This is a genomic window from Microbacterium sp. LjRoot205 (assembly GCF_056175745.1).
In genome coordinates, this window is the sequence record NZ_JBGFFH010000005.1 from 1 (window position 1) to 57,671 (window position 57,671).

Annotated in this window: 44 protein-coding genes and 3 rRNA genes (1 of these 47 running past the window's edge); 14 read left to right on the forward strand and 33 right to left on the reverse strand. The window is 67.9% G+C overall.

What is annotated here, in order from left to right:
- On the forward strand, window positions 1-1,054 hold a 1,054-nt coding region (locus AC04ME_RS11475; RefSeq protein WP_475435059.1), incomplete at its 5' end, for a hypothetical protein.
- Window positions 1,055-1,099: 45 nt separating this feature from the next.
- Here the strand turns inward: AC04ME_RS11475 and rrf are convergent.
- From rrf to AC04ME_RS11530, 11 genes are all read right to left on the reverse strand, one after another.
- Window positions 1,100-1,216: ribosomal RNA gene (rrf, locus tag AC04ME_RS11480) — 5S ribosomal RNA — on the reverse strand.
- A gap of 106 nt (window positions 1,217-1,322) precedes the next feature.
- Window positions 1,323-4,426: ribosomal RNA gene (locus AC04ME_RS11485) — 23S ribosomal RNA — on the reverse strand.
- Window positions 4,427-4,840: 414 nt separating this feature from the next.
- Window positions 4,841-6,365: ribosomal RNA gene (locus AC04ME_RS11490) — 16S ribosomal RNA — on the reverse strand.
- The 16S, 23S and 5S rRNA genes sit together here, the layout of an rRNA operon.
- Window positions 6,366-6,964: 599 nt before the next feature.
- Window positions 6,965-8,164 carry an ornithine--oxo-acid transaminase gene (gene rocD / locus AC04ME_RS11495; protein WP_475435061.1) on the reverse strand — a complete coding sequence of 400 codons (1,200 nt, stop codon included), beginning with the start codon at window positions 8,162-8,164 and terminating at the stop codon, window positions 6,965-6,967.
- The gene (ddaH, locus tag AC04ME_RS11500; RefSeq protein ID WP_042541439.1) at window positions 8,161-9,048 is read right to left on the reverse strand and encodes a dimethylargininase; all 888 of its coding nucleotides are present in this window, start codon (window positions 9,046-9,048) and stop codon (window positions 8,161-8,163) included. The genes rocD and ddaH overlap by 4 nt, the downstream gene beginning before the upstream one ends.
- A 164-nt stretch (window positions 9,049-9,212) precedes the next feature.
- Window positions 9,213-10,259: an NAD(P)-dependent alcohol dehydrogenase gene (locus AC04ME_RS11505; protein WP_231567594.1), complete on the reverse strand. Its 1,047-nt coding sequence runs from the start codon at window positions 10,257-10,259 to the stop codon at window positions 9,213-9,215.
- Window position 10,260: 1 nt separating this feature from the next.
- Entirely contained in the window at window positions 10,261-10,491 is a 231-nt protein-coding gene (locus tag AC04ME_RS11510) for a helix-turn-helix transcriptional regulator (RefSeq protein WP_042541438.1), read from the reverse strand.
- Window positions 10,491-10,937, reverse strand: coding sequence for a hypothetical protein (locus AC04ME_RS11515; RefSeq protein ID WP_228385585.1), 447 nt, complete (start codon window positions 10,935-10,937; stop codon window positions 10,491-10,493). The genes AC04ME_RS11510 and AC04ME_RS11515 overlap by 1 nt, the downstream gene beginning before the upstream one ends.
- Before the next feature lie 232 nt (window positions 10,938-11,169).
- Window positions 11,170-14,874 carry a proline dehydrogenase family protein gene (locus tag AC04ME_RS11520; protein ID WP_475435064.1) on the reverse strand — a complete coding sequence of 1,235 codons (3,705 nt, stop codon included), beginning with the start codon at window positions 14,872-14,874 and terminating at the stop codon, window positions 11,170-11,172.
- Between the two features lie 132 nt (window positions 14,875-15,006).
- Window positions 15,007-15,831 carry a Rossmann-fold NAD(P)-binding domain-containing protein gene (locus tag AC04ME_RS11525; RefSeq protein WP_475435065.1) on the reverse strand — a complete coding sequence of 275 codons (825 nt, stop codon included), beginning with the start codon at window positions 15,829-15,831 and terminating at the stop codon, window positions 15,007-15,009.
- Between the two features lie 4 nt (window positions 15,832-15,835).
- A complete protein-coding gene (locus tag AC04ME_RS11530) occupies window positions 15,836-16,396 on the reverse strand; it encodes an acyl-CoA thioesterase (RefSeq protein WP_042541436.1) in 561 nt (186 codons plus the stop codon).
- Between the two features lie 130 nt (window positions 16,397-16,526).
- Between AC04ME_RS11530 and AC04ME_RS11535 the strand changes: the two genes are divergently transcribed.
- A complete protein-coding gene (locus tag AC04ME_RS11535) occupies window positions 16,527-17,033 on the forward strand; it encodes a GNAT family N-acetyltransferase (RefSeq protein WP_042541435.1) in 507 nt (168 codons plus the stop codon).
- A gap of 113 nt (window positions 17,034-17,146) precedes the next feature.
- On the opposite strand, the gene AC04ME_RS11540 is transcribed toward AC04ME_RS11535, so the two are convergent.
- The 3 genes from AC04ME_RS11540 to AC04ME_RS11550 are packed head-to-tail and all read right to left on the reverse strand — an operon-like array spanning window position 17,147 to window position 20,623.
- Window positions 17,147-18,871: a cytochrome b/b6 domain-containing protein gene (locus tag AC04ME_RS11540; RefSeq protein ID WP_475435067.1), complete on the reverse strand. Its 1,725-nt coding sequence runs from the start codon at window positions 18,869-18,871 to the stop codon at window positions 17,147-17,149.
- Window positions 18,872-18,873: 2 nt separating this feature from the next.
- Window positions 18,874-19,845 (reverse strand): electron transfer flavoprotein subunit alpha/FixB family protein, encoded by a 972-nt coding sequence (locus tag AC04ME_RS11545; RefSeq protein WP_475435068.1) that lies wholly within the window; start codon window positions 19,843-19,845, stop codon window positions 18,874-18,876.
- Between the two features lies 1 nt (window position 19,846).
- Window positions 19,847-20,623, reverse strand: coding sequence for an electron transfer flavoprotein subunit beta/FixA family protein (locus AC04ME_RS11550; RefSeq protein ID WP_475435070.1), 777 nt, complete (start codon window positions 20,621-20,623; stop codon window positions 19,847-19,849).
- 131 nt (window positions 20,624-20,754) lie between these two features.
- On the opposite strand from AC04ME_RS11550, the gene AC04ME_RS11555 reads away from it, so the two are divergent.
- From AC04ME_RS11555 to AC04ME_RS11565, 3 genes are read left to right on the forward strand one after another with little or no spacing between them, the layout of a single operon-like run.
- A complete protein-coding gene (locus AC04ME_RS11555) occupies window positions 20,755-21,291 on the forward strand; it encodes a MarR family winged helix-turn-helix transcriptional regulator (RefSeq protein WP_475435071.1) in 537 nt (178 codons plus the stop codon).
- 1 nt (window position 21,292) lies between these two features.
- Window positions 21,293-21,775 (forward strand): SRPBCC family protein, encoded by a 483-nt coding sequence (locus AC04ME_RS11560; protein ID WP_475435073.1) that lies wholly within the window; start codon window positions 21,293-21,295, stop codon window positions 21,773-21,775.
- Window positions 21,772-22,215 (forward strand): YdeI/OmpD-associated family protein, encoded by a 444-nt coding sequence (locus tag AC04ME_RS11565; RefSeq protein ID WP_475123219.1) that lies wholly within the window; start codon window positions 21,772-21,774, stop codon window positions 22,213-22,215. The genes AC04ME_RS11560 and AC04ME_RS11565 overlap by 4 nt, the downstream gene beginning before the upstream one ends.
- 127 nt (window positions 22,216-22,342) lie before the next feature.
- On the opposite strand, the gene AC04ME_RS11570 is transcribed toward AC04ME_RS11565, so the two are convergent.
- The 4 genes from AC04ME_RS11570 to AC04ME_RS11585 form a co-directional block, all read right to left on the reverse strand.
- Window positions 22,343-23,119, reverse strand: coding sequence for an enoyl-CoA hydratase (locus AC04ME_RS11570; protein ID WP_042541428.1), 777 nt, complete (start codon window positions 23,117-23,119; stop codon window positions 22,343-22,345).
- Window positions 23,120-23,165: 46 nt separating this feature from the next.
- Window positions 23,166-24,053, reverse strand: coding sequence for a 3-hydroxyisobutyrate dehydrogenase (mmsB, locus tag AC04ME_RS11575; protein WP_475435076.1), 888 nt, complete (start codon window positions 24,051-24,053; stop codon window positions 23,166-23,168).
- Window positions 24,050-25,255, reverse strand: coding sequence for an acyl-CoA dehydrogenase family protein (locus tag AC04ME_RS11580; protein ID WP_475435077.1), 1,206 nt, complete (start codon window positions 25,253-25,255; stop codon window positions 24,050-24,052). The genes mmsB and AC04ME_RS11580 overlap by 4 nt, the downstream gene beginning before the upstream one ends.
- A 68-nt stretch (window positions 25,256-25,323) precedes the next feature.
- The gene (locus tag AC04ME_RS11585; RefSeq protein ID WP_475435079.1) at window positions 25,324-26,826 is read right to left on the reverse strand and encodes a CoA-acylating methylmalonate-semialdehyde dehydrogenase; all 1,503 of its coding nucleotides are present in this window, start codon (window positions 26,824-26,826) and stop codon (window positions 25,324-25,326) included.
- A 170-nt stretch (window positions 26,827-26,996) separates the two neighbouring features.
- Here AC04ME_RS11585 and AC04ME_RS11590 point away from each other — a divergent pair, with 170 nt between their 5' ends.
- Window positions 26,997-29,057, forward strand: coding sequence for a beta-galactosidase (locus AC04ME_RS11590; RefSeq protein ID WP_475435081.1), 2,061 nt, complete (start codon window positions 26,997-26,999; stop codon window positions 29,055-29,057).
- Window positions 29,057-30,022, forward strand: coding sequence for an aldo/keto reductase (locus AC04ME_RS11595; protein ID WP_455903688.1), 966 nt, complete (start codon window positions 29,057-29,059; stop codon window positions 30,020-30,022). The genes AC04ME_RS11590 and AC04ME_RS11595 overlap by 1 nt, the downstream gene beginning before the upstream one ends.
- 58 nt (window positions 30,023-30,080) lie before the next feature.
- On the opposite strand, the gene pulA is transcribed toward AC04ME_RS11595, so the two are convergent.
- Together pulA and AC04ME_RS11605 are read right to left on the reverse strand one after the other, a co-directional pair.
- Window positions 30,081-36,113 (reverse strand): pullulanase-type alpha-1,6-glucosidase, encoded by a 6,033-nt coding sequence (pulA, locus tag AC04ME_RS11600; RefSeq protein WP_475435083.1) that lies wholly within the window; start codon window positions 36,111-36,113, stop codon window positions 30,081-30,083.
- A 498-nt stretch (window positions 36,114-36,611) separates the two neighbouring features.
- Window positions 36,612-37,796 carry a thiolase family protein gene (locus AC04ME_RS11605; protein WP_455903690.1) on the reverse strand — a complete coding sequence of 395 codons (1,185 nt, stop codon included), beginning with the start codon at window positions 37,794-37,796 and terminating at the stop codon, window positions 36,612-36,614.
- 200 nt (window positions 37,797-37,996) lie between these two features.
- Between AC04ME_RS11605 and AC04ME_RS11610 the strand changes: the two genes are divergently transcribed.
- Window positions 37,997-38,584: an antibiotic biosynthesis monooxygenase gene (locus AC04ME_RS11610; RefSeq protein WP_042541421.1), complete on the forward strand. Its 588-nt coding sequence runs from the start codon at window positions 37,997-37,999 to the stop codon at window positions 38,582-38,584.
- A 129-nt stretch (window positions 38,585-38,713) separates the two neighbouring features.
- On the opposite strand, the gene AC04ME_RS11615 is transcribed toward AC04ME_RS11610, so the two are convergent.
- Window positions 38,714-39,613, reverse strand: a complete 900-nt coding sequence (locus AC04ME_RS11615) for a LysR family transcriptional regulator (RefSeq protein WP_475435085.1) — start codon at window positions 39,611-39,613, stop codon at window positions 38,714-38,716.
- A 94-nt stretch (window positions 39,614-39,707) separates the two neighbouring features.
- Here AC04ME_RS11615 and AC04ME_RS11620 point away from each other — a divergent pair, with 94 nt between their 5' ends.
- Window positions 39,708-40,373: a type 1 glutamine amidotransferase domain-containing protein gene (locus tag AC04ME_RS11620; protein ID WP_475435087.1), complete on the forward strand. Its 666-nt coding sequence runs from the start codon at window positions 39,708-39,710 to the stop codon at window positions 40,371-40,373.
- A gap of 111 nt (window positions 40,374-40,484) precedes the next feature.
- Here the strand turns inward: AC04ME_RS11620 and AC04ME_RS11625 are convergent, their stop codons facing one another.
- The 5 genes from AC04ME_RS11625 to AC04ME_RS11645 form a co-directional block, all read right to left on the reverse strand.
- Window positions 40,485-41,444, reverse strand: coding sequence for an aldose 1-epimerase family protein (locus tag AC04ME_RS11625; RefSeq protein ID WP_079113617.1), 960 nt, complete (start codon window positions 41,442-41,444; stop codon window positions 40,485-40,487).
- The gene (gene araA / locus AC04ME_RS11630) at window positions 41,444-42,967 is read right to left on the reverse strand and encodes an L-arabinose isomerase (RefSeq protein ID WP_042541418.1); all 1,524 of its coding nucleotides are present in this window, start codon (window positions 42,965-42,967) and stop codon (window positions 41,444-41,446) included. Before araA ends, AC04ME_RS11625 begins: the two co-directional genes overlap by 1 nt.
- An 89-nt stretch (window positions 42,968-43,056) precedes the next feature.
- The gene (locus AC04ME_RS11635; protein ID WP_475435089.1) at window positions 43,057-44,679 is read right to left on the reverse strand and encodes a xylulokinase; all 1,623 of its coding nucleotides are present in this window, start codon (window positions 44,677-44,679) and stop codon (window positions 43,057-43,059) included.
- Window positions 44,676-45,395, reverse strand: a complete 720-nt coding sequence (locus AC04ME_RS11640; RefSeq protein ID WP_475435091.1) for an L-ribulose-5-phosphate 4-epimerase — start codon at window positions 45,393-45,395, stop codon at window positions 44,676-44,678. The genes AC04ME_RS11635 and AC04ME_RS11640 overlap by 4 nt, the downstream gene beginning before the upstream one ends.
- A gap of 105 nt (window positions 45,396-45,500) precedes the next feature.
- Window positions 45,501-46,514 (reverse strand): LacI family DNA-binding transcriptional regulator, encoded by a 1,014-nt coding sequence (locus AC04ME_RS11645; protein WP_042541415.1) that lies wholly within the window; start codon window positions 46,512-46,514, stop codon window positions 45,501-45,503.
- A 57-nt stretch (window positions 46,515-46,571) separates the two neighbouring features.
- Between AC04ME_RS11645 and AC04ME_RS11650 the strand changes: the two genes are divergently transcribed.
- The gene (locus tag AC04ME_RS11650; protein ID WP_042541414.1) at window positions 46,572-47,417 is read left to right on the forward strand and encodes an NAD-dependent epimerase/dehydratase family protein; all 846 of its coding nucleotides are present in this window, start codon (window positions 46,572-46,574) and stop codon (window positions 47,415-47,417) included.
- Window positions 47,418-47,455: 38 nt separating this feature from the next.
- On the opposite strand, the gene AC04ME_RS11655 is transcribed toward AC04ME_RS11650, so the two are convergent.
- Window positions 47,456-48,478: a LacI family DNA-binding transcriptional regulator gene (locus AC04ME_RS11655; protein ID WP_079113623.1), complete on the reverse strand. Its 1,023-nt coding sequence runs from the start codon at window positions 48,476-48,478 to the stop codon at window positions 47,456-47,458.
- A 190-nt stretch (window positions 48,479-48,668) separates the two neighbouring features.
- Between AC04ME_RS11655 and AC04ME_RS11660 the strand changes: the two genes are divergently transcribed.
- The 4 genes from AC04ME_RS11660 to AC04ME_RS11675 all read left to right on the forward strand — a co-directional run bounded on the left by AC04ME_RS11660 (window position 48,669) and on the right by AC04ME_RS11675 (window position 53,711).
- On the forward strand, window positions 48,669-49,964 hold the full coding sequence (locus AC04ME_RS11660; RefSeq protein ID WP_455903696.1) for an ABC transporter substrate-binding protein: 1,296 nt from the start codon (window positions 48,669-48,671) through the stop codon (window positions 49,962-49,964).
- A 75-nt stretch (window positions 49,965-50,039) separates the two neighbouring features.
- Window positions 50,040-50,945, forward strand: coding sequence for a carbohydrate ABC transporter permease (locus tag AC04ME_RS11665; protein ID WP_042541411.1), 906 nt, complete (start codon window positions 50,040-50,042; stop codon window positions 50,943-50,945).
- 10 nt (window positions 50,946-50,955) lie between these two features.
- Window positions 50,956-51,846: a carbohydrate ABC transporter permease gene (locus AC04ME_RS11670; protein ID WP_079113626.1), complete on the forward strand. Its 891-nt coding sequence runs from the start codon at window positions 50,956-50,958 to the stop codon at window positions 51,844-51,846.
- Window positions 51,843-53,711, forward strand: coding sequence for a glycoside hydrolase family 127 protein (locus AC04ME_RS11675; RefSeq protein WP_475435095.1), 1,869 nt, complete (start codon window positions 51,843-51,845; stop codon window positions 53,709-53,711). The genes AC04ME_RS11670 and AC04ME_RS11675 overlap by 4 nt, the downstream gene beginning before the upstream one ends.
- A 23-nt stretch (window positions 53,712-53,734) precedes the next feature.
- Here AC04ME_RS11675 and AC04ME_RS11680 read toward each other — a convergent pair whose 3' ends face one another.
- The 6 genes from AC04ME_RS11680 to AC04ME_RS11705 all read right to left on the reverse strand — a co-directional run.
- On the reverse strand, window positions 53,735-54,148 hold the full coding sequence (locus AC04ME_RS11680; RefSeq protein ID WP_475435097.1) for a hypothetical protein: 414 nt from the start codon (window positions 54,146-54,148) through the stop codon (window positions 53,735-53,737).
- Complete coding sequence (locus AC04ME_RS11685; RefSeq protein ID WP_475435099.1) at window positions 54,145-54,969, reverse strand: WXG100 family type VII secretion target; 825 nt, start codon at window positions 54,967-54,969, stop codon at window positions 54,145-54,147. The genes AC04ME_RS11680 and AC04ME_RS11685 overlap by 4 nt, the downstream gene beginning before the upstream one ends.
- A 113-nt stretch (window positions 54,970-55,082) precedes the next feature.
- Window positions 55,083-55,334 carry a hypothetical protein gene (locus tag AC04ME_RS11690; protein WP_157534287.1) on the reverse strand — a complete coding sequence of 84 codons (252 nt, stop codon included), beginning with the start codon at window positions 55,332-55,334 and terminating at the stop codon, window positions 55,083-55,085.
- 209 nt (window positions 55,335-55,543) lie between these two features.
- Window positions 55,544-56,581, reverse strand: coding sequence for an ABC transporter permease (locus tag AC04ME_RS11695; protein ID WP_052492985.1), 1,038 nt, complete (start codon window positions 56,579-56,581; stop codon window positions 55,544-55,546).
- The gene (locus AC04ME_RS11700; RefSeq protein ID WP_042541406.1) at window positions 56,578-57,645 is read right to left on the reverse strand and encodes an ABC transporter permease; all 1,068 of its coding nucleotides are present in this window, start codon (window positions 57,643-57,645) and stop codon (window positions 56,578-56,580) included. The genes AC04ME_RS11695 and AC04ME_RS11700 overlap by 4 nt, the downstream gene beginning before the upstream one ends.
- A protein-coding gene (locus tag AC04ME_RS11705) for a sugar ABC transporter ATP-binding protein (protein ID WP_475435102.1) crosses the window boundary here: on the reverse strand, window positions 57,642-57,671 show its end. 1,578 nt of this gene lie beyond the right edge of the window; 30 of the gene's 1,608 nt are visible here — the last part of the coding sequence; its start codon lies off the right edge, out of view; its stop codon occupies window positions 57,642-57,644. The genes AC04ME_RS11700 and AC04ME_RS11705 overlap by 4 nt, the downstream gene beginning before the upstream one ends.

The window sequence follows — 57,671 nt, forward strand, 5'->3', positions numbered from 1 at the left end:
GAGCGCCACCGTCGCGGTTGTATCCACCGGAACGAGGTGCGTCGTTGTCGCGGCGCGGGGCGCCACCGTCGCGGCTGTACCCACCGGAACGAGGAGCACCGCCATCGCGGCTGTATCCACCGGAACGAGGTGCGCCACCGTCACGGTTGTACCCACCGGAACGAGGAGCACCACCATCGCGGTTGTACCCGCCCGAACGAGGAGCGCCACCATCGCGGTTGTATCCACCGGAACGAGGTGCGTCGTTGTCGCGGCGCGGGGCGCCACCGTCGCGGTTGTACCCACCGGAACGAGGAGCGCCACCATCACGGTTGTACCCGCCCGAACGAGGAGCGTCATTGTCGCGGCGCGGGGCGCCACCATCACGGTTGTAGCCACCGGAACGAGGTGCGTCGTTGTCGCGGCGCGGCGCACCACCATCACGGTTGTAGCCACCAGAGCGCGGTGCGCCACCATCGCGGTTGTACCCGCCCGAACGAGGAGCGTCATTGTCGCGGCGCGGGGCACCACCGTCACGGTTGTACCCACCAGAACGAGGCGCGCCACCATCACGGTTGTAACCGCCAGAACGCGGTGCGCCACCATCGCGGTTGTACCCGCCCGAACGAGGAGCACCACCATCACGGCTGTAACCGCCCGAACGAGAACCGTCATTGTCGCGGCGCGGGGCACCACCGTCACGGTTGTACCCACCGGAACGCGGTGCGCCACCATCACGGTTGTAACCGCCGGAACGAGGACCGTCATTGTCCCGGCGCGGGGCACCACCGTCGCGGCTGTACCCACCCGTACGAGGGGCACCACCATCGCGGTTATACCCACCGGAACGCGGAGCGCCACCATCACGGTTATACCCACCCGAACGCGGAGCACCACCATCACGGTTGTATCCGCCCTCGCGTCGGGGCGCGTCATCACGACGCGGACGGCCGCTGCGGTTCTGATCCGAGCGCCCTCCGGAAGGTCGGTGACCGCGCGATCCATTGTCGTCGTTGCGACGCGGACGGCGCTCTTCCTCTTCCGGCATGATGCTCCCTGTTCTAGATGTTGTTAACGCAAAATGGCCACCCAACGATGGGTGGCCATTTGCTTAAAAGAAGTCCGGCGGTGTCCTACTCTCCCACAGGGTCCCCCCTGCAGTACCATCGGCGCTGTGAGGCTTAGCTTCCGGGTTCGGAATGTAACCGGGCGTTTCCCTCACGCTATGGCCGCCGAAACACTATAGATGTTTCAATCAAAACACATAACAAAGTCATTGTCATGCGGTTCTCGACCGTACATCGAGAACCACTCAGTGGACGCGTAGCACCAACAAACGGTGTGTTATCAAGTCATCGGCTTATTAGTACCAGTCAGCTGCATGCATTACTGCACTTCCACATCTGGCCTATCAACCCAGTAGTCTGGCTGGGAGCCTCTCACCCGAAGGTATGGAAATCTCATCTTGAGGCCGGCTTCCCGCTTAGATGCTTTCAGCGGTTATCCATCCCGAACGTAGCTAATCAGCGGTGCTCCTGGCGGAACAACTGACACACCAGAGGTTCGTCCAACCCGGTCCTCTCGTACTAGGGTCAGATCCTCTCAAATTTCCTACGCGCGCAGCGGATAGGGACCGAACTGTCTCACGACGTTCTAAACCCAGCTCGCGTACCGCTTTAATGGGCGAACAGCCCAACCCTTGGGACCTACTCCAGCCCCAGGATGCGACGAGCCGACATCGAGGTGCCAAACCATGCCGTCGATATGGACTCTTGGGCAAGATCAGCCTGTTATCCCCGAGGTACCTTTTATCCGTTGAGCGACAGCGCTTCCACAAGCCACTGCCGGATCACTAGTCCCGACTTTCGTCCCTGCTCGACCTGTCAGTCTCACAGTCAAGCTCCCTTGTGCACTTACACTCGACACCTGATTGCCAACCAGGTTGAGGGAACCTTTGGGCGCCTCCGTTACTTTTTGGGAGGCAACCGCCCCAGTTAAACTACCCACCATGCACTGTCCCTGAACCGGATTACGGTTCGAAGTTAGATATCCAGAGTGACCAGAGTGGTATTTCAACAATGACTCCACATGAACTGGCGTCCATGCTTCACAGTCTCCCACCTATCCTACACAAGCCACACCGAACACCAATACAAAGCTATAGTAAAGGTCACGGGGTCTTTCCGTCCTGCTGCGCGTAACGAGCATCTTTACTCGTAATGCAATTTCGCCGAGTTCGCGGTTGAGACAGTTGGGAAGTCGTTACGCCATTCGTGCAGGTCGGAACTTACCCGACAAGGAATTTCGCTACCTTAGGATGGTTATAGTTACCACCGCCGTTTACTGGGGCTTAAATTCTCAGCTTCGCCTTGCGGCTAACCGGTCCTCTTAACCTTCCAGCACCGGGCAGGCGTCAGTCCGTATACATCGTCTTGCGACTTGGCACGGACCTGTGTTTTTAGTAAACAGTCGCTACCCACTAGTCTCTGCGGCCTCCAAACGCTTTCGGAGCAAGTCCTAATACGTCGAAGGCCCCCCTTCTCCCGAAGTTACGGGGGCATTTTGCCGAGTTCCTTAACCACGATTCTCTCGATCTCCTTGGTATTCTCTACCTGACCACCTGAGTCGGTTTGGGGTACGGGCGGCTGGAACCTCGCGTCGATGCTTTTCTTGGCAGCATAGGATCATCCACTTTTTATCCGCATCGTGTCTCAGCCTATGTGAGAGACGGATTTGCCTATCTCTCGGCCTACGCACTTGCACCGGGACAACCATCGCCCGGCTGGACTACCTTCCTGCGTCACACCTGTTAATACGCTAACCGCACCAGAATGGGGTCGTGCGCTAGGCCCAACGCGTCACCCCGAAGGGATCAGTCACTGGGATTCAGACACTTAGCACTACTGGATTAGCTTGGGCGGTTCTTCGCCGGTACGGGAATATCAACCCGTTGTCCATCGACTACGCCTGTCGGCCTCGCCTTAGGTCCCGACTTACCCAGGGAAGATTAGCTTGACCCTGGAACCCTTGGTCTTTCGGAGGACGTGTTTCTCACACGTCTTTCGCTACTCATGCCTGCATTCTCACTCGTGTAGCCTCCACGGCTGGTTTACACCGCCGCTTCGCTGGCCACACGACGCTCTCCTACCCATCAACACGGCTGGACCACGAAGGCCTACCAATAATGTCAATGCCACAACTTCGGTGGCGTGCTTGAGCCCCGTTACATTGTCGGCGCGGAATCACTTGACCAGTGAGCTATTACGCACTCTTTCAAGGGTGGCTGCTTCTAAGCCAACCTCCTGGTTGTCAAGGCAACTCCACATCCTTTCCCACTTAGCACGCGCTTTGGGACCTTAGTTGGTGGTCTGGGTTGTTTCCCTCTCGACTATGAAGCTTATCCCCCACAGTCTCACTGCTGCGCTCTCACTTACCGGCATTCGGAGTTTGGCTGACGTCAGTAACCTTGTAGGGCCCATCGGCCATCCAGTAGCTCTACCTCCGGCAAGAAACACGCAACGCTGCACCTAAATGCATTTCGGAGAGAACCAGCTATCACGAAGTTTGATTGGCCTTTCACCCCTATCCACAGCTCATCCCCTCAGTTTTCAACCTAAGTGGGTTCGGTCCTCCACGACGTCTTACCGTCGCTTCAACCTGGCCATGGATAGATCACTTCGCTTCGGGTCTAGGACATGCGACTGAATCGCCCTATTCAGACTCGCTTTCGCTACGGCTACCCCTCAACGGGTTAACCTCGCCACATATCGCTAACTCGCAGGCTCATTCTTCAAAAGGCACGCTGTCACAGCTACTAAGGCTGCTCCAACGGTTTGTAAGCAAACGGTTTCAGGTACTATTTCACTCCCCTCCCGGGGTACTTTTCACCTTTCCCTCACGGTACTTGTCCGCTATCGGTCATCTGGGAGTATTTAGGCTTATCAGGTGGTCCTGACAGATTCACACGGGATTTCACGGGCCCCGTGCTACTTGGGATACTCTTCGCGCCAAGGGTGGCATTTCGACTACGGGGTTGGCACCCTCTATGACCGGCCTTTCAAGACCGTTCGTCTATACCATCTTGTAACGCCGCCATCTCGGCAGAGATGACTGAAAAGTCCCACAACCCCCAACGTGCAACGCCTGCCGGCTATCACACACGCTAGGTTTAGCCTGTTCCGGTTTCGCTCGCCACTACTAACGGAATCGCGGTTGCTTTCTCTTCCTGTGGGTACTGAGATGTTTCACTTCCCCACGTTCCCTCTACCCGCCCTATATATTCAGGCGGGAGTCACTAGGTCGGCACGCCGCCCAGCGGGGTTTCCCCATTCGGACACCCTCGGATCAAAACTTGCTTATCAGTTCCCCGAGGCTTATCGCAGATTGCTACGTCCTTCTTCGGCTCCAGATGCCAAGGCATTCACCGTTTGCTCTTAAAGACTTGATAAATCACATGAGTTTGAATCAGAATCGACACCAGGCACACGGCCTGGCTTGAAATTGACTAATGATCTTTAAGATCATCTTGTGCAACCGATCAAAGATCAGTTGCAAGATGCTCGCGTCCACTGTGTAGTTCTCAAAGTACGGGCGGTACCCCTTCCCGCCTCCCCCACAGGGGAAACAACAAGAGGCCCAGAGGTACAGAAACGATCSGAAGATCGCATCCGGTCCCTCAGGACCCAACAGCGTGCAGACACCCCGCTCACGAAGCCCCMCTTTCCAACCAACCCGAAGGCCAGCGTACTCACGAGACTCAGCTGCGCTGATGTCATGTCAAATGTTCCACCCATGAGCTCCCAGCGAGAAACGAACGTCCTCGATCTGGGTTCTGGACTCCGAAGAGTCAGATGCTCCTTAGAAAGGAGGTGATCCAGCCGCACCTTCCGGTACGGCTACCTTGTTACGACTTAGTCCTAATTACCGATCCCACCTTCGACGGCTCCCTCCACAAGGGTTAGGCCACCGGCTTCAGGTGTTACCGACTTTCATGACTTGACGGGCGGTGTGTACAAGACCCGGGAACGTATTCACCGCAGCGTTGCTGATCTGCGATTACTAGCGACTCCGACTTCATGAGGTCGAGTTGCAGACCTCAATCCGAACTGGGACCGGCTTTTTGGGATTCGCTCCACCTCGCGGTATTGCAGCCCTTTGTACCGGCCATTGTAGCATGCGTGAAGCCCAAGACATAAGGGGCATGATGATTTGACGTCATCCCCACCTTCCTCCGAGTTGACCCCGGCAGTATCCCATGAGTTCCCACCATTACGTGCTGGCAACATAGAACGAGGGTTGCGCTCGTTGCGGGACTTAACCCAACATCTCACGACACGAGCTGACGACAACCATGCACCACCTGTTTACGAGTGTCCAAAGAGTTGACCATTTCTGGCCCGTTCTCGTATATGTCAAGCCTTGGTAAGGTTCTTCGCGTTGCATCGAATTAATCCGCATGCTCCGCCGCTTGTGCGGGTCCCCGTCAATTCCTTTGAGTTTTAGCCTTGCGGCCGTACTCCCCAGGCGGGGAACTTAATGCGTTAGCTGCGTCACGGAATCCGTGGAATGGACCCCACAACTAGTTCCCAACGTTTACGGGGTGGACTACCAGGGTATCTAAGCCTGTTTGCTCCCCACCCTTTCGCTCCTCAGCGTCAGTTACGGCCCAGAGATCTGCCTTCGCCATCGGTGTTCCTCCTGATATCTGCGCATTCCACCGCTACACCAGGAATTCCAATCTCCCCTACCGCACTCTAGTCTGCCCGTACCCACTGCAGGCCGGAGGTTGAGCCTCCGGATTTCACAGCAGACGCGACAAACCGCCTACGAGCTCTTTACGCCCAATAATTCCGGATAACGCTTGCGCCCTACGTATTACCGCGGCTGCTGGCACGTAGTTAGCCGGCGCTTTTTCTGCAGGTACCGTCACTTTCGCTTCTTCCCTGCTAAAAGAGGTTTACAACCCGAAGGCCGTCATCCCTCACGCGGCGTTGCTGCATCAGGCTTGCGCCCATTGTGCAATATTCCCCACTGCTGCCTCCCGTAGGAGTCTGGGCCGTGTCTCAGTCCCAGTGTGGCCGGTCACCCTCTCAGGCCGGCTACCCGTCGACGCCTTGGTGAGCCATTACCTCACCAACAAGCTGATAGGCCGCGAGCCCATCCCCAACCAATAAATCTTTCCAGTAGCTGACCATGCGGTCGCCACTCGTATCCAGTATTAGACGCCGTTTCCAGCGCTTATCCCAGAGTCAGGGGTAGGTTGCTCACGTGTTACTCACCCGTTCGCCACTGATCCCACAGAGCAAGCTCCGTGTTCACCGTTCGACTTGCATGTGTTAAGCACGCCGCCAGCGTTCATCCTGAGCCAGGATCAAACTCTCCGTAAAAAAGAAATGCATACGACACCGGGAAAACGGTGACGCAGCGAGTTTGATGCTGACCAAAGAGACGAATTCATTGCTGACTTCATCCGAATGCCAACCCCACAAGGAGGTTGGTCTTTGATCCAAAGGAATTCTCACCCAGCCGAAGCTAGACGAGGATAATTTGGCATTTGACAAGTGCACGCTGTTGAGTTCTCAAGGATCGGATGCTCCCACGACCCAGTCATCACAACCAGGCCCGAAGGGCAACTTCTCTATCTTATCTTCGCATTTCCGGCTGTCAAATCGACACGCCGTGATGTTCAGAACCAGATCTGCAGCTCGGGGCTCAAGGCCGCCGAGGCAACTTCACTAGTTTATCCGTTCCGGACTCGCTGTCAAATCGACCGCTTGTCCGTAGTGGAAGCTCCAGGTCAGACAGAAGTGTGTCTGGGATCTGCTCCGAGGAGCTGATCGAGTGGAGGTGGTTCTCCGCTTGAGGGGGGTGAAGCTCTCGGCCTCTCCGCTTCCCTGTGGGGCGAACAAGTAATAAGTTACGTGGGTTCCGGGGTTCCGGCAAATCCGGGTTGTCCGCCGGGCGTGTCGCCCGGCGGACAGGGGATTCAGGCTCCGAGGACCAGCTTCAGCTGCTCGACCGCCCAGTCGAGCTCGGTCGCCCGGATGACGAGCGGCGGCGCGATGCGGATGGTCTGCCCATGCGTGTCTTTCACCAGCACCCCACGGTCGAGCAGCTTCTCGGCGATCTCACGCCCGGTGCCCTTGGCGGGGTCGATGTCGACGCCTGCCCACAGGCCGGCGATGCGCACCTCGGTGACGCCATGACCCTTCAGCGGTTCGAGAGCGGCTCCGAGGTGAGCGCCGAGTGCGCGAGCGCGCTCCTGGAACTCCCCCGATTCGAGCATCTCGACGACCCGCAGCCCGACGGCCGCGGCGAGCGGGTTGCCTCCGAAGGTCGAGCCGTGCTCGCCCGGACGGATGACTCCGAGCACGTCGGCATCGCCCACCACAGCGGACACCGGCAGGATGCCGCCGCCCAGCGCCTTGCCCAGCAGGTACAGGTCGGGCACGACGCCCTCGCGATCGCACGCGAAGGTCTCGCCGACACGTCCGAGTCCGGACTGGATCTCATCTGCGATGAACAGCACGTTCTTCTCGTCGCAGATCTCGCGGATGCGGCGCAGGTATCCCTCCGGCGGGATCACCACCCCGCCCTCACCCTGGATCGGCTCGATCAGCACGGCGGCGGTGTCGTCGGTGATCGCGGCGGCGACGGCATCCGCATCCGCGTAGGGGACCACGTCGAAGCCCGGCGTGTAGGGACCGAAGTCCGCCCGCGCCTGCTCGTCGTCGCTGAAGCTGACGATCGTGGTGGTGCGGCCGTGGAAGTTCCCGGCGGCGACGATGATCCGCGCCCGGCCGTCCGCGATGCCCTTGACGCGGTACCCCCAGGCTCGGGCGACCTTGATGCCCGTCTCGACCGCTTCGGCGCCCGTGTTCATCGGCAGCACCATGTCTTTGCCCGCCAGCTTCGCGAGCGCCGCCGCGAACGGCTCGAGCCGATCGCTCTGGAATGCCCGGCTGACGAGCGTGACCCGACCGAGCTGCTCGGTGAGAGCAGCGACGAGCGCAGGATGCCGGTGGCCGAAGTTCACGGCCGAATAGGCGGCGAGCAGGTCGAGGTAGCGCTTGCCCTCGACATCCGTCACCCAGGCTCCGTCACCGCGGGCGATGTTGACCGGCAGGGGGTGATAGTTGTGGGCGACGTGCGGCTCAGCCGACACCTCGGCGTCGACCGCGGTCACGCCTCACCGCGCAGTTCGAGGGTGCAGCACTTGATGCCGCCGCCGCCGAGCAGCAGCTCGGAGAGGTCGATCATGATCGGGTTGTAGCCGCGCTCGCGCAGCTGCTTCTCGAAACCGAGGGCGCGCGGCGAGATGACCACGTTGTAGCCGTCGCTCGCCGAGTTGAGACCGAACACCGATCCGTCTTCGTCCGAGACGAGGATCGCATCCGGGAAGCGCTCCTCGAGGACGGCGCGGCTCTCGTCGTCGAAGGCGCCGGGCAGATACGCGATGTTCGCGCGCTCGGGGCCGCCGTTCTCGACACCCTGCACGGGGTCGAGCACCGCGATCGCGGTGTCGAGGTGATAGAAGCGCGGGTCGACGAGGTTGAGAGACACGACCTCGCGGCCGAACACCTCTCCGACCTCGCGGTGGCTGTCGCCGGTCGAGCGGAACCCGGTGCCCGCGAGGATCACATCGCCGACGAGCAGGAAGTCACCCTCGCCCTCGTTGACCTCTTCGGGGAGCACGGTGTCGTAGCCGGCACCGCGGAACCAGTCCGCGAACGCGGGGGCCTCTCCCTGACGCTCGACGAAGCGGAACTTCGGCACATAGGCGCGGCCGTCGATCAGGAACCCGCCGTTCGCGGTGTAGACCATGTCGGGATACCCGGCGAGGGGCTCGATCAGCTCGACCTCGTGGCCGAGCTCGAGGTAGAGGTCGTGCAGCTTCTGCCACTGCTCGACGGCCCGTGCGGTGTCGGTCGGCTTCGCCGGCTCCATCCACGGGTTGATCGAGTAGTTCACCGTGAAGTGCGACGGCTTGCACATCAGATAGTGACGGTGGTGTGCGGTGCGGACCGGGGTTGCGGTCTCGGATGCCGGCGCGGTGGTTTCGACAGACATGGGGCTCCTCGAACGGATGCGGCGGACGCTGTCCAGGGGCCCGGCGGTCCTTCGACCCGCGTCGCTCGGTGAGAGCCGACGCCAGGGGGAAGATGCGACTCGGGCACGCCAGCATCCATTCTGTCATCCGCCCCTGAACGCCGCCAGAGCGCGGCCCGTCGCGGTCAGGGTCCGTGCACGACCACCTTGCCCACCGTGTGGCCCGCTTCGAGGTGGGCCAGGGCGGCGGATGCCTCGTCGAAGGGGTACTCCCGCTCGACGACCGGCGTGATGCGCCCCTCAGCGGTGAGCTCGAGCAGCTTGGCGAGGATCTCGGGGCGCGGTGTCGCCGCCAGCGGGCGGATGCGGCGACGCGACCCGATCGACAGGAACACCGCCTTGAGGATGCGAGGTATCGGCCCGAGGACGTGCCCTCCGTCGCCTGCCACGAGCACCACCGAGCCGCCGGGCACGACGAGGCGCTGCAGTTCGCGAAGGCCCAGGCCGCCGGCGATGTCGATCACCGCGTCGAAATGCGCGGCCGGCAGGTCGGCCAGCGGTGAGGTGCGGTGGTCGAGGGTGCGCACGGCGCCGAGGTGCTCGACGAGCCGGAAGTTGCGTTCTCCGCACGTGGCCCAGACCTCGGCCCCGCGCAGCGCTGCGAGCTGCACGGCGAATGTGCCGACTCCCCCGGACGCACCGATCACGAGAACGCGCGGGATGTGTCCGGCCGCAGTGCCCTTGGCGGCACGGAAGCCGATCCCCGCACGGTCGAGTGCCTGCCAGGCCGTGCCCGCCGAGATCGTCAGGCACGCGGCGGTCTCGGAGGTGACGTCGGGCGGGATCGGCACGAGACGCGCAGCGGACGCAGCGACATGCGACGCGAGTCCCCCGCCCCCGGTGAGCTCGCCGACGACACGCTCTCCGAGCTCGGCGCCGATCGCGTTCGGGCCCACTGCCACGACGGTTCCGGCGACCTCCATCCCGCGCACCGGGTACTTGGGGCGCGTCAGCCCGAAGATGGGGCGCACGAGCAGCGGATCGCCGAGCATGAGACGCACGTCGCCGGCGTGGAGCGCGGTCGCCTCGACTCGCAGCACCACCTCGCCCGACCGCGGGGTGGGAACGGGGATCTGCTCGAGGCGGAAGCCATCGGCCGAGCCGTAGGTCTCGCGACGCCACGCCGGCATCATCTCGGTCTCGTTCGTCGGGGTCTTGTCGGTCTCGGTCACGTCACACCTCCGTGCTCGTGGGTTGCGGGTACTGGAACAGGTCGTCGAGCCCCACGCCGAAAGCGCGGGCGATCTGGAACGCGAGCTCGAGCGACGGGGAGTACTTCTCCTGCTCGATCGCGATGAGCGTCTGCCTGGTCACGCCGATGCTGCGGGCGAGTTCGGCCTGGGTGAGTCCGGCCGCTTCGCGGTGAGCGCGGATGCGGTTGGAGACGAGCGTGGGCTTGACCATCAGACGAGTCCCCGACGGTAGGCGACGACTCGCGCGACGCTGCCGACCATGGCCGAGACGGCGAACCCCGCGAACATGGTGTTGGCGATCCAGAAGAGGTCGGCGCCCACCGCGCAGAGGGTGATCACGCCGAGACCGGCGATCACGACGAAGGACTGTTCGACCCGACTGCCCATGCGGCTGATGTCGCGGTCGCGGACATCGGACTTGCCGACCCCGTCGGGATCCTTCGCACCGGCGATCATCCCCCAGACGATGCTGAGCACGATCGTGGCCACGATGCCGAGACCGATCGTCCACATCATGAGCGGGAACCAGTCGACATCGGTCACCGGTCCGCCGGCGGCCTGCTGCAGCACGATGACGACATACGCCCCGATCACCACCGCGCCGACGATGAGACCGGCCCAGGCGTTGCGCTCTTCGTAGACCATGATGCCTCCCATGTAAAAGATTCTTGACACGAGAGTACGCCTGCGGCATCCGCTGTGTCAAGAATTCTTTACATGCGGGGTCTGTTGGCCAGGTCGCATCGACAGGGGTGGTCGGAAGAGCATCCGAATCGCCCGTTTCGGATGCTCTTTCGACCATTCACAGCGGCGGTAGGTGCGTGGTCGACCGCGGGTGAGGGGATGCCGGAGATGGCGAGGGCCGAACGGATGCCGAAGCGCGACCGCCTCAGATGACCGCGGCGCTCCAGCCGTCGGGGTTGCCGTAACGGTGCGCGGTGATCGCGATCGCCTGCTCGTGCACGAAGGGCAGCAGCTCGATGCGCCCGGCAGAGGTGACCTCGCCGTCGTACACCGCGAGGTCGGGGTCGCCGCCCACAGCCGCGGCGAGCGCACGGTGCAGCGCGGACACGGATTCGCGCGGGCCGACCAGTCTTGCCCTGCTCGGGCACAGCTCATCGTCGCCGAGAGACTCGCGCACCTCGCTCGAGTCGCCGCGACGCCGCATCCGCTCGATCCATTCGTCGTCGGTCTCCATGTAGACGACCGCGCCGAGTTCGGCGAGCGCGTGGCGCACTGCCGGGGGCAGCCCGACGGGGGTCGACAGCACGAATCCGGCCCCGGCGCGCACCGCGGCGATGACGACGCGCAGCAGCTCCTGCCAGCCGGCGTCCGCAGTGGCCCTGATCGCGACCGGCACCGGGCGGTAGCGGAACAGGTTGCGCTCGACACCCAGGTGAGACACATCGCGCACCTGGCCGAACTCGCGATCCCACGCGAGGGCGTCCGACAGCGCCGAACGACGCAGCCACTCGAACGCCTCGAAGCCGAGCGAGGGCTGCGCCGCCTCGATCAGGTCGGTGATGCGCGAGTCGAGCCCACGCAGATGCAGCGTGCTCGACACCGTGCCGGATCCGCTCGAGCGCCAGGACCCGAGCCCGATCAGGTAGTTCGGTCCGCCCGCCTTGGCCCCGGGGCCGACCGATGAGCGCTTCCACCCGCCGAACGGCTGACGCTGCACGATCGCGCCGGTGATGCCGCGGTTCACATAGAGGTTTCCGGCCTGCACCCGGTCGAGCCACAGGGCGAGCTCGGCCGGGTCCTGCGTGTGCAGTCCCGCCGTCAGGCCGTACTCGACCGCGTTCTGCAGCTCGATCGCCCGCTCGAGCGTCGGGGCGTGCATGATGCCCAGCACCGGCCCGAAGAACTCCTCGGTGTGGAAGCGCGACCCCGGCTGCACCTCGACGCGGATGCCCGGCCGCCAGAGCCGACCGGTGGGGTCATCGTCCGAGAGGGCGGGCTCGATGAGCCACTTCTCGTCGCGGTCGAGTTCGGTGAGCGCCCAGGCGAGCTTGCCCTCGGGACGCTCGATCACGGGCCCGACCTCGGCCAGCGGATCGGTCGGCCAGCCGACGTGCAGCGACCGAGTCGCATCGGCCAGCTGACGGGCGAATCTCTTCGACCGCCCGACCGGTCCGACGAGGATCGCGAGCGACGCCGCCGAGCACTTCTGCCCCGCATGCCCGAAGGCGCTGCGCACCAGATCGGCGACGGCGAGATCGAGATCGGCCGACGGGGTGATGATCATCGCGTTCTTGCCGCTCGTCTCGGCGAGCAGCGGCAGGTCGGGCCGCCACGAGCGGAACAGGGCAGCGGTCTCCCATGACCCGGTGAGGATGACGCGGTCCACCGACTCGTGCGAGATCAGCTCACGGCCGAGGTCGCCCTCCTCGATGTCCACGAGCGCGAGCACATCGCGCGGAACACCGACCTCCCACAGGATCTCGGCGATGACGGCGGCGCAGCGGCGCGATTGCGGGGCGGGCTTGAAGACGACTCCCGAGCCTGCGGCGAGCGCGGCGAGCACTCCCCCGGCCGGGATGGCGAGCGGGAAGTTCCACGGTGGGGTGACGACGGTGACGCGCGCGGGTTCGAATGCGGCGCCGGCGACGGCATCCAGCTCTCTGGCCTTGGCTGCGTAGTAGCGGGCGAAGTCGACGGCCTCGCTGACTTCGACGTCGGCCTCGGCGAACACCTTGCCGGTCTCGGAGGCGGCGACCTCGATGAGGTCTCCGCGGCGCCCCTCGAGTGCGGCCGCCGCGCGCAGCAGCACCTCGGCGCGTTCGGTGGCCGGCCGCGCGCCCCACAGGGCAGCGGCCTCCCGCACCCCGGCGATCGTGCTCTCGAGCGTGTCGGCGTCGTCGACGCGGGCCGCGTCGATCGTCGAGACACCGAGCGTCGAGTCGGCGATGCGCTCATGGATCTCGCGCGCCCAGTCACGGTTGGCCGGAAGCGACGGATCGCTGTCAGGAGTGTTCGCGAAGCCGGGGGCACCGCCGGTCGCCTCGTCGAGCTCGCGCGGGGCATAGACCGCCGTCTCGAGGAACGGCCCGCCCGTGTCATCCGCACCGCGGGAGATGCCGAGCACCGCCTGGGTCAGACCCTCTTCGGGCGCGGGCGCCACGGGCACCGGGCGCATCGACTCGTGCACCGGCGCCAGTCGGTCCTGGCCGCGCAGCGCGCCCACCCGCAGCGTCGACGACGTCGAACGATCGAGGGCGTCGAGGAACCTGTCCCGCTCGCGCACGAAGAGCGTCTCGTCGTCGCCCAGCCGGAACGCGGCGGAGAGGAAGTTGTCACTCGACGCGTTCTCTTCGAGCCGGCGGACGAGATAGCTGATGGCGACATCGAACTCGCCCGGGTTCACGACCGGCACGTAGAGCAGCACCTCGCCGACCTCGCGCGACACTGCCTGCACCTGCCCCTGCGCCATGCCGAGCAGCATCTCGAACTCGACCGGCGGCTGGGAGGCCGTGGTCGCGGCAGCGGCGTCGGCGCCGCCCGCTCGAACCCCGCGCTCCCCCGCGAGCAACCAGGCATAGGCGATGCCGAACAGGTTGTGGCCCGCGATGCCCAGGCGCACCGCGTCGACGTTCTCAGGCCGCAGCGCCCAGTCGAGGCAGCGCAGATAGTTGGCGTCGGTGTCGAGCTTGGTGTCGTAGGTGGCCTGAGCCCATCCGTGCATGCGCGCCTCGACCCGCTCCATCGCGAGGTTGGCTCCCTTGACGAGCCGCACCTTGATGGGGGCTCCGCCATGGTCGACCCGCTCGCGCGCCCAGGCGGTGAGCTGCTGCAGTGCCGGCAGGGCGTCAGGCAGATACGCCTGCAGCACGATTCCCGCCTCGAGACCGTCGAGGCGGGGATCCTCGAGGATGCGGGTGAACACCGCGATCGTCAGGTCGAGGTCGCGGTACTCCTCCATGTCGAGGTTGATGAAGGTGCGATCCGAGGCGGCCGTCAGATACAGCGGAAGCAGTCGCTCGACGACCGACTCGACGACCTCGTCGAACGCCCACATCGAGATGTGGCTGACGATCGCCGACACCTTGACCGACACGTAGTCGACATCGGGGCGACGGATCAGCTCGTGGATGCCGTCGAGCCGCCGCCGCGCCTCGTCCTCACCCAGCACCGCCTCACCGAGCAGATTGAGGTTGAGCCGAGCACCCGATTCACGGATCTTCGCGATCGCCGGTCCGAGCTTCGCGGGGCGGGCGTCGACCACCAGGTGGCCGACCATGTCACGCAGCACCCGACGCGCGATGGGAACCACGGGGGTCGGCAGCATCTGGGCGACGCCGCCGCCGAGCCGCACGGCAGACCGCAGGTACCAGGGCAGGAAGTCGGGCACGATCGGAGCGATGCGGTGCAGCTGGGATGCCGCGGCGCTCAGGCTCTCGGGGCGCATGACGCCGTCGACGAATCCGAGCGTGAACGGCAGCCCGTTGGCATCCTGCAGCACACCGGCGAGCCGTTCTGCCGCCGGATCGACGTCGGCGGCCGCTGCCTCGATCACCCAACGGCGGGCGAGCTCGACGGCACGGTCCGCGAGCGAGACGGATTCGGGATCCGCGGTGGGCATCGGGTCGGCCATGAGCTCAGCCTAGGACTGCAGTGCCCGCCTGCCCTTGAGCGACGGTCGCGTCGGGCCGTTCCGGTCGCAGTTCATGCCGTCGCTCGTGCGAAGGCACGCCACGGAGTGCGAGCGGAACCGGGGCGGAAGCGCTCAGAGCGCGGCGATCATCTCGTCGTAGCCCGCACGGAAGGTCGGATACTCGAGATCGCCGAGGAACTCCTGCAGCAGGCGCCCCTCCAGCACCGTCCCGCCGCCGACCTCCGGATCGAGGTGCGGGGGCGGCTCGACTCCGAGGCGAGAGGCGATGTGCGCGACGACGTCTCCGAGCAGCACGGGCTCGCGGTCGACGGCATGGATCAGCGGGGGCGCGGAGTCGGCCCGCAGCATCGCCTCGAGCAGCCGCACGAGATCGGTCTCGTGGATGCGGTTGGTGCGGYGGGTGTGGTCGACCGCTGCGCCCTCGCGCACCCGCCGGATGAGGAAGTCGCGACCGGGTCCGTAGATGCCGGCCGGGCGCACGATGCGCGCGCCGAACAGCTCCATCGCCAGGTGCTCGCCCTCGACCAGATCGCCGCCCCGCTCGCTCGACACCTTCGGCGCATCGCGCTCGGTCAGCGGTGTCTCGCCGGGGCGTCCCTCGAACACGCGCGTCGACGAGACGAACACGACCCTCTCGGGCATCGTCGGCAGGGCCTTCGCGAGCCCCCGCAGCGCCGGTGGATAGATCGAGTCGCCCTCGGTGCTCGGCGGCAGAGTGATCACGACCGAGTCGAACTCCGGCAACTCACGGTCGAGCGGATGCCGCAGATCCGCCTCGATGGTCGGGAACGGCATGTCGCCCGCGCTGCGCCGCATGGCCGTGACCTCTGAGCCCTGTGCGACGAGCCGTTCGCCGAGGCGGATGCCGAGCTTGCCGCATCCGACCAGCAGCACCGAGCCCGGCGTGCGCGTCTCGAGACCCCACGGATCGGTCACGGCGTCAGCTCCACACGCTCGGCGCCGGGGTGCGCACGGGAGGCAGAGCGGATGCTGCGGCCCAGTCGTGTACCCAGGAGTCGATCTCGGGCACACCCTCGGGCTTGCCGACGGCGGCGAACAGCTCTTCGTTGCTGACCGTGCCGCCGGTGCGGCGCAGCATCCTCGATCGCACGATGACGCGGGCGTAGATCTCGCCACCGACGACCGCCCTGTGCTCGAGGAACACCGCCTTGTCGTCATGACCGATGAAGCGCGACTGCACCTCGAACCGCTGCCACAGCTGCAGCGACTTGCGGAACGTCACGGTCTCGCTCGAGACGACGGCGTACCAGCCGCGTTCGTTCATGGCGTCGAACAGCCCTGTGCGGATCAGCAGATCCCACCGACCGAGGTCGAAGAGCGACAGGTATCGGCCGTTGTTCATGTGACGGAGGATGTCGATGTCGGTCGGCAGGGTCGTCAGCCGGATGCTGCTGACCGATGCTGCGTCGAGGGTCTTGCCTCGCCGCACGCGGCGACGGGCGGAGAGGATCACGAGGAGAGTGCGCCAGATCACGTTCACGAGGACTGATCGTAGCCATCGGCGAACGAATCACGAACATCGTTGTGCGATCCCTCCAGCCGCTCATCCGCGGTCTGGGAACGCTCCCGCTCGATTTCCGGTTCGCGGAGGCCGCGCGTAGAGTCGCGCTATGAGCGCCGAAGCCCAGCCTGAAGTCATCGTCCGTCCGGTCCGTGATGTGGATGCGGAAGCCCTTGGTCGCGTGCACGCGCAGTGCTGGCACGAGACCTACGACCACCTGATCAGCAAGGCAGCCCTCGAGAAGGTCTCGCCCCGTCGCATGGCCGAGCTGTGGACGCACTGGGCCGCTCAGGGCCCCGAGTTCACGATGCGCGCCGCCCTCGTCGACGGCGAGATCGTCGGCTTCGTCGGCTCCGGCCCTGCCCGCGACAAGGACGCGCCCGCGTTCCGCGAGCTGTACTTCATCTACCTGCTCGACGCGTACCACTCGACCGGCATCGGCCAGAAGCTCTTCGATGCGGCCGTCGAGAAGGACGAGCCCCTCTACCTGTGGGTCGCGGAGGACAACCCCCGCGCACATCGCTTCTATACGCGCAACGGCTTCGCGCTCGACGGCGCCAGCCACACCGAGCCGTTCCTCGGCGAGACGCTCACCGAGGTGCGCTTCGTGCGCTGATCTCTGCGTCTCGTGACCACCGCGTTCACGATGCAGCACGACACGGCCCCCGCCCATCGGCGGGGGCCGTCTCTGTGTGCCCGGTTGCAGTCTGTGCGGAAGACAGGACCGTGTCAGCGGCCAGACACGGTGCCGAAGAGCTTCGCGATCGGGGCGATGACCAGCGGGCGGGCGGCGACCCAGCCGAGGGCGATCACCACCAGGGAGGCCACGAAGACCCAGAAGCCCGTCCAGCCGACGGCATCCGACGACGCGTACATGTGGTTGAGGTTGCGCAGGAAACCGGTGAGGAACACCAGCGCGACGTGTCCGATGATGAACACCACGAAGTAGATCATGACCGGGAAGTGCAGCGCACGGGCCCACTCGATCGGATACGCCCTCGACAGCCGCTCGGCCTTCTTGGGCCACATGCCCGACATGCGGAATCCGGTGGCCGCAGCAAGCGGCGCCGCGATGAACACGGTCACGAAATAGGCCAGCTGCTGCAGGCTGTTGTAGTTCACCCAGCCGTGCTCGGTCGGCCAGTCGAACGACACGTACTGCAGCGCCGCCGACAGCGCGTTGGGGATGACCTCCCAGCTGGTCGGCACGATGCGCGCCCAGTGTCCGGTGACGAACAGCAGCACGACGAAGATCACGCCGTTGACGAGCCACAGGATGTCGAGCGCCTGGTGGAACCAGATCGTCAGACTGACCTTGCCCTTGGGGTCGCCTCGCGGGGTCCAGAAGGCGGTCGGCCGCTTCTCGTTGCGGATCCGCAGACCCGACCGGATGATCAGCACCATCAGGAACGCGTTGAAGAAGTGCGCCCAGTTGGTCCACGGCGCGAACCCGGGCTCGACGGCGACGGCCGGCTCGTATTCGCCGGGGAAGGCCGCGAGGAAGTCCTGCATGACGGGGAAGCTCAGCAGCGCCCGCACGAAGGCCACGGCTGCCGCGGCCAGGATGCCGAGGGCCGCGGCCCCGAGCAGACCGGCGATCGCCTGGGTCCAGGAGGGGCGAGGACGAGCGGATGTCGCAGCGGTCGCCGTGATGTGACGCGGCGCGCTGCCGTTCCAGACCGTCTGCGGGGTGGGCAGCGGCATCGAGGGATCGCCGAGGGCGAAGGATGCGGCTGCCGGGGCCACGGCCGTTGACGGAGCGGCGACCGAAGCGTCCTCCCGGTCGTCGGGCGAGGACGGCGAAGCAGACGGAGACGAAACGCGCTCGATGACCACGGCTTCGGTGCCGGCGGGCGGCCAGGGCTCGCCTCCCGGTGTGCGCGGAAGGCCGCGACGCACGGATGACGCGGTGGCGGCCGCGCTCGCAGCGTGGCGCGTCTCGTCTCGTCGCTGCGCTCCTCGCTCGACGACCGGGGAGGGAGCGGCGCTCTCGACGACCGGGGAGGGAGCGGCGCTCTCGACGACCGGAGAGGCGACAGCCGCAGCGACGGCCGGGGGCGCACTCTCCTGCTCGTCGAGCGATGACGGCGACGCCGACCGAGACGAAACGCCCTCCGCACCGACAGGCACCACACCCGCGGGCGGCCAGGGCTCTCCGCCCGGCGTGCGCGGAAGACCGCGACGCACGGATGCGGGGGGAGCGCTCGCAGCGTGGCGCGTTTCGTCTCGTCGCTCCGCTCCTCGCTCGACGACCGGGGAGGCGGCCTCCACCGGGTCGACGACCGGCGAGGCGCTCTCCCGCTCGGCGACGACCGGGGACGCGCTCTCCTGCTCGTCGAGCGAAGACGGCGACGCCGACACATCGTCTTCGCCGACGTCGACCGCGAGCCCGGGAGGCCACGGCTCGCCGCCGGGCACGCGCGGGAGTCCGCGCCTGAGCGTTCGCGTCGCCATGGCTACTTCTTCCGCGCCTCGAGGCCAGCGATCACCTGCGGGACGATCGTGAACAGGTCGCCGACTATGCCGAAGTCGGCGACGTCGAAGATCGGCGCCTCGCCGTCTTTGTTGATCGCGACGATGTTCTTGGCCGTCTGCATGCCCGCACGGTGCTGGATCGCACCGGAGATGCCGAGAGCGACGTACAGCTGCGGCGACACCGAGACACCGGTCTGACCGACCTGATGAGACTGCGGGATGTATCCGGCATCCACGGCGGCCCGCGATGCGCCGACGGCCGCACCGAGCGCATCGGCGAGCTCTTCGACGAGCACGAACTTCTCCTTCGACGCGAGTCCGCGGCCGCCCGAGACGACCCGGGTCGCCCCGCGCAGCTCGGGCCGGGACGACGTGGACTCGACCGCTTCGACAGCGCCGACGGTGGCGGCAGGGGAGCCGGATGCGGCCACGGTCAGGGCTTCGACGGTCGGCGACGCGACCGCCTCTGCCCGAGCATCGACAGCGCCCTGGCGCACGGTGATCACCGGAGCCCCGAACGTGGGGGCCGAGTCGGTGAGGTAGGCGCCGCCGTACACGGAGTGGTGCGCGACGATGCCCTCGTCATCTCGTGAGACACCCACGGCATCGACCGACAGAGCCAGCTTCGCGCGCACCGCGAACCGGCCCGCGACGTCGCGCCCCGCGATCGAGTTCGAGATGAGCACGGCATCCGGTCGCACCTGCTCGAAGGCGGCATGCAGCGCATCGACGATCGGCACGGTGAGGATCGTCTCGTCGGCGTCGGCCGTCAGCACCACTGATGCTCCCGCCTCGGCGACCTTCGATGCGGCATCCGCGGATCCGCCGACGACGAGCGCGACCGGTGCGCCGACGGTCGAGGCGGCGCCGATCAGGGCCGCCGTGCTGCTGGCGGGGTTGCCTGCCGGGTCGAGGTCGACGACGACGAGGATCGGGTTCTCGGGGTAGGTCATGTCACACCAGCCTGTTCTGCACGAGGTAGTCGACGAGCTTCTCGGCGGCATCGCCCTCATCGACGATCTTCACGCCGGCCGCACGAGGCGGCTTCTCGGCGACCGAGGTCATGATCGTGCGGGGAGCCGCGCCCGGGTCGGCCGAGACGCCGAGGTCGTCGAGTGTCAGGACCTCGAGCGGCTTCTTCTTCGCCGCCATGATGCCCTTGAAATTCGGGAAGCGCGCGTCGGGCAGCGCTTCGGTGATCGAGATGACGGCGGGAAGGGATGCCGAGATCGGCTGCGCTCCGGCATCCGCCCCTCGCGTGCCCGTGATGCCCTCAGCCGTGATCTCGACGCTCGTGAGCGCGGTCGCGTGCGCCCAGCCGAGGTTCTCGGCGAGCATCGCGGCCATCACTCCGCCCGAACCGTCGGTCGACAGGTTGCCCGTGATCACCAGGTCGGGTGCGCCGCGGCGGATCGCCGCCGCCAGGGTCTCCGCCGTGAGCCCGAGATCGGCTCCGGCGAGCTGCTCGTCGGCGATGTGCACGGCCGAGCCTGCGCCGATCGCGAGCGCCCGCCGCACCGACGCCGTCGAGCCGCCGGGAGCCATCGCCACGGCGACGACCTCGGTGCCCTCGTTCTTGTCGGCATGGCTCAGCGCGACCTCGAGCGCGCGCTCGGTGATCTCATCGAGAACGACGTCGCCGGCACCTCGCTCGGCGAGTCCTGTCTCGAGATTCAGCTTGCGGTCGCCGTAGGTGTCCGGCACCTCTTTGACCAGGACGAAGATCTTCATCGATTGCTCCTCACGACTGCGTCGATTCTAGTCCCCTGATACTGAGTCCCACCCGATGAGCGACTGAGGACCACTCGCCGTTCCGGCGGGCGCATCCCCGGAGTCCCGGCCCGATGCCCTACCGTAGAACCGTGGTCCGACCCCGTCCTCTGCCTGTCGATCCGCTCGCTGAGGCGAAGCGGCAATGGCTCGCGCACGGCTGGTCGGATGCCGCCGACGGCATGACCGTGGTCACCTCGGTGATGCGGGCCCAGCAGCTGCTGCTCGCCAGGGTGGATGCCGCTCTCAAGCCGTTCGCCCTGAGCTTCGCCCGCTACGAGATGCTGCGCCTGCTGGCGTTCAGCCGCTCGGGCCGCCTGCCGCTGTCGAGCGTGGTCGCCCGACTCCAGGTGCATGCGACGACCGTCACGAGCACGGCCGAGCGTCTGGTGCGTGATGGGCTGATCGTCCGCGAGCCCCACCCGCACGACGGCCGCGCTGCACTGCTCGCCCTGACCGACTCCGGCCGCGAACTCGTCGAACGCGCCACCTCCGCCCTCAACGCCGATGTCTTCGTCGACCCCGGGGTCAGCAAGGCGGACGCGACCGAGCTCGTCGCGATCGTGGCCCGCATGCGCAAGGCCGCCGGCGACTTCAGCGACCCGAAGCCGCAGCCGGACGCCCTCTGACATGGCCGAGTTCGTGCTCGAGCGCGTGATCTCGGCTGCTCCCGCACACGTCTTCGCGATCGCCCTCGACCCCGGGCTGCATCTGCGGTCGATGGCACGGTACGGCGAGACGATGGTCGAGGCCCCGGCGGGCGGCGTGTTCAGCGAAGGGTCGACCGTCACCTGGCGCGCACGGCACTTCGGCATCCCGTTCCGTCTGCGGTCGATCGTGTACGACGTCGATCCGCCGCGCGGGTTCCGCGACCGGCAGATCTCGGGACCCTTCGGCGCGTTCTGGCACGAGCACGTGTTCCAGGAGCACCCGCGGGGCACGCTGATGCGCGACACGATCAGGTTCCATTCGCCGTTCGGCCCGATCGGACGACTGGTCGACCGGCTCGTGCTCCGCGAGTACATGCGTCGTCTGATCGAAGCGCGCAACGACCAGCTGGCCGCAGAGGCGGAGACCGAAACAGACGGGCACGGGCGTACACTGCCCGCATGAGCGAGCTGCGCGTGCACACGACTCTCGAAGGCCGTGGCCCGGCCGCCGCGATCATCCTCTCCGACGAGCAGGTCGCGTCGTTCGGGGCGGGCAAGACCTTTCCGGTCGCCGTCACGATCGGAGGACGCACCGCACGTCTGCGCGTGGCCCGCATGGGCGGGCAGAACATGATCGGCTTCAGCAAAGCCGTGCGGGCCGACCTCGGTGTGGAGATCGACCAGGAGGTCGAGGCCGTCATCCGTCTGGATGCCGCCGAGCGCCAGGTCTACATCCCACCCGCCCTGGCTGCGGCCCTCGATGCCGACCCTGCGCTGCGCGGGGCCTTCGACGCGCTCTCGTACTCCGTGCGCAAGGAGCATGCCCGCACCGTGGCTGACGCGAAGCAGGACGCGACCCGCGACCGCCGCGTCGAGAAGATCGTCGCCGCACTGCGCGGCTGAGCCGCCCGCCGCTCGTTCACAGCTCAGCATCAACCGCTGACCGGCGTGCCAGATCGGCGCCGACGGGACTCTATGGCGCCATGCATGCTGAATTGTGAACCGCCGGGCGCCGCCGCCTCCGTGGAGGTCAGCGGTTGCGGAAGTCGGGCGCACGCTTCTCCCGGAAGGCCGACATGCCTTCCTTCTGGTCCTCGGTGTCGAAGAGCGCGGCGAACGCCTTCTTCTCATGGGCCAGACCGTCGGCGAGCGTCGTCTCCATCGCGGCGTCGAGGGCGGCTTTGGCGGCGAACACCGACGGCAGCGACTTCGACGCGATCGTCTCGGCCAGCGTCGTCGCCTCCGCGAGCAGCTCGGATGCCGGCACCACCCGCGAGACGAGCCCGGAGCGCTCCGCCTCTTCGGCGCCCATGAACCGGCCGGACAGCACCAGCTCGGCCGCCTTGTAATAGCCGACGGCGCGGATCAGGCGCTGCGTGCCGCCCATGCCGGGGATGACGCCGAGATTGATCTCGGGCTGGCCGAACTTGGCGGTATCGGCGGCGAGGATGATGTCGCACATCATCGCGAGCTCGCATCCTCCCCCGAGCGCGAAACCCGAGACGGCGGCGATCACCGGGGTGCGCACCGCGGCGAACTCGTGCCAGACGCCGAAGTGGTCGGTCTCGAGCATCTCGGCGGCCGACATCGACTCCATCTCCTTGATGTCAGCACCCGCGGCGAACGCCTTCTCCGACCCCGTGACGACGATCGCGCCCACGCCGTCGTCGCCGTCGAACGCCACAGCCGCAGCCGTGACCTCCTCGGCGAGGCGGCTGTTCAGCGCATTGAGGGCCTCGGGACGGTTGAGGGTGATCCACCCGACTCGTCCGCGCTGCTCGACCAGGATCGTCTCGTACTCGGTCATCGTGAAACCCTCTCCGTCGTGGTCATCTCAGTATGTCGCGAGTGCGTCACACAGAGCCGTCGCGGATGTCGGTGATGATGCCCGAGAAGTCGCGGGTCGCGCCGTCTCCTGAGGCGAATGCCGCGTAGAGCTGCTGTGCGAGACGTCCCATCTGCGCATCGGTCGACGTCTGCTCGATCGCCTGCAGCGCGAGCCCGAGGTCCTTCGCCATGAGGGCACCGGCGAATCCGGGCTGGTAGTCGCGGTTCGCCGGGCTCGTCGGCACCGGCCCGGGCACGGGGCAGTTGGTCGTGATCGACCAGCACTGACCGGATGCCTGCGAGACCACGTCGAACAGCGCCTGATGCTCGAGCCCCAGCCGCTCGCCGAGCACGAACGCCTCGGCGACCGCGATCTGCGACACCGCGAGGATCATGTTGTTGCAGACCTTCGCCGCCTGCCCGAGTCCGGGGCCACCGCAGTGCACGATGCGCTTTCCCATGGCCTCGAGCAGCGGCAGCGCGGCCGAGAAGTCGTCGTCGGAGCCGCCGACCATGAAGGCGAGTGTGCCGTTCTCGGCGCCCACGACTCCGCCCGACACGGGGGCGTCGACGTTGCGATGCCCCGCGGCGAGCGCCAGCGCATGCGCCGCACGGGCCTCATCGACCGCGATCGTCGACGACTCGATGAAGAGGGTGTTCGGGCGGGCGGCGGCGAGCAGCTCGGTGCGGTAGGCGTCGATCACATGCCTTCCGGCGGGGAACATCGTGATCACCACGTCGGCGTCGCGCACGGCATCCGCTCCGCTCGCTGCGACCGGGATGCCGACGGTCTGCGCCGCCTCGACCGCAGCCGGCATCAGGTCGAACCCGTGCACCTCGTGCCCCGCCGCGACCAGGTTCTTCGCCATCGGCAGGCCCATGTGGCCGAGCCCGAGGAAGGCGATGCGAGTCATGATGCGCTCCGCATCCGGTCTTCGCCGCTCCGCTGGAGCGACGCCGACCCCGCGGGTCGGAGCATCTCGCGGCCGACGATCAGACGCATGATCTCGTTGGTGCCCTCGAGGATCTGATGCACCCGCAGGTCGCGCACGACCCTCTCGATGCCGTAGTCCTGCAGATAGCCGTATCCGCCGTGCAGCTGCAGCGCGCGGTTGGCGACGTCGAATCCGGCATCCGTCGCGAAGCGCTTGGCCATGGCGCAGCGCATCGTCGCGTCGGGCGCCTGCTCATCCACCGCCGAAGCGCCGTCCCTGACCATGAGGCGAGCGGCCTGCAGGTCGGTGCGCATGTCGGCGATCGCGAACATGATCGACTGCTTCTCGGCCAGCGGCTCGCCGAACGCGACGCGCTCGTGCACGTACTGCACCGCACGGTCGAGGGCCCACTGCGCACCGCCGAGCGAGCACGCCGCGATGTTGAGACGGCCGCCGTTGAGCGCCGACATCGCGATCGCGAAACCGCGTCCCTCGTCGCCGAGCATTCCGGATGCGGGGATGCGCACGCCGTCGAGGATCACCTGGCGGGTCGGCTGCGCGTGCCAGCCCATCTTCTTCTCGGGCGCGCCGAAGCTGAGGCCCTCGGCGTCTCCGGGAACCAGGAAGGCGCTGATGCCGCGGGCACCCGGCTCGCCGGTGCGCGCCATGACGACGTAGACCGYGGCCTCGCCGGCGCCCGAGATGAACTGCTTCACGCCCGTGAGCAGGTAGTCGTCTCCGTCGCGCACCGCACTCGTGGCGACGTTCGCGGCATCCGATCCGACGCCCGGCTCCGTCAGGCAGTACCCGCCGAACTCCTGCATCGCGGTGAGCGCGGGCAGCCACCGGCCGCGCTGCGCGTCGTCGCCATAGGTGTCGATCATCCAGACGACCATGTTGTGGATGGAGATGTAGGCGGCGACCGCGGGGTCGCCCTTGGCGAGCTCTTCGAAGATCGCGACCGTGTCGGAGCGACTGAGGCCGGTGCCGCCGAAGTCCTCGCGCACGTAGATGCCGCCGAGACCGAGTTCGCCGGCCTTGCCGAGCGACTCCCGCGGGAAGATGTGCTTCTCATCGCGCTCGGCCGCGAACGGGGCGAGCTCGGTGTCGGCGAAGTCCCGGACGGCGTCGAGAATGGCCTCGCGCTCTTCGGCGGTGGTGGTGACGGTTGTCATGGTCATGTCATCTCCTGGGGTCGTGCGTTTCGTCTCGGGCGGCTTCGCCGGCCTCGCTCAACGAACAAGAATCGTCAGTGCATGGTGGGGATCACGAAGCTCGCGCCGTCGCGGATCCCCGCAGACGGCCAGCGGCTCGTGACGGTCTTGGTCTTCGTGTAGAAGCGGAAGGCGTCGGCGCCGTGCTGGTTGAGGTCGCCGAATCCGCTGCGCTTCCACCCGCCGAACGTGTAATAGGCGATCGGCACGGGGATCGGCACATTCACACCGACCATGCCGACCTCGACGCGGGCGGCGAAGTCGCGGGCGGCGTCGCCGTCGCGGGTGAAGATCGCGACGCCGTTGCCGTATTCGTGCTCGGATGCCATGCGCAGCGCCTCCTCGTAGTCGGCGGCCCTGGCGATCACGAGCACCGGGCCGAAGATCTCCTCGCGGTAGATCGCCATGTCGGTGGTGACGTGGTCGAACAGCGTGGGGCCGAGATAGAAGCCCTGCTCGTGCCCCGGCACGGAGAACCCGCGCCCGTCGGCGAGAAGCGTCGCGCCCTCGTCGACGCCCTGCTGGATATAGCCCTCGACCCGCTCGACGGCAGCGCGCGTGACCAGCGGCCCGTAGTCGACGTCGGCTGAGAGCGACGGTCCGATGCGCAGCTGCGCCACACGCTCGGTGAGCTTGGCGGCGAGAGCGTCTGCGGTCTCCTGCCCCACCGGCACCGCGACCGAGATCGCCATGCAGCGCTCGCCCGCCGAGCCGTAGCCCGAGCCGATCAGCGCGTCGACGGCCTGGTCGAGATCGGCGTCGGGCATCACGATCATGTGGTTCTTGGCACCGCCGAAGCACTGCGCGCGCTTGCCGTGCGCGGCGGCCGTCGAGTAGATGTACTCGGCGATCGGCGTCGAGCCGACGAAGCCGACGGCCCGGATGCGGTCGTCGGTCAGCAGGACATCGACGGCCTCCTTGTCTCCGTGCACGACGTTGAGCACGCCGGCGGGGAGTCCTGCCTCGAGGAACAGCTCGGCGATGCGCACAGGCACCGAGGGATCCCTCTCGCTGGGCTTGAGCACCACGGCGTTGCCGGCGGCCAGCGCGGGCCCCGCCTTCCACAGCGGGATCATGGCGGGGAAGTTGAACGGTGTGATCGCCGCGACGACGCCGAGGGGCTGCCGCATCGAGTAGACGTCGATTCCCGCACCGGCGCCGGTCGAGTATTCGCCCTTGAGCAGGTGCGGAGCCCCCGCGGAGAACTCGATGACCTCGAGGCCCCGCTGGATGTCGCCCTTCGCGTCGTCGACGGTCTTGCCGTGCTCGCTCGCGAGCAGCTCGGCGAGCGACTGCATCTCGCGCTGCACCAGATCGAGGAATCGCAGCAGCACGCGAGCGCGCTTCTGGGGGTTCGTCGCGGCCCACTCGACCTGCGCGGCCTCGGCGTTCGCGATCACGTCGGCGACCTCGCCGGCGGAGGCCAGCGGCACGCGCGCCTGGACGGATCCGGTGCTCGGATCGAACACGTCGGCGAAGCGACCCCCTTCTGGGGTGAGGTGCTTTCCGCCTACGAAGTGGGGAATGGTACGAGTCATTGTGCGATGTCCCTTCGCGCCGTCGTTGGCACTATGACGATGGTACTTCGGGATCCGTCGATTTACTAGGGCGTCCTTGTATCGCAGACCCCCGGGTCGTGCTCTTTCCAGGAAAGCGCTTCCCGAGTAGGGTCGTCAGGACCGGTCATCGACCTCGACCCTGGAGACCCATGCACTACGGCGCCGACTACAACCCCGAGCAGTGGCCACGAGAGGTGTGGCCCGAAGACGTGCGGCTCATGCGCGAAGCGGGCGTGACGATGGTGAGCCTCGGCATCTTCTCGTGGTCGCGCATCCAGCCCGCCGAGGGTGAGTTCGACTGGGAGTGGCTCGACGAGATCATCGGGCTGCTGCACGAGGGCGGCATCCAGGTCGACCTGGCCACCACCACCGCATCCCCTCCCCCGTGGGCCACGACCGCCTACCCCGAGATGCTGCCCCAGGATGCCGACGGCTCGACCTTCTGGCCGGGCAGCCGACAGGCCTTCGCCCCCTCGTCACCGGTGTACCGCCGCCTCGCCGCCGAGCTGGTCACGGCGCTCGCCGAGCGCTATGCGCATCATCCGGCCGTCGTGCTGTGGCACGTCAACAACGAGTACGGCTGCCATCTGCACTATGACTACTCCGACTCGGCGCGCGACGCCTTCCGGCTGTGGCTGCAGCGCAGGTACTCGACGATCGACGCCCTCAACCACGCGTGGGGCACCGACTTCTGGTCGCAGCGCTACACGGCGTTCGAGCAGATCCTGCCGCCGCGCAAGGCGCCGTACAGCATCAATCCGACGAGCGTGCTCGACTTCAAGCGCTTCACCTCCGACACCCTGCTCGAGCTGTACGTCATGGAGCGCGACATCATCCGCGCCTCGGGGGCCACCCAGCCGATCACCACGAACTTCATGGGCGCGTTCCCGCCGGCCGACTACTGGAAGTGGGCCGTCGAGGTCGACGTGATCAGCGACGACAACTACCCCGACCCCAACGACCCCGAGTCGTTCCGCGGGGCGGCGTTCGCGCGCGAGCTGATGCGCGGCCTGAAGCCCGGCGTGCCGTGGATACTCACCGAGCAGTCGACGAACGCCCTGAACTGGCGACCGACGAACGCCCCGAAGGCACCCGGCCAGATGGCGGCGATCAGCGCCCAGGCGGTCGGGCGCGGCGCCGACGGCATCATGTTCTTCCAGTGGCGGCAGTCGCGCCGGGGCAGCGAGAAGTTCCACTCGGCGATGGTGCCGCAGGCGGGGCTCGACACCCGCACCTGGCGAGAGGTCACAGAGCTCGGTGGTCAGCTCGCCCAGCTGCCCGACCTTCCGGACGTCTCGTCGGGGGCGAGGATCGCGCTCGTCTTCGACTGGGAGAACTGGTGGGCCATCGACGGCCGCGACCACCCGATCGCGCTCGACTACCTCACGCTCGCGCACCGCTGGCATGCGGCACTGCACAGACAGAACCTCGCTGTCGACATCGTGAACACCACGAGCGACCTCAGCGCGTACTCGCTCGTCGTCGCACCGCAGCAGTACCTGCTCGGCGACGAGGGCGCGGCCAATCTGTCCGCCTATGTCGAGCAGGGCGGGAACCTCTTCATCTCGGCGTTCAGCGACGTGGTCGACCAGGACGACGCCTTCCGCGAGGGCGGGTTCATCGTCTCGCTGCGGGATGTTCTCGGAGTCGCGCTCGAGGACTTCGGGGCGCTCGTGCCGCCCGAGTCCGTGCGCTCGGCGGATTCGGCCGGAGAGGTCGCGAGCCACGCCGTGCCCGACGGGCCCGGCCAGTCGGAGGCACCGCTCGACGGACCAGCGGGCCGGATCGTCGGGCAGTACTTCGCGGAAGAGCTGATCGTGCAGGATGCCGAGGTGCTCGGCCGCTTCACCGAGGGTCGCACCGCGGGGCGCGCGGCCTTCACTCGCAAGCGGGCAGGTGCCGGGAACGGCTTCTACCTCGCGACGATCCCCGACGACGCGGGCATGACCGCGGTGTTGGGCTGGCTCGCCTCCGAGGCCGGGGTGGCCGCCGAGATCCCCGGGCTCCCCGAGCACGTCGAGATCGCGCGCCGCGGCAGTATCCTCACCGTCATCAACCACAGCGCCGAGCCGATCGACGTCGACGTGATCGGCACCGATGTGCTCACGGGCTCGACCGATGCACGCCGCGAGCTCGGCGCGTTCGGATGGGCGTTCATCGACACGAGCGACTCGCCACCACCGCACCACTCGCAGAAGGAGAACAGCTGATGCAGTACACCCGTCTCGGACGAGCCGGCGCTCGAGTGAGCCGCCTGGCCCTCGGCACCATGAACTTCGGTCCCGTGATCGACGAAGAGGCCTCGCGCGCCATCCTGGATCGCGCGGTCGAGGCCGGCATCGACTTCATCGACACCGCCGACGTCTACGGCGGAGGCCGGTGGGGCGACCACCCCGGGCAGTCGGAGGAGATCCTCGGACGCTGGATGAAGGACCGCGGCACCCGCGACGACCTGATCGTCGCCACCAAGGTGTTCGGCGTGATGGGCCCGCGATCGAACGATCGGGGTCTGTCGGCTGTGCACATCCGCGCCTCGGTAGACGCATCGCTGCGGCGACTCGGCACCGACCGCATCGACCTGTACCAGATGCACCACATCGACCGCGAGGTGCCGCTCGACGAGACGCTCAGCGCCTTCGCGACGCTGCGCGAGCAGGGCAAGATCACCTATCTCGGCAGCTCGAACTTCGCCGGCTGGCACCTCGCGCGCGTGCACGAGATCGCGGCGGCATCCGGCTATCCGGCCCCGGTCACCGAGCAGTCGCTGTACAACCTCACCGAGCGCACCGTCGAGCTCGAGGTGGTGCCCGCCGCGGAGCAGTACGGCATGGGGCTGCTGCCCTGGTCGCCGCTGGCCAGCGGACAGCTCGGCGGGGTGCTCCAGAAGACCGATCGCTCCCGGTCGAGTCTCGACGCGCTCGGCGACCGTCGTCCTGCGATCGAGCGCTACGAGGCGTTCTGTGCCGAGCTCGGCATCCGCCCCGGTGTCGTCGCGATCGCCTGGCTGCTGCACCAGCCGGCGGTGACGGCTCCCGTGATCGGCCCGCGGACGATCGACCAGCTCGACTCGGCCGTCGAGGCGCTCGACGTGACGCTGGATGCCGAGACGCTCGCCGAGCTCGACCGCATCTGGCCGGGTCCCGGCGGTACCGCTCCCGAGGCCTACGCCTGGTAGCGAGCCGCACCGAAGACCGGATGCCGGGGACATGAGCCCGGCATCCGGTCTCCTCGTTCTAGTAGACGATCACGGGCAGACTGCGCGAACCGCGCGAGTCCTGCCACGGTTCCGTGCCGTCGAATCGCACCGTGAGCAGGTGGATCCCTCGACCGAGCTTCGGCACCGAGACCGTGGCCCTGCCCTTGTCGGCCGGCGTCAGCTCGATCGTGGCGACGACCTTGCCGCGGTCGTGCACCGTCACAGTTCCCACCGGGGCGCTGCCGTCGTCTGCGGTGACGGTCACCTTCACGGTCGCGCTCCTGCCCGCCTTCACGAGAGTGTCCGACGTGGCACGCACGCGGGTGTCGATCGGCTGCACCTGGTCGTCGACGAGCACGGCGACCGAGCGGGCGGGGATCGTCACGGTGCCGGTCGCGGCGTCCCAGGTGGTGGTCTTGACCACGGCATCCGCTCCGTTCGCCTGAGCCGGCGTCAGTGCGAACGAGCGCCCGGCCAAGCCGGTCACCGTCTGCGTGACCGGCGAGGGCGAGGAGTTGAACGCGACGAGTGCTCCGTCGAGCTCTGCGTCGGCATCGGGACCCGCCAGATCGTCGATCTGCATGAGGATCACGCCGGGCGCTGCGCCCGCTCCGCCGTTCGGGAACGTGACCTTCTGCTGGATCAGCTCGGCCGAGCCGAGACGCAGCAGGTCGACCTCGTCGCGGATGCGCAGCAGATCGAGAGCGGATGCCTCGGCTGCCGCCATGTCGGCGGGGGCGGGCGTGAGCGCGGGGTCGGCGAGCAGCGGCGCCATGATCGGCCACTTCTCCTCATTGTCGGCGGCTGTCGGGAGCCCGGAGCCGAAGGTCGACTCCTGACCCGTCCAATCGATGCGGTTGAACCAGTCGCCCGAGTTATAGCTGTTGCGGTCGAGGGACTTCGACCGCAGCAGCTCGGTGCCGGCGTGCCAGAACGACGGAGACTGCGAGAGCGTCACGGTCGCGAGCTCCAGCGTGTTCATGCGCACGCGGTCGGCCATCGGGGTGTCCACCGGCAGCTTGAGCACCGAGAGGTCGTAGAGCGTCTCGTTGTCGTGCGCGTCGACGTAGTTGATCGTCTCGTCCGGCTGGTCGGCATAGCCCGCCGCCGAGCCGCGGTAGTCGATGGCCTCTCCGGACGTCACTGCGCCGTCGCTCGTCGTGAACGTGAAGTCGCGCAGATTGCCTGCGAGCCCGAGCTTGACCAGATCGGTCTCGTGCCCGAGGTCGGCGAGCGCCTGCTCGACGGTGCCGTTGATCGGATCGCCGTTCGGATCGGTTCCGAGACCCGTGCCGAACCCCTGGCGGAACGTCGACGAGGCATCGACCGGGCTGCCGCCGTGCACGGCATCGCGCAGCCGGTCGTTGAACGTCCCGATGCCCGTGCCTCCGAGCTGGCCCTGTGTGGCCTGCTCGAACAGAGCGTTGTCCGCGACCTCGCCGAAGTTCCAGCCCTCCCCGTACAGGTGGATCGCGGATCCGTCGACGCCGTCCTTCTTGAGCGTCAGCGCGTCGAGCGCGTCACGGATGGCCTGCATGTTCGTCGTCGAGTGGTGCCCCATGAGGTCGAACCGGAAGCCGTCGACCTTGTAGTCGCGCGCCCAGGTCACGATCGAGTCGACCATGAGCTTCTCTGCGGCGAGGTGCTCGGTCGCGACGTTCTGGCAGCACGTCGAGGTCTCGACGCCGCCCGCCGCATTGAGCCGGTGGTAGTAGCCGGGAACCACCTGGTCGAGCACCGACTTCTCGGCCTGACCGGATGCCGCGGTGTGGTTGAACACCTGGTCGAGGACGACCTGCAGGTCCATGTCGTGCAGCGCGCCGACCATCGACCGGAACTCGCTGACCCTCGCCCCGCCGTCGGCATCGACCGCGTACGAGCCCTCGGGCGTCGAGTAGTGGTACGGGTCGTAGCCCCAGTTGAATCCGTCGGCATCGGCGACCGCCTGGATGCACGCCTGCTGCGCCGAATCGGCGGGGCCGAAGGAGGCGAGGTCGCAGTCAGGCATCGCCTGCACCGCTCTGTCCTCCTCGATCGACGCGATGTCGAACGACGGCAGCAGGTGCACGGTGTTGATGCCGGCATCCGCGAGCTGCGTGAGCTGATCGGTGCCTGCGCTGTCACGGGTGAAGGCGAGGTAGGTGCCTCGCTCCGCAGCCGGAACCGTCTCGTCGCTGATCGAGAAGTCCCTGATGTGCAGCTCGTAGATCGCGCGGTCGACCGCCCGCTCCACGATCGGCGACGGCGTCTTCTGCCACTGCTTCGGCTGCCAGGCCTTGTCGTCGAGATCGATGGCGACCGAACGCTGCGAGTTCCGCGTGAGGGCGATCGAGTACGGATCGGTGACCTGGTTCGTCTCGATGGCCCCGGTGGTCGGAGCGTAGACGACGACCTCCCAGAGGTATTCGTCGCCCTTGAGATCCTTCTTGCCCTTCACCGACCACACACCCGACGCGGCATCCCATGTGGCCTCGTGGCGCACGGGGTCGCCCTCGGCACCCTCGTTCCAGGTGAGCAGCGTCGCGCTCTGCGCGGTCGGCGCCCACAGCCGGAACGTCGGGTTCTTGCCCGAGAACGTCACACCGAGATCGACGTCGTCGAGTGCAGCCGCGTAGACGTCGTCGAGCACACCCGCGATCTGCACGCCGGTGAACGCGGTGAGCGCTCCTGCCTCGTCACGCTGGGCGACCGCGAGCTGCGTGCGCAGCAGCGCCGCGGCATCCGCATCCGTCACCCGCAGGGCGAGGTAGCCGGCGAGCGCCGGGAATCGGGTGAGCTGTTCATCGGTCAGACCCCCGTCGATCACGTCGAGCGCGATCGGCTCCGCTCCCGCGACCTCGCCGTCGACCACGGCGAGTGACGCGTCTGCCGAGGAATAGAGCTGGAAGGCCGTCCTCTCTACGGACCCGAGCGTGGCCGGCCATGCGATCGTCTCGGCATCGACCCAGTGCGCGCGCTGCTCGCCGACGCCGGGGAGCTGCGGGGTGTCGCTGCCGACCTCGAGCACGTGCGTCGCCAGCGTGTAGCGGAACGACGTCACCGTGCCCTCGGTGGCGCTGAACGAGATGTTCGCGCCGTCGGGCACTCCGTCGGCTCCGTAGTTCTCGGCCCAGCTCAGGCCGTGCGCGACCTTGAGCTCGTAGGCGCCGGTCGGCAGATCCGCGGTCGAGAACTCGTAGACGCCGTCGCGGTCGCCGTCGGCCATCAGGGTGCCGAGGCAGTCGGGCGACCAGTCGGCCGCACACCCGAGCTCGTCCTGCAGAGAGCCGGGCAGCGTCACGATGGGGCCGTCTGCCGTGGACTGCACGATGTTCGTGCGCGGGTCGAAGTAGAAGGTGATCGGCCCGCCCGCATGGGCGAGAGTGACGTTCGCGCCGTCCGGCACACCGTTCGCTCCGTAGTTGATCGCCCAGCTGCCGTTCACCGCGGCCTTGTACTCGTAGTCGCCCGCCGGCAGGTCGAAGGTCCCCTCCCACACGCCGTCGGCACGAAGGGTCAGCTTCGCCTTCTCACACGCCGGATCCCAGTCGCCCGCGCAGCCCATCTCGGAGTTGAGGCTGCCTGGCACCGTCACCATGTCGATCGGCGACTCGGGCTCCTCGCCCACTTCGAGCGTCACCGCGTTGCCGACCGAGGCATAGGTCGAGGCGGCGGCGTGATTGCCGGCGGCGTCGGTCGTCACCGCCCGATACTCGAGGAGCGTGCCGTTCGCGAGATCGCGGATGTCGTGGAAGACACGCGGATCGGTGTCCTCCGCCGTGCCCAGGGCCTGCCACTCGTCAGAGCCGACGACGCGCCAGGCGAAGCTGGTCTGCGCCCACTGGTCGGCGATGTCGGCCTGCACGGCGGACTGACCTGAGACGCCGGCGCCGGCGGCCGGCGCGGACACCGAGACGGATGCCGCCTCGGTCGGCGCCGTGACGGTGGAGTCGGCCTTCCAGACCACGGCCGACAGGGCCGGCACCGTGATCGAGGCGGCGGCGCCGGCATCCGTGGTGAGGGGTGCGGCGTCACCGTAGAGCACCTCGTAGGAGGCGTCGGCGGTCAGCGTCGCGAGGTCGACCGTCTGCGCGGTCGCGGCGTTGTTCACCGCGACCAGGTGCTCGACCTTGTCGTCGGCATCCACCCGCGAGAAGGCGTAGACGCCTGCGCCGGACGCCGCGTAGCGCTCGATCTGCGCGCCCTCGCCGAGAGCCGGGTTCGACTCGCGGAGCTCTGACAGCGCGGCGATGTGCTCGTAGAGCGCGGCATCCGTCGCGTAGCGGTCGACGGAGCCTGCCTGCTCGCCCGTGATGAGGTTCTGGTCCGCGTACTCGGCCACCTGGGTGGCGAACAGCGACTGCCTGGCGTTCTTGTCGCCGCCGGCGCCCGTGAAGCCCTGCTCGTCGCCGTAGTAGACGACGGGCTGGCCGCGGGTGAGGAACATGAGCTCGTGCGCCAGCTCGTCGCGCTGCAGCGGAGCATCCGTCGACTGCAGGAAGGATCCGACCCGCCCCATGTCGTGGTTGCCGAGGAACGTGGGCAGGGCGGTCGACGACGAATCGGGTGTCGTGTAGCGGTCGTCGCCCGCGAAGAGGGACTGCAGGCCCTTGGCCGAGTTGCCGGACGCATAGCTGACGGCGGAGGACTGGAAGGTGAAGTCGAGGATCGAGTTCATGTCGGTGTCGCGCACGTAGGGCGCGAGCTTCACCGGATCGGCGTCGTAGACCTCGCCGAACATGAAGAAGTCGTCGTTGCCCTGCTCATGCGCGTAGTCCAGGACGTCAGCTGTCCACTTCTCCCAGAACTCGAAGTTCACGTGCTTGACGGTGTCGATGCGGAAGCCGTCGATGCCCAGGTCGATCCACTTGTCGTACACCTCGACGAAGCCGTTGACGACGGTCGGGTGCTCGGTCATCAGGTCGTCGAGTCCGTCGAAATCGCCGTAGGTGACCGACTCGCCCGACCAGGTCGAGTTGCCGCGGTTGTGATAAAGCGTCGGGTCGTTCAGCCAGGCCGGCACCTTGACGTCGGTCTCGCTGTCGGCCACCACCGGCGTGTACGGGAAGCTGGTCGCCGGATCGAGCTCGGGGAAGCCGCCGGTGCCCGCGTGGTCGGCCGGGTCGAACGCCGTGCCCGCGGCATCCGTGTAGGGACTCGTCGCCTGGTCGATGTAGGAGTACTGGCCCTCGGCGTAGTCGATCACGTCGGCGGTGTGGTTGGTGATGATGTCGAAGTACACCTTGATGCCGCGGGCGTGCGCGTCGGCGATCAACGCCTGCAGCTCTTCATTGGTGCCGAGGTGGGGGTCGATGCGCGTGAAGTCGGTGATCCAATAGCCGTGGTACCCGGCCGAGGCGTTCGCGCCCTCGCCCTGCACCGGCTTGTTGGCGAAGCTGGGGGTGAGCCAGATCGCCGAGGTGCCGAGGCCTTCGATGTAGTCGAGGTTGTCGCGGATGCCGGCGATGTCGCCGCCCTGGTAGAAGCCCTTGTCGGTGGGGTCGAACCCCGTGGTGAGCCGATCGCCCTCGAGGCCGCCGGCGTCGTTGGAGGTGTCGCCGTTCGCGAAGCGATCCGTCATCACGAAGTAGAACTGCTCGCCGGCTCCTGCCTGACGTGCCGGGCTCTCGACCAGCGCGTCGTCGTCTGCCGTGTAGCCGCCGCGCACCTCGGTCGCCTCGAGACCCACCCGCTTGAGGGTGTCGTCGAACGTGAAGCGCAGGGTCGTCGGGCCCGCGACCGTGAGGGGGATGTCGTCGGCGCCGCCGTCGAGGCCGTACGCCTCGTCCCAGCCGTCGTTCAGCGCGACCTTGTACTGCCAGGTGCCCGCCGGCACCTCGAACTCGGCGGAGTAGACGCCCTCGGCGCCCGTGGGCTCGAGCTCGGTCTCGGCGCAGTCGGGCGCCCAGTCGGCAGCGCAGCCGAGTTCGGACTGCAGCGATCCCACGAGGGCCACGGTTCGATCGGCGGCGGAAGCGGGCGGTGCGCCCAGGGTGCCGGCGGCGCCGAACCCCGAGACGACGAGCGCGGCGGCGGCGAGAATGGCGAGCGGACGTGAGGCGGTCGTCTTCGACCGAGCCGGCTTGAACAAGTGATGCTCCCTGGGTGGCGGGCGGACACGACGACGTGTCCGAAGGCTTGCGAGTGAAGCTAGCAGGGCGTCACTCGCGACTGCAAGCGCTTGCAGGGTTGCTGTGGCGAAAAGTCAGGGGTGCGCGGGGCGGTGCTGGTCGAAAGTCGCAAACGCTTCCAGAGTGGCGAATCTCGGACGACGAGGATTTCTCGTCGCGTTCACCGTCCGGACACCTTCGCCGACTACAACTGCACATGCGCGGACACAGACTCAGACCGGATCGGGTAGTCACGTCATCCGCGCCTACGGTGAGCGTCTGCTCCCGAAGAGACCCCCGTCGAATCGGGTCGGCGGGGGTCTTCTCTGTCTTGTCCGTCTGCGTGCGGGCGCTCCGCACGTCCGTGTGCCCTCCGCGCGTCCGAATTCTCCGGATCTGGACTCGGCTGGCGCGCATCGACTCGGCACGGGTATGCCGGATGCCGGTGCGGATGCCGGGGCGAATCCCGGATGCCGGGGCTAGAAGCGCTCGATGATCGTGGCGTTCGCCATGCCGCCGCCTTCGCACATGGTCTGCAGGCCGAATCGTCCGCCGACCGCGTCGAGCTGGTCGATGAGGGTTCCGAGCAGGCGGGTGCCCGACGAGCCGAGAGCGTGCCCGAGGGCGATCGCTCCTCCGCGTGGGTTGAGTCTCGCGGCGTCCGCCCCGAGCTCGGCGGCCCAGGCGAGCGGCACCGACGCGAACGCCTCGTTGACCTCGTAGGCGTCGAGGTCGTCGATCGTGAGTCCGGTGCGCTCGAGGATGCGCCGCGTGGCGGGGATCGGCCCGGTGAGCATCATCAGCGGGTCGTCTCCGACCACCGTGAACGCGTGGAACCTCGCACGCGGCGTCAGCCCCAGCGCGTCGGCGCGCTCTGCGCTCATCAACAGTGCGGCGGATGCCCCGTCGGTGAGCGGTGACGAGTTGCCGGGCGTGATCCTCCAACCGACCTCGGGGAACCGCGCGGCGAGCGCGTCGGTGCGGAACGCCGGGTTCAGCCCCGCGAGCCCTTCGGCCGTCGTGCCGGCGCGCACGGTCTCGTCGACCACGGCATCCGGCGCCTCGGCGACCGGGATGATCGTGCGGTCGAAGAAGCCGCTCCCCCAGGCATCCGCCGCGCGGCGATGCGACTCTGCCGCATAGTCATCGAGTGCAGCACGATCGAGGTCCCAGCGCTGGGCGATGAGCTCGGCCGAGACGCCCTGGTTCACGAGGCCTTCGGGGTAGCGCTCACGCAGGCGGGGCGACATCGGGCTTCCGCCGGCTGCGGACGAGCCGAGCGGCACGCGGCTCATCGACTCGACACCTCCGACGATGACCGCGTCGTAAGCCCCGGCCATGATCCCCTGCGCGGCGAAGTGCACCGCCTGCTGACTCGACCCGCACTGACGGTCGATCGTCGTGGCGGGGATCGTCTCGTCGAAGCCCGCAGCGAGCACGGCCTGACGGGCGATGTTCGACGACTGATCGCCCACCTGGCTCACGCAGCCGAGCAGCACGTCGTCGATCTGCCGCGACTCCAGACCGTTGCGTTCGAGGATCGCGCCCAACGCGCCCGCCGCCAGATCGACGGGATGCACACCCGACAGGGCGCCGCCCGGCTTGCCCCGCCCGACGGGGGTGCGGACGACATCGACCAGGACGGCTTCGCTGCGCGTGCTCATGCCCCCTATTCTCACCCTGTCGCGGGGCGGAGTCGCCGGACGGCGGCATCGGATGGGTGGGATGCCGTCTTCGCGCGCCGCGAAAACGGACGGCGGCCCCCGGCATCCGAAATACAATCGTTGATGCGCCCGCACCCTGGCGCATCCCCCACCGTCGAGGCGCCCGTGATCCGGGCGACCGCACTCTCCGAGGACCCACCATGTCCAGCGAACCCATCACCGTCTCCATCCGCCGCGAGCTCGACCCGGAGCATGTGGCCGAGGCCACTGCCTGGGTGCAGACCGGCGTGAACCTCGCGCACCGGTACCCCGGCTTCCTCGGATCCGGATGGGTGCGCGACGGTGAGGACTCGCACGTCTGGCACATGCTCTACCGCTTCTCCGACGAGAAGTCGCTCGTCGCCTGGGAGCAGTCCGGCGAGCGCGAGTGGTGGAAGTCGACCGGCGAGCAGTTCGTGCGCAGCGAGCGCGTGCGCCGCCGCAGCGGCATCGAGGGATGGTTCGACGAGCCGACCACCGACACCATCACACTCCCTCGGGCCGACGGCTCGACGACCACGGTCGCGATGGTCAGTACGCCCCCGCGCTGGAAGCAGGCCGTGTCGATCTGGCTCGGGTTCTTCCCGCTCAACCTCGCCTTCACCTATGCGATGAGCCCGATCCCCGGCTGGAACGAGCTGCCGATCTGGTTGCGGGTGCTCGCGACGACGGTCGTGCTGACCCCGATCATGACCTACTGGGTGCTGCCCTGGGTCACGCGCACGCTGCGCCACTGGCTCAACCGCTGAGGCGGCCGGCTCGGCGGCGGTCCCGGCGGGCTGCGGGGTCGAAAAAGCACCGGAAACCGCCGTTTCGGATGCGCTTTCGACCACGCACGCCATCGCGCGAGCTGAGGGCGGCAGGCTGAGGGCGGCAGGTCAGAGGTCGGCGACGGCGGCGCGCAGCGCCTGCTCGACCACCGCGACCCCCTCGGCCAGCGGCCCCGGTCGTCGCACGAGGTGCAGGGTGTTGATCGGCGGGTCGTCGGTCGGACGCAGGTCGACGAGCCTCCCGTCGGCGAGCTCGTCGGCGATCAGGTAGGTCGGCAGCACGGTGACGCCCGCTCCGGCGACGGCAGCGGCGGCGAGCGCACGCAGATCCGGGAAGACGAGAGCGGGTTCGCGGTCGAGACGGATGCCGAAGACATGCCGCCAGTACCGGCGGAGGATCGGCACGTCGCGGTCGTAGGCCAGCAGGGGCACGTCGGTGACAGCGTCCCGCGTGAGGACGGGGGAATGCGCGATGCCGAGCGCCGGTGCCGCGACGAGTGCGAACTCCTCGTCGAAGAACGGCACGGACGGCAGCCCCCGCCCGCGCGGACGCACCGCCGAGATCACGAGGTCGAGGCTGCCGACCCTGAGCTGCTCGAGCAGATCGTCGGCCAGGCCGGTGGTCACCGCGAGCCGCATCCCGTCTGCGAGAGCGGGGGCGAGAGCGGGTGCGGCGACGCTGGCCAGGAACTCGGCGGCGCCACCCAGTCGCACGATCGGCGGTTCGGCGGCGGGGCGGGTGCCGAGAGCATCCGCCAGCGCGTCGAGTGGACCGGAGAGCCGGGCTGCGAGCTCGTCGGCGCGCGGCGTCGGGCGGATGCCGCGGGCATGACGCACGAACAGCGGCTCGCCGACGCTCTCCTCCAGTGCCTGAAGCTGCGTCGTCACGGACGACTGCGCGAGGCCGAGTGTGCGCGCCGCCGCTGACACCGACCCCGACCGGTGCGCGGCGAGGAAGGTGCGCCACAGCCCGAGGTCCTGCAGCCCATCGGAATTCCGATTGCTCATATCGGCAATCTATCGGAATCGGTTCTCGATCCTCGCGGTTGTCCCGGATATCGCATCCGCACGGCATCCGTCGTCCGACCCCTTGGGAGCATTCATGTCATCCGTCCTCTTCGTCGTCACCGGCGCCCGCACCTGGACCCTGTCCGACGGCACCGAGCACCCCACCGGCTACTGGGCCGAAGAACTGCTCGCCCCGTACCGACTGCTCACCGCAGCAGGTCATGACGTCGTCTTCGCGACTCCCGGCGGTGTCGAGCCGGTGGCCGACTCGTCGAGCCTCGGCGAAGGCGATGCCGCCGCCCTCGCACAGATCCCGGGGCTCACCACTCCCCTGGTGCTCGCCGACGTCGACGCCGCCGACTACGCGGCCGTCTACTACCCGGGCGGCCACGGCCCGATGCAGGACCTCGCAGTGGATGCCGACTCGGCGGCGCTCATCTCGGCGACCGTCGCCGGCGGCCGCCCGCTGGCTGCCGTATGCCACGGTCTCGCTGCTCTGCTTCCCGCGCGCGATTCCGCTGGCGAGCCCCTGGTCGCGGGGCGCCGAATCACCGGCTTCTCCGATGAGGAGGAGCGCATCGGCGGACTCGCCGATCGCGCGCCGTTCCTTCTCGAGACCGCGCTGCGCGGTCTCGGCGCCGACGTCGAGGTCGCCGATCCCTGGAGCGATCACACGATCCTCGACGGCCAGCTCATCACCGGACAGAACCCGCAGTCATCGGCATCCGCCGCCCAGGCCCTGATCGCGGCTCTCGCCTGACGCGTCACCGTCCGCGCGCGCGTGGGTGGTCAGAAACGCACCTGAGACGGCTCGTCCGGATGCTCTTGTGACCACTCACGCCGCGGGAGCCCGCGGCGGCCGCCGAGCGACTCAGACGGCGGAGATCCGCCAGGATGCAGCGTGCGTCGCGCCCGGTTCGAGCACGACCAGGTCGGTTGCCGAGTTGAAGGCGTCGGGCGGGCAGGTCATCGGCTCGACCGCGAGGCCGATGCGGTGGATCGCATCGATCCCCGGGTTGTCGGCGGTGTGCACCTGCACCCACGGGCAGCGCTCGTCGAACGTCATCGCGACGCCGGTTCCGGCATCCGTCACGAGCCGCACCTCGGCGACTCCGCCGTCACGGGCGAGACCGGTGAAGGCGTGGTCGATGAAGACGTCGCCGATGCGGCGCGCTGCGCGGAAGTCCCATTCCGGATGCTCCGCCACGGCCTCGAGAGCAACCGGGCTCAACCGGTCGGGCGTGACGGTGAGCACCTCGGATGCCGGCAGCGTGAGCGTCCAGTCGTCCACCCGACCGTCGGGGCCGGCGACGAGATAGGGATGCGGTCCGGTGCCCCAGGGTGCAGCATCCGCCCCGAGGTTGCGCGCGGTCACCGTCTGACGCAGCCCGTCGATGTCGATGCGGTATTCGGTCTCGACCTCAACGCGGAACGGGTATCCCGTCTGCGGCTCGATCACGGCCGCAAGCACGACGCGGTCGTCGAGCACGAGGCGATCCTCGAACTCCGCCCACGCGAGGAGGCCGTGCAGCGCCTGGCCGCGGGCGGGTTCGGTGAGCGCCAGCTGCTGCTCGGCGCCGCCGAACGTGTAGCGGCCGTCGACGATGCGGTTGGGCCATGGCGCGAGGGTGGTGCCGCGGTATCCGGGCCGCACCTCGTCGGCGTCGAACGGCACGACCAGATCGCGCCCCTCGAACGTGAGCACCCGCAGCGATGCGCCGACGCTCGCGATCACGGCCTCGTAGCCGTGACCTGCGATGCGCAGCTGCCGGCCCGAGCGCGGTCGCGCTGCGGTCGCCACATCGACGGCGGCGGAGGAGACGTCGGTCATCACAGCCCCTGAGCCAGTCGGTAGTAGGCCTGGTTCCAGCGCACCTGCTTCTGGAACTCGGGCAGGGTGGTCGCATCGTCGATCACGAGCAGCTCGACCTCGGCCATCTCGGCGAAGTCGCGGAAGGCCTCGAGCCCGACGGCCGTCGACATGACGGTGTGGTGCGCGGCACCGGCGGTCAGCCACGCGGCGGCGCTCGTGGTGAAGTCGGGCTGCGGCTTCCAGACAGCGCGGCCCACCGGGAGCTTCGGCAGCGACTGGCGCGGCGGCACGTTCTCGACGACGTTCGCGGTGAGGCGGAACCGGTCGCGCATGTCGCTCAGCGCCACGACGATCGCGGGGCCGGGGTCGGCGGTGAAGACCAGGCGCACCGGGTCGTCCTTGCCGCCGATGCCGAGCGGGTGGATCTCGAGCGTGGGCTTCGCGGTGGTGAGCGACGGCGAGACCTCGAGCATGTGCGCGCCGAGGATCAGCTCGTCGCCGGGGGTCATGTCGTAGGTGTAGTCCTCCATGAGGCTCGCCCCACCGGGCAGCCCCGCACCCATCACATTCGCGACGCGCACGAGGATCGCGGTCTTCCAGTCGCCCTCGGCACCGAAGCCGTATCCCTCGGCCATCAGGCGCTGCACCGCGAGACCGGGCAGCTGCGTCAGCGCGCCGAGGTCTTCGAACGAGGTGGTGAAGGCGCCGAAGCCCCCCTCTTCGAGGAACGTCCGCAGACCGATCTCGATCGCGGCTCCGTCACGCAGAGACTGGTGGCGGTCACCACCGCGGCGCAGCTCCGGCACGACCTCGTACAGCTCCTCGTACTCGGCCACGAGGGCGTCGATCTCGGAGTCGGATGCCGCGGCGACGGCATCCGCCAGATCGTTCACGCCCCAGGTGTTGACCTGCACGCCGAAGCGCAGCTCTGCCTCGGTCTTGTCGCCCTCGGTGACGGCGACGTAACGCATGTTGTCGCCGAAGCGGGCGAGCTTGAGCGAGCGGGAGGCCGCGAGTCCGGCGGCCGCACGCTGCCACGTCGCGATCTCCTGACGCACCCGCGGGTCGCTCGCGTGACCGACGACGGTCTTGCGCGGCACGCCGAGGCGCGTCTGGATGTAGCCGAACTCGCGGTCGCCGTGCGCGGCCTGGTTCAGGTTCATGAAGTCGAAGTCGATGTCGGCCCAGGGCAGTTCGACGTTGGCCTGCGTGTGCAGGTGCGCGAGCGGCTTCTGCAGCGCGTCGAGACCGGCGATCCACATCTTGGCCGGGCTGAACGTGTGCATCCACGCGATCAGGCCGATGACCCGGTCGTCGGCGTTCGCCTCGAGCGCGGTGCGCTTGATGGCGGCGGCATCCGTCAGCACCGGCTTCCAGACGATCTTCACGGGAACCTCGCCCGCCTCGTCGAGGATGCGGGCGATCTGCTGCGACTGGTCGGCGACCTGGGCGAGCGTCTCGGGGCCGTAGAGGTGCTGGCTGCCGGTGAGGAACCAGACCTCGTAGCCGTCGAGCGAGGTGGTGAGCGGGGTGCGGGTCATGAGAGGCCTTTCATATTCGGTCGTTGAGCGAGGAGCGAAGCACCGAGACGAAACGCGAAGAGGTGCGCGCTTCGCCTCGCTCCTCGCGCTCAGCGACCGGGACGGAGAGCGGTGGTTGCGGCGGCCTCGATGGCGAGGCCGGCACGGTAGCGATCGAGGTAGGCGGCGAAGCCGGCGACGTCGGCAGGGTCGGGGTCGGCGACCGAGAGGGATGCCGTCGCGAACACGTCGCGTTCGAGGTACTCGCCCAGCGAGGCGGACTCGGCGTGCGCGAGGTACGACGCGAGCACGGCGATGCCCCACGCGCCGCCCTCGGAGGCGAGCTCCCCGACAGCGACCGGAGCACCCAGCGCTCCGGCGAGGAAGCGCTGCGCGACCCCGGCCGTGCGGAACATGCCCCCGTGCGCGAACATGCGGTCGAGTTCGACGCCCTCGGCGGTGAGCACCTGCATCCCGAGCGCGAGCGTTCCGAAGACGCCGTAGAGCTGCGAGCGCATGAAGTTGCCGAGCGTGAAGGCGCTGTCGGGCGTGCGCACGAACAGCGGACGCCCCTCGGTGAGACCCGCGATCGGCTCGCCGGCGAGGTGGTTGTAGGCCAGCAGCCCACCGGCATCCGCCTCGCCGTCGAGAGCCTCGCGGAACAGTGCGTCGAAGACGGCGTCGTCGCTCAGCGGCTGACCCGCTGCCGCGGAGAAGCGGGTGAAGAGACCGACCCAGGCGGCGAGTTCGCTGGCACCGTTGTTGCAGTGCACCATGGCGACGGCGTCGCCCGCCGGCGTGGTCACGAGGTCGAGCTCGTGGTGCACCTCGGTGAGCGGTCGCTCGAGCACGACCATGGCGAAGATGCTCGTCCCCGCCGAGACGTTGCCCGTGCGAGGAGACACCGAGTTGGTCGCCACCATGCCGGTGCCGGCGTCGCCCTCGGGCGGGCAGAGCGGGATGCCGGGCTTCAGCGCACCGCTGGGGTCGAGCAGCGCTGCGCCCTCGGCGGTGAGGGAGCCTGCGGCCGCTCCGGCCGGGAGCACTGTCGGGAAGAGGTCTCGTGCGGTCGCCGGAAGGCGGTCGGCGGCGCGGGCGTCGTATGCCTGCAGCATCCGCTCGTCGTAGTCGCCGGTGCTCGAGTCGATCGGGAACATGCCGGAGGCGTCGCCGACGCCCAGCACCCGTTCGCCCGTGAGCCGTTGGTGCACGTACCCGGCGAGGGTCGTGACGAAGTCGAGCTGCGGCACATGCGCCTCGCCGTCGAGCACCGCCTGGTGCAGGTGCGCGATCGACCAGCGCAGCGGGATGTTGACGCCGAGCAGGTCGGTCAGCTCGGCCGCCGCGGCACCCGTGTTGGTGTTGCGCCAGGTGCGGAACGGCACGAGCAGCTCGCCCTGCGCGTCGAACGCGAGGTAGCCATGCATCATCGCCGAGATGCCGATCGCGCCGAAGGTCTCGGGACGCACGCCGTGGCGGCTCTCCGCGTCGGCGGCGAGAGCGGCGTAGGCCGCCTGGAGTCCGGCCCAGACCTCGTCGATCGCGTACGTCCAGAGGCCGTCTTCGAGCCGGTTCTCCCATGCGAACGAGCCGGTGGCGAGCACCTCCGTGGCATCCGACCCGATCAGGCACGCCTTGATGCGCGTGGAGCCGAGCTCGATGCCGAGGCTCGTGCGGGCGGCGAGGCTGTCGTCGCGGGCTGCGGTGCGGGTCGTGTCGGTCGTGTCGCTCATCGTCGGGCGTCCGAGTTCTGTCCGTAGACGTTCTGGTATCGGTGGAAGAGGCTGTCGATCGCCTCCTGCGGAATCGGGATGAGGGGGCCCGCTTCACGGGCGTAATGCACGGTGCGGGCGACGTCCTCGACCATGACGGCGGCCTTCACGGCATCCTTCGCGTCGACCCCGATCGTGAAGGGGCCGTGGTTCTGCATGAGCACCGCGCGGCTGCGGTGGCCGCTGAGGGTCTGCACGATTCCGCGGCCGATCGAGTCGTCGCCGATGATCGCGAACGGGCCCACCGGGATCGGACCGCCGAACTCGTCGGCCATCGCGGTGATCACGCACGGGATCTCCTCGCCGCGGGCCGCCCAGGCGACGGCGAACGTCGAGTGGGTGTGCACGACGCCCCCGACGGTGGGCATGTGGCGGTAGACGTAGGCGTGGGCCGCGGTGTCGCTCGAGGGCGCGCGCTCGCTGCCGGCGGTTCCGGCGATCACGGCACCGTCGAGGTCGCACAGGATCATGTTCTCGGGGGCGAGGTCGTCGTAGCTCACGCCCGACGGCTTGATGACGAACAGGTCGGCGCCGGGCACGCGGCCGGAGACGTTGCCGCCGGTCCAGACGACGAGGCCGTTGCGGACCAGTTCGGCGTGCAGGCGGGCGACATCTTCGCGGACGGCCTGGATCGATACGTCGATCTCGGCGGAGAAGACGGGGGCTTCGTTGCTCACGGGTACCTCAGGGTCGGCGGTGGTCACTGTGACCGGTCACAGAAGTGTGTCACGGGGGTCTGCCGACCGTCAAGACGCGGATGCTCGCCGCGGCAGTGCGGAGGCTCAGCGGGGCGGGGCGACCGAATCACGGGTCACGAGCACGGGAGCCACGGGCGGGAGATCGGATGCCGGCGCTCCGTCGCTGTCCGCCAGCACCGCCGCCACCGCACGGCGCGCCAGCTCGGAGAAGTCCTGTCGCACGGTCGTCAGCTTGGGCCAGTAGTAGGCGGCATCCGGGGTGTCGTCGAAGCCCACCACGCTGATGTCGCCCGGCACCGAGAGCCCGACCTCATGCAGCCCGCCGAGCAGCCCGAGCGCCATCTGGTCGTTGGCCGCGAACACAGCCGTCACGCCCGACTTCCGCACGGCGTCGACGGCCGCGTAGCCCGAGCCTGCTGTCCAATCACCCTCGAACACGGGGCCGGCGGCGAGCCCACGCGCGGCGAGCTCGTCTGCGAATCCCTGCGTGCGGGACTCTGCTTCGAGCCAGTCGGCGGGTCCGGCCAGGTGCGCGATGCGCGTGTGCCCCGCGTCGGCGAGCGCCGCGACGGCGAGCCTGGCTCCCGCGGCCTGGTCGACCGAGAGGCCGCGGGCTCCTCGGTCGGCCGCGTGCAGCGTGACGACCGGCACGCCGATGCGCAGCTCGTCGAGCGCATCGAGGGTGTGGGCGTGCGGGGCGACGACGACGATGCCTTCGACGCCCTGCATCACGAGGTGGTCGACCGCGGCGATGACCGCGTCGGCGTCTCCGGCATCCGCGAAGGCCGCACTCAGCCAGTAGCCGACCTCGCGGGCTGCGGCCTCGAGCGCGGCGATGCTGCGCGAGGGCCCATAGTGCAGGGCGTCGGTGGCCAGCACACCGAGCGTGCGGGAGCGCCGCGTGCCCAGTGCCCTGGCGGCGTTGTTCATGCGGTAGCCGAGCTCGGTCATCGCGGCGAGCACCCGTTCGCGGGTCTCGGCGGCGACCTCGGGGTGGTCGTTCAGCACCCGTGACACCGTCTGCCGAGAGACCCCGGCGAGCACGGCGACGTCACGCACGCCGACAGTGCGACGGGGCTCGCTGCTCGTGTCACTCACGCCGACGAGTGTATGCCGAGCGGCCCCGGCGACTCTTCTTCGTGCCACTCTGGTGACATGCGCATCGCACTCACGGGATCATCGGGCAAGCTCGGCAGCGTCGTCGCGCGGGAACTCCGCGCACACGGATACGAGGTCATCGGCATGGACGTCGCCGGGGTCCGCGGCCCGGACTTCGTGCAGGTGGACCTCACGGATTACGGCCAGGTCGTGGACGCTTTCACGGCCGTCGGCGATCGACACGAGGGCATCGATGCCGTCGTGCATCTCGGCGCGATCCCCGCCCCCGGCATCCGCAGCGACGTCGCCACGTTCCACAACAACATGCCCGCCACGTTCAACGTGTTCTGGGCGGCGGTGCGCCTCGGCATCCGGCGCGTCGTCTACGCGTCGAGCGAGACCGTGCTCGGCCTGCCGTTCGACGTGCCTCCGCCCTACGTGCCCGTCGACGAGGACTACCCCGCCCGCCCCGAATCGGTGTACTCGCTGGTCAAGACGCTCGAGGAGCAGCTGGCGAGGGAGCTCGTGCGCTGGCATCCCGACCTCTCGATCACGGCGCTGCGGTTCTCGAACGTGATGAACCCGGAGGACTACGCCGAGTTCCCCGACTTCGACTCCGACGCGTCGCGCCGCAAGTGGAACCTCTGGGGCTACATCGACGCCCGCGACGGCGCTCAGGCCGTGGAGCGCGCGCTCGAGGTCGCGGCCCCCGGGTTCGACAACTTCATCATCGCGGCCGCCGACACGGTCATGTCGCGTCCGAATACCGAGCTGCTCGCCGAGGTCTTCCCCGACGTCCCTGTCGCGCGCGAGTTCGGCCCGAACGAGACGCTGCTGTCGATCGACAAGGCCCGCCGCATCCTGGGCTTCGACCCGCAGCACTCCTGGCGCGACCACGTCTGAAGCGGAGACGCGACCGACGGTCGGCAGGAGACGGCGGCTCAGCGCCGGGCGATGGTCGACCCTCTGATCACCAGGCGCACCGGCAGATGGTGCGACCCCTCCCCGATGTCGATCCCGTCGATCGCGTCGAACACCCGAAGCGCCGCCTGACGCCCCAGCTGCTGCAGGTTGGCGTCGATGCTGGTGAGCTCGGGTCGCGCGTTCGTCGCGAGCACTTCCCAGTTGTCGTAGCCGATCACCGCGAGGTCGTCGGGAACGGTGCGTCCGAGATCCCGCGCCGAGTCGAGCACGCCGCGAGCGATCTGGTCCGAGCCGCAGAAGACGGCGTCGATGTCGGGATGCCGGTTCAGCAGCATCGCCGCGGCGTCCCGCCCCCAGTGCTCCGTCCACTCCGAGAACATCGGCTCGCCGACGAGCTCGAGGCGGGCTTCGGCGAGGGCGGCCCTGGCCCCGGCGAGGCGGTCTTGAGCTGCGGCGTACGTCGGGTCGCCCGAGATATGTGCGATGCGCCGACGCCCGCACGCCAGCAGATGCTCGATCGCCAGCCGTCCGCCCGCGTAGTTGTCAGGAGTCAGTGACAGGTCGCGAGGGTCGTCGGACGGCGCGTACGCGTAGACGACCGGCACGGGGATCTCCTGCCCGAGCGAGGGTCGCGCATCCGTCTGGCGGCCGACGACGATGATGCCGTCGACCCGGCGGCTGAGGAGCTCGCGGAGATGATGCTGCTCACGGATCGCGTCGCCCCGCGCATCGCACAGGAAGACGTTGATGCGGCCGGCGCCGAAAGCGTCCTCGGCGCCCATCAGGATCGGGATCATGAAGCGACCCTCGAGGTCGCTGGTGAGCAGGCCGACGGTGCCGGTGCGACCGGCGAGCAGACCCCGAGCCATGGCGTTGGGCGTGAAGGACAGCTCTTCGGCGATCGCCCGCACCTTGGCGCGCGTCGCGGCCGAGACATCGCCTCGATCGTTCAGAGCCTTCGACGCCGTCGAGATCGACACTCCGGCGCGCGCGGCGACATCACCGAGGGTCACCGCCCGTGCTGCATTCGTGTCGCTCATCACTCCCCCTGTTGCTGAAAGGTTATCGGAACAAGGGTTGACGCCCCCGCTGAAACCACGCTATACCTTTCGAAAGGGTTTTCGTAGATTTCGGAGAACCTGATCTCCACCTCATCTCCACACCCGGCGCTGCACTGTCGAAGCGCCACACCGCACCCGCTCGAGGACGAGCCCAGAGGAGCCCCCGCCCATGAACACCACCCGTACACACGCCGCACGCCGGGCAGCAGCCGTCGTCATCGCGGCCGGCCTGCTCGTCGGCGGCCTCGCCGCCTGTGCACCCGCCGCTGACGAGGCGTCGAACGAACCCATCCCTGCCGAAGGCACCGATGACGGCACGACACTCACGCTGTGGACCCGCGCTCCCATCGAGCGCCAGGCCAAGCTGCTGGTCGACGCCTACAACGCCAGCCACGAGAACCAGGTCGAGCTCACGGTCGTCCCCAACGACGACTACGTCGCGAAGGTCGGCGCCGCCGCCGGTTCCAGCGGTCTGCCCGATCTGTTCGCCGCCGACATCGTCTACGTGCCCAACTGGGCGCAGCAGGGCCTGTTCCAGGACATGTCCGAGCAGATCGATGCGCTCGACTTCAAGGACGAGATCAACCCCGGTCACCTCTCGGCGGGCACGGTCGACGGCGCCGAGTACGTGCTGCCCTTCGCGCTCGACCTCTCGATGCTGTTCTGGAACAAGGAGCTGTTCGCCGAGGCAGGCCTCGACCCCGAGAAGGCACCCGCCACACTCGAAGAGTTCGCCGAGGCGGCCATGGCCGTGCAGGCGCTGAACAAGCCCGACACCTATGGCACGGCGACCGGCCTCAACTGCGGCGGCTGCCTGGTCTTCACCTGGTTCCCCTCGATCTGGGCGTCCGGCGACGAGGTCATGAACGAGGACGGCACCGAATCCCTGCTCGACGGCGACTCGGCGCAGGCCGTCTATGACACGTGGACCGAACTGCAGGATGCCGGGGCGATCCTCCCCTCCTCCACCGATGAGGCCGGCCCCACCTGGACCGCCGCGTTCAGCGAGGGCAAGGTCGGCGTGATGCCGTTCCCTGCGACGCTGCTCCCCTCCCTCGAGTTCGACGCGGGTGTCGCCGGCATCCCCGGTGTCGACGGCGGCGCCTCGACGTTCGTCGGCGGCGACGGCATCGGCATCTCGAAGGACTCGAAGAAGGCCGCGCAGGCCTGGAACTTCCTCAACTGGATGATGTCGGAGGAGGCGCAGGTCGAGGTCCTCGCGAAGGACGGCAACGCCGTCTCACGGGGTGACCTCGCCGACAACGAGTACGCCGCGGCCGACCCTCGCCTGGTGACGATCAACGAGGTCGCGTCCCAGGGCGACACCCCCGTGGCGCTGAACTTCCAGCAGGCGTTCAACGCTCCGGGCAGCCCCTGGCTCACGCTGGTGCGCAACGCCGTGCTGAACGGCGACGACTCGGTGCAGGCCGACAACGAGGAGATCACCGCGATCCTGTCGCAGTGATTCGCCGCGGGGGCGGCGCTGCACCGCCCCCGCATCCACCTCGCCAGCCCCCCCCCCCGATCGAAAGAGACCGAGATGACCTCGACCGCACCTCCGCTGCGTCGCCGCCGGCCGCGTACCGCCTTCGGCGGCCCGGTGCAGGGCTGGCTGTATGCGGCCCCGACGGCGATCTTCGTCGCCCTGCTGTTCATCGTGCCGCTCGTGCTCGTGGTGCAGATGTCGGCCTCCGACTGGCCGCTGCTGAGCGGCAACCAGGGCATCAACTTCCCCGAGAACTACACGGATGCCGTCATGCACCGTCTCTTCTGGGATTCGATCCGCTTCACCCTGCTCTACACCGTCATCACGACGGTCATCCTGATCGGCCTCGGACTCGGCCTGGCCCTCCTCGTGCAGGAGTCGACCAGGTGGAAAGGCCTCCTGCGCACGGCCTTCCTGATCCCGAGCGCCCTGGGCCTCGCATCCGCCTCGCTGCTGTTCTACGTGCTGTACTCCCCCATCGCCGGTCCGTTCGCGAACCTCATGAAGTCCTGGGGCATCACGTTCCTCGGCACTCCCGAGGGTGCGCTGTGGTCGACGATCTTCCTGATCGTCTGGCGCTACGCGGGGTTCTACATGCTGCTGATGCTGGTCGGTCTGCAGGGCATCCCCGACGACGTCTACGAGGCCGCGCGCATCGACGGCGCCAACCGTTGGCAGACGTTCCGCGACATCACGGTGCCGCTGCTCAAGCCGACCTTCGCCCTCACGACCGTGATGTGCGTGACCGGGTCGCTGCTGGCGTTCGAGCAGTTCTACATCCTCACCAAGGGCGGCCCCGACAACAGCACCATGACCGTGGTGCAGCTGATCTACAACGTCGCCTTCCAGGGGCAGAACAGCCTCGGCATCGCGGGCGCCCTCTCGGTGATCGTGCTGCTCGCGCTCATCGTCATCAACGTCTTCCAGCTGCGCGCGTTCCGCCGCACGGATGAGAACTGAGCTGAGAACCATGTCCCAGACCCTGACTCGCACCATCGTCGCCCCGAATCATCAGCCCACCGCGCCCCGGTACCGCTCGAAGGCGGCCCGCGTCGTCTTCGGCATCCCGTACTGGGTGTTCACCACCGCCCTCGCGGTGATCTTCCTCTACCCGCTCATCTGGACCGGCGTCTCGTCGGTCAGCCCGATGGCGGGCACCAGCCAGACCGACGGCTGGGGCTTCGGCAACTACGCCGCCCTCGGCGAGTACCAGGCGGGCATCTGGGTGTACCTCGGCAACTCGCTGTTCGTCTCGGTGCTCACCGTGGCGCTCACGCTGTTCATCTCGCTGCTGGGCGGCTACGCGTTCGCGCGCTTCTCGTTCCCCGGCAAGAACGCCCTGTTCCTGCTGACTCTCGCGATCCTGATGGTGCCCTACGCGACGCTGCTCATTCCGCTCTACGTGATCCTCAACTCGGTCGGCCTGCAGAACTCGCTCGTCGGCGTCGCGCTGGTGATCACGATGTTCCAGCTGCCGTTCTCGATGTTCATGATGCGCATCTCGTTCGAGTCGATCCCGAGGGAGATGGATGAAGCCGCGATGGTCGACGGATGCTCCAGCTGGGGCGCGCTGTGGCGGGTGCTGCTGCCCGCGGTCAAGCCGGGGCTCGTCACTGTCGGACTGTTCGCGTTCCTCACCGCGTGGAACGACTTCATGGCCCCGCTGATCCTCATCAACGACACCAACCGCATGACGCTGCCGCTCGCGGTCGCGAACCTCCGAGGGCAGGTGCAGGGCGTCGTCGACTACGGCGCCACCGAGGCGGGCGTCGTCGTGCTGGCGCTCCCCTGCATCCTGCTCTTCCTGATCCTGCAACGACACTACGTGCGCGGCTTCATGTCCGGCGCCTTCAAGGGATGACCATGTTCGACACCACGACACCGGCCGCTCCGGTGGTTCCCACGCGCGGACGCCTGCGCCCCCTCGGCCTCGACGAGGTGCGCATCACCGGAGGGTTCTGGGGCGACCGCCAGACCGTGAACGGCTCAGCCACTCTCACGCACATCGAGTCGCGCCTGGAGTCCGAGGGCTGGCTGCCCAACTTCGACCTCGCCGCCGCAGGCACGCTTCCCGCCGGGCGCCGGGGGCGCGAGTTCGCCGACTCCGAGATCTACAAGTACCTCGAGGCTCTCGCGTGGGAGATCGGACGGACGGATGCCGGGGCCGACAGCGATCTCGAGCAGCGGTTCCGCCGCGTGGTCGACCGGGTCGCCGCCGCGCAGGAGCCCGACGGATACCTCAACACGATGTTCGGCCGCGACGGTCAGGGCGAGCGCTGGTCGGCCCTGCAGTGGGGGCACGAGCTGTACTGCCTCGGACACCTCTTCCAGGCGGCCGTCGCCCGGGTGCGCACGAGGCCTGACGCCGATGACGGACTCGTGGCCGTCGCCCGCCTCGCTGCCGAACTCGTATGCCAGGAGTTCGGCGTCGACGGGCGCGACGCGATCTGCGGGCACGCCGAGGTCGAGGTGGGCCTGGCCGAGCTCGGTCGCGCGCTCGGTGAGCAGCGCTACATCGATCAGGCCGCGTTGTTCGTCGAGCGGCACGGCCGCGGATCTCTGGGCGAGATCGAGTGGGGGCAGGAGTACTTCCAAGACGACGTGCCCGTGCGCGACGCCCAGGCGTTGCGCGGGCACGCGGTGCGCGCCAACTACCTCGCCTCCGGAGCGACCGACGTCGCGATCGAGAGGTCGGATGTCGAGCTGCTCGACGCCCTGCGAGGTCAGTGGGATCGCACGGTCGAGCGCCGCACGTACGTGACCGGCGGCCAGGGGTCGCATCACCAGGACGAGGCCTTCGGTGACGACTGGGAGCTGCCGCCGGACCGCGCCTACTCCGAGACCTGCGCAGGGATCGGCTCGATCATGTTCTCGTGGCGTCTGCTGCTCGCGACCGGTGACGTCCGGCATGCCGACCTCATCGAACGCACCCTGTTCAACGTCGTCGCGACCTCCCCGGCCGACGACGGCCGCGCGTTCTTCTACGCCAACACGCTGCATCAGCGCACGCCGGGCACGCCGGCGGACCCGGATGCCACGTCGGCGCGCGCCTCGTCGTCGCTGCGCGCCCCGTGGTTCGAGGTGTCGTGCTGCCCTCCGAACGTGGCGCGTGCCTTTGCGAGCCTCGGTGCGTATGTCGCCACGGCGGATGACGACGGCGTGCAGCTGCACCAGTACGCGCCGTCGACTGTTCGCACGACGCTGCCGGACGGCCGGGTCGTGGCGTTCGAGGTGTCGACGACCTACCCCGTCGAGGGTGACGTGCGGATCGTGATCGCCGAGGATGCCCAGTTCACGCTGACGCTGCGCGTGCCGTCGTGGGCATCAGGAGCGACGGTGCGCGTGCACAGCGGCGGCGAGGTCACGGAGTCCCCCGCACCCGCCGGTGGGGTCGAGATCACTCGCGCGTTCCGCGCCGGCGACGTCGTCGAGCTCAGCCTGCCGATCGTGGCGAGGGCCACGTCACCGCATCCGATGGTGGATGCCGTGCGGGGCAGCGTCGTGATCCAACGCGGTCCCGAGGTGCTGGCGCTCGAGTCGATCGATCTCGGAGCCGATGTCGGCGACGCGGTCGTGGTCGGTGACCCCGTCGAGAGCGACGGTCACGTGGTGCTGCCGGTGCGCCACCGCTCGACCGGCGACACGGTCGATGCGCCCCTGATCGCCTACCACGACTGGGCCCGGCGGGGTCCGTCGACCATGCGGGTGTGGATTCCGACGGCGTGATGAATCCGACGACAGTTCCATCGTCATTCGGCTGAATCCTCGATACGGAACTCGATGCCGACGGTCTCGTCCGGATCGGTGAAGCGGATCGCTCCGGACGCGAACGCTCGTGAAAGAGAGGCGGGCTCCACACGGAAGCCGTCGGAGGCAGCCTGCGAGAAGCGAAGCACGACCTCGGGGTCGTCGGGGTACGTGTCCCAGGTACCAACGCCAGCGAAGTCGCCGGCATCGACATAGCCCAACGGATTGAACGAAGCTCCGTGCATGACGAAGGTTCCATCCTCGTGGACCGTGAGCGTGCCGGTGTCCTCACCTACCGCCCGCCATGTGCCGACGGGCGACGAGATCTGCGGCGCGCACCCGGTGAGCGTGAGAACCACAGCGACGACTCCCCCGAAGGCAGCGATCATCCGCTGCGTTCGCACGAGAGCAGTCATGGATACACCGTCTCCGTCCACACGATCGTCTGGTGCTGCGGCGCCCACTCGCCGCTGCCGACTTCCGCGGCGAGCATCGAGGAGTAGACGATCGGCAGGTGCCCGCCTCCTGTGCCGGGGATGCGCGTCGCGGAATCTGTGGTCGTGTCGTTGTTGATCACATAGGTCACGTCGACACTTCCGTCCACGAGGGAACAGTCGGCGAAAACCCTGAGTGCGGCCAGCACCTGCTCCCGCACGCTTTCGATGTGATCGCTCCTCATAAACGTCGACACGAACGGGTCGTCGGGACCGAGGACCACACCTCGGCCGAGGTCGCCTTTCCAGAATTGACCGAGCATCTCCATCACGCGTCTGTTGGCCCTGTCACGACGTGATCCCTCCGGACTCTCGGCGACGCAGCGCAGACCTCCCCATGCGGCCGATGCCACGCGGCCCAGCAGACTCGCGAGGGTCTGATCCGCGGTCGCTCTATCCTCAGCGAGGCCGGCGAGTGCTTCCGACGCGCTCTTCGCATCCCTCTTCGCCTGCTGTTCTGCCTGGAGCCGATGCTCCATACCCGCGGCATCATTGTCGAACAGCCCGCCTTCACTCACCATGTCGAGCATCAGCTGCGCCGCCGCGAGGTTCTGTTTCAGCGGCTCGGCCCGCGCCGCGATCTCGGCGACAGCGTCGCCGTATTGGGTGACGGCTCTGCGGGCTGCATCCATCGCCTCAGCGGAATCCTCGAGATCTCGCCGCAGACCAGCCGCCCGCCCGCGGAAGGCGTCGGCGCTCTCGCCTGTCCACGACGCATCGAGATCGCGCAGGATCGTGGTCACCGCGGCGCGCGCGTCGGACAGATCGGAGGCCCGAAGTTCGGCCCATCGAGCAGCGAGCCCGCATGATCCGACATCGCCCGCGCCCGGATCAGACCACGTCCAGTTGGACGGCATCAGTCGTCCAGCGCGGCGACGTAGGCGGCGAGCGCATCGATGTGAGCCTGCTCGGCAGCGACGAAGTCGGAGGCGGTCTCGTCGACGGCGCCGGCGAGACCACGCGCGGCCCATTCGAGCGCAGTGACGGCGTCGCCCCAGCCGCGCGAGAACATCGATGCCGCCGACGTCACGAGATCGCTCCTCATCGGCGAGAGATCCAAGGCACTCGCCGATCCGCCGACAGCAAGGCCGTTCAGCGTTCTGGCCATGCCCTGCATACCTTCGTAGTCCACATGGATTGGTTGGCGCACGTTCCCCCCCAGGATCATCTGCCTCCACACTAGTGTCCTCATATGAGGCTATTAGTGCTTCCCATGTGTTGTATTCCGATACGCAAGGCGAGGTTGCAGACCCTCCCCGGCACGCGAATGGCCCCACCTCTATGCGAGATGGGGCCGTTCAGATGATGCGAATCGAGCTACTCCCGTTTTCGAGTGACCGCCCGCTGCAGCAGCACGAACACGAGCAGGATGCCGCCGGTGATGATCGTGGTCATCTCGGGAGGGATCCCGCCGTCGCGTGTGATCAGCACGTTCATGAGCCCCAGCACCAGCGCTCCGACGACCGACCCGAGCACATAGCCGTACGCGCCGGTCAGCACGGTGCCGCCGATGACCGCTGCGGCGATCGCGTCGAGTTCCCATCCGATGCCGGTGATGTTCTGCGCGGTTCCGAGTCGGGCGGTGTACAGCACCGCCGCGAGACCGGCCAGCCCGCCGCTGATCACGTAGACCAGCACCTTGGTGCGCTGCACGGGAAGCCCCATCAGCAGCGCCGAGCTCTCCGACCCGCCGATCGCGTAGACCGTGCGCCCCGTGCGAGTGCGGTGCAGCACGAAGAACGCGGCGGCCACGACGATCACCGCGACGAGCACCGCGGGGGTGATCACGAGGTCGTTGACCTTCGGGCCGTCGATGATCTTCAGCTGCGTGCCGATCCAGCGGATCGGCGATTCCTCGCCGAGTCGCTCGGGCTTGGTGCTGAGCAGCGACGCGAGGCCGCGACCGAGGAACATCATCGCCAGCGTCGCGATGAACGGCTGCACGTTGAAATACCTGATCAGCACGCCCGAGACGATGCCGAAGAGCACGCCGATGCCGATCATCGCGATGATCACGGCGAACGCGTTCCATCCGGCGTTCGAGAGCATGACTCCCGCGACCGAGGAGACCGCGATGATCGAGCCGACAGACAGGTCGATTCCGCCGGTGAGGATCACGAAGGTCAGCGCGACGGCCAGCACGATGAGGTGCGCGTTGTTGATCAGCAGGTTCGACAGCGTGTTGAACTGCAGGATGCGGCCGTAGGCCACCTCGCCGAAGATCACCATGCCGACGAAGATCGCGACCGAGGCGATCGTCGGCAGCACCGACGGGTTCGCCGTGATCATGCGGCGTACGCGCTCGACGATGGTCTCGGTCGCCTGCGGAGCCGGGGTGGCGGTCACGACACTCATGCGGACACCTCTTCCTTGGCGAGGACCTGTTCGACCGGTCGGGTCTTGCGGCGCGAGCGGAACCAGCTGCGCACCCGCTGCGACTGCAGCAGGCACAGCACGACGATCACGATGGCCTTGAACGCCGGCGTCGCCGACGACGAGACCCCGAGGTACAGCACGGTCTTGTCGAGCGTGGCGATGAGCAGCGCTCCCACGAACGCGCCGCTGAGCGAGAACTTGCCGCCGGCCAGCGACGCGCCGCCGATGACGACAGCGAGGATCGCGTCGAGCTCGAGCTGATACCCGGTGCGCGAGATGTCGACGGTCATGACGCTGCCGACCGACATGATCCCCGCGATCCCCGCGAGGATGCCGCTCATGATGTACGCCGTGAGCAGCAGGCCCTTCGGCTTGATGCCCGCCATGCGGCTGGCGCGGGGGTTGATGCCGATCGCCTCGATCATGAGACCCAGCGCACTGCGCCTGACGACCCAGCCGACGGCGATCACGATGAGCACGGCGAGGATGAACACCACGGGGATGCCGATCACGAAGCCGTTGGCGATCCACCGGAACGCGTCGTTCGACGCCGTGGTGTTCTGCCCGCCCGTGATCACCTTGGCGATGCCTCGGCCTGCGAGCATGAGCACGAGGGTCGCGATGAACGGCTGCAGCCCGACATAGGCGACGAGCAGACCGTTGACCGCCCCGAGGATGCCGGTGATCACCAGCGCGAGCCCGACCGCGGCGAGCGCCGCACCGAAGGAGTCGCCGGCGGCGCTGAGGAACTCCATCGAGACGGCCCCGGCGACGGCCATGAGCGAGCCGACCGAGAGGTCGATGCCGCCGGTGGCGATCACGAGCGACATCCCGATCGCGATCATCATGATCGGCGCCGCCTGGCGCAGGATGTCGATCAGGTTGCCCACCAGGTTGCCGTTGTTGGGGTTGATCGAGAGCGCGAGGTAGGTCGGGTCCTTGATCACGTTCAGGGCGAGCAGTGCGAGGATCGCGACGATGCCCCAGAAGAACGGCTTGTGGATCAGATCCCGCCAGATGGTGGTGCCGGCTGACGCGGTCATCGCGCTGCCTCCTTGTCGGTCGTGGG

Bases quoted from the DNA above. Each gene is read 5' to 3' on its own strand.
- ddaH (WP_042541439.1), bottom strand. From the start codon at position 9,048: ATGTCTGTCGAAACCACCGCGCCGGCATCCGAGACCGCAACCCCGGTC.
- AC04ME_RS11510 (WP_042541438.1), bottom strand. From the start codon at position 10,491: ATGGTCAAGCCCACGCTCGTCTCCAACCGCATCCGCGCTCACCGCGAA.
- AC04ME_RS11515 (WP_228385585.1), bottom strand. From the start codon at position 10,937: ATGGGAGGCATCATGGTCTACGAAGAGCGCAACGCCTGGGCCGGTCTC.
- AC04ME_RS11520 (WP_475435064.1), bottom strand. From the start codon at position 14,874: ATGGCCGACCCGATGCCCACCGCGGATCCCGAATCCGTCTCGCTCGCG.
- AC04ME_RS11535 (WP_042541435.1), top strand. From the start codon at position 16,527: ATGAGCGCCGAAGCCCAGCCTGAAGTCATCGTCCGTCCGGTCCGTGAT.
- AC04ME_RS11540 (WP_475435067.1), bottom strand. From the start codon at position 18,871: ATGGCGACGCGAACGCTCAGGCGCGGACTCCCGCGCGTGCCCGGCGGC.
- AC04ME_RS11545 (WP_475435068.1), bottom strand. From the start codon at position 19,845: ATGACCTACCCCGAGAACCCGATCCTCGTCGTCGTCGACCTCGACCCG.
- AC04ME_RS11550 (WP_475435070.1), bottom strand. From the start codon at position 20,623: ATGAAGATCTTCGTCCTGGTCAAAGAGGTGCCGGACACCTACGGCGAC.
- AC04ME_RS11560 (WP_475435073.1), top strand. From the start codon at position 21,293: ATGGCCGAGTTCGTGCTCGAGCGCGTGATCTCGGCTGCTCCCGCACAC.
- AC04ME_RS11565 (WP_475123219.1), top strand. From the start codon at position 21,772: ATGAGCGAGCTGCGCGTGCACACGACTCTCGAAGGCCGTGGCCCGGCC.
- AC04ME_RS11570 (WP_042541428.1), bottom strand. From the start codon at position 23,119: ATGACCGAGTACGAGACGATCCTGGTCGAGCAGCGCGGACGAGTCGGG.
- mmsB (WP_475435076.1), bottom strand. From the start codon at position 24,053: ATGACTCGCATCGCCTTCCTCGGGCTCGGCCACATGGGCCTGCCGATG.
- AC04ME_RS11585 (WP_475435079.1), bottom strand. From the start codon at position 26,826: ATGACTCGTACCATTCCCCACTTCGTAGGCGGAAAGCACCTCACCCCA.
- AC04ME_RS11590 (WP_475435081.1), top strand. From the start codon at position 26,997: ATGCACTACGGCGCCGACTACAACCCCGAGCAGTGGCCACGAGAGGTG.
- AC04ME_RS11595 (WP_455903688.1), top strand. From the start codon at position 29,057: ATGCAGTACACCCGTCTCGGACGAGCCGGCGCTCGAGTGAGCCGCCTG.
- AC04ME_RS11605 (WP_455903690.1), bottom strand. From the start codon at position 37,796: ATGAGCACGCGCAGCGAAGCCGTCCTGGTCGATGTCGTCCGCACCCCC.
- AC04ME_RS11610 (WP_042541421.1), top strand. From the start codon at position 37,997: ATGTCCAGCGAACCCATCACCGTCTCCATCCGCCGCGAGCTCGACCCG.
- AC04ME_RS11615 (WP_475435085.1), bottom strand. From the start codon at position 39,613: ATGAGCAATCGGAATTCCGATGGGCTGCAGGACCTCGGGCTGTGGCGC.
- AC04ME_RS11620 (WP_475435087.1), top strand. From the start codon at position 39,708: ATGTCATCCGTCCTCTTCGTCGTCACCGGCGCCCGCACCTGGACCCTG.
- AC04ME_RS11625 (WP_079113617.1), bottom strand. From the start codon at position 41,444: ATGACCGACGTCTCCTCCGCCGCCGTCGATGTGGCGACCGCAGCGCGA.
- araA (WP_042541418.1), bottom strand. From the start codon at position 42,967: ATGACCCGCACCCCGCTCACCACCTCGCTCGACGGCTACGAGGTCTGG.
- AC04ME_RS11635 (WP_475435089.1), bottom strand. From the start codon at position 44,679: ATGAGCGACACGACCGACACGACCCGCACCGCAGCCCGCGACGACAGC.
- AC04ME_RS11650 (WP_042541414.1), top strand. From the start codon at position 46,572: ATGCGCATCGCACTCACGGGATCATCGGGCAAGCTCGGCAGCGTCGTC.
- AC04ME_RS11655 (WP_079113623.1), bottom strand. From the start codon at position 48,478: ATGAGCGACACGAATGCAGCACGGGCGGTGACCCTCGGTGATGTCGCC.
- AC04ME_RS11660 (WP_455903696.1), top strand. From the start codon at position 48,669: ATGAACACCACCCGTACACACGCCGCACGCCGGGCAGCAGCCGTCGTC.
- AC04ME_RS11665 (WP_042541411.1), top strand. From the start codon at position 50,040: ATGACCTCGACCGCACCTCCGCTGCGTCGCCGCCGGCCGCGTACCGCC.
- AC04ME_RS11670 (WP_079113626.1), top strand. From the start codon at position 50,956: ATGTCCCAGACCCTGACTCGCACCATCGTCGCCCCGAATCATCAGCCC.
- AC04ME_RS11675 (WP_475435095.1), top strand. From the start codon at position 51,843: ATGACCATGTTCGACACCACGACACCGGCCGCTCCGGTGGTTCCCACG.
- AC04ME_RS11680 (WP_475435097.1), bottom strand. From the start codon at position 54,148: ATGACTGCTCTCGTGCGAACGCAGCGGATGATCGCTGCCTTCGGGGGA.
- AC04ME_RS11690 (WP_157534287.1), bottom strand. From the start codon at position 55,334: ATGGCCAGAACGCTGAACGGCCTTGCTGTCGGCGGATCGGCGAGTGCC.
- AC04ME_RS11695 (WP_052492985.1), bottom strand. From the start codon at position 56,581: ATGAGTGTCGTGACCGCCACCCCGGCTCCGCAGGCGACCGAGACCATC.
- AC04ME_RS11700 (WP_042541406.1), bottom strand. From the start codon at position 57,645: ATGACCGCGTCAGCCGGCACCACCATCTGGCGGGATCTGATCCACAAG.